The sequence below is a fragment of the Pseudomonas sp. LBUM1659 genome (assembly GCF_059716045.1).
On the sequence record NZ_CP166797.1, the window covers coordinates 4,069,937 to 4,127,607 of the forward strand.

Here is a 57,671-nt window from a genome sequence, read left to right on the forward strand (position 1 = left end):
GCAGCACGCTGACCTCCACCGACTGCCAACTGTGGGTGGAATCCGAGAACGGCGTTCAGCGTTTCAAGCTGGAAAATTATCGTTTACAGAGCAACGTGATGAACAAGTTCCACATTAACATTGCGGAATCTGTTCACCCACGCACGGTAACGCTTGTTTGCAATGGCGATATCGTACTTCGGCAAAGCATTGCGCCAGCTGAAACAGACCTTACTTATACGATCAATGGTGAGTAGGGCTTTGCCTGCAGAGGGCACATGTCGGGCGTTCGCGCATTGACAAGGTGCTCTGTTTACCACCCAGCCTGTGAAGCCATCGCCTCACGGGCTCGCGGTGTCTGCTCAAAGATTCTCTTCTTTTATTTTCATTCGCCGCCGCTTTCTTTCTTCGCAACGACGACCTTTAAAAGCCTGCGGGACTTCTGAATCGACAATTCTGACTCCAAAACCCGAACAGACTTTAGGTTGCCGCCGGTGAATGACCACTCGTGGTCGGCCTCACCCGAGACAGCGGCTTATCATTTAACATCTCTATTGACTGACCTGACGTCTTCGCTGGCAAGCCAGCTCCTACAAGGTTGGTGTTTCAACAATCAAAATTGAGGGCATTTCATGGATTGGTTACCCCACATCACTGTCGCCACCATCGTCGAGGACAGCGGCCGCTTCCTGATGGTCGAAGAACTTAAACACGACCGTGTCGTGCTCAATCAACCGGCTGGCCACCTGGACCCGGACGAAACGCTGACCGAAGCCGCCATCCGCGAAACCCTCGAAGAAACCGGTTGGGACGTCGAGCCGACCGGCGTCGTCGGCATTTACCTCTACACCGCCCCCAGCAACGGCGTGACTTACCAACGGGTCTGCTTCATTGCAAAACCACTCAAACACCACCCGGACTATCAGCTGGATGACGGCATCGTCGGCGCCAAGTGGCTGACGCGTGACGAATTGCTGAAACAGCGCGCAAACTGGCGCAGTGAGCTGATCATCCGCTGCATCGATGATTATCTGGACGGTAAACACTTCGGTCTCGAACTGATCCGCCCTTCTCTTTAGCCTTGCGGGCTCCGGCCTGTTAGAATCGCGTCCTTTTTCAAGACACTCATTGAATCCCTATGCGTGATCCAGCCCCTTCTGACACACAAAAGAAGCGCGTCATTGTCGGCATGTCCGGCGGCGTGGACTCTTCCGTTTCCGCCCTCCTGCTGATCGAGCAGGGCTACGAGGTGGAAGGCCTGTTCATGAAGAACTGGGAAGAAGACGATGGAACGGAATACTGCACCGCCATGGACGACCTGGCGGACGCTCAGGCCGTGTGCGACAAAATTGGCATCAAGCTGCACACCGCCAACTTCGCCGCTGAGTATTGGGACAACGTGTTCGAGCACTTCCTGGCCGAATACAAGGCCGGCCGCACGCCGAACCCGGACATCCTGTGCAACCGCGAGATCAAGTTCAAGGCGTTCCTCGACTACGCCATGATGCTCGGCGCCGACCTGATCGCCACCGGTCACTACGTGCGTCGCCGCGACATCGACGGTCGTACCGAGCTGCTCAAGGGCCTGGATGCGAACAAAGACCAGAGCTACTTCCTGCACGCCGTTGGCGGCGAACAGATCGCCAAGACGCTGTTCCCGGTCGGCGAACTGGAAAAGCCCGAAGTGCGCGCGATTGCCGAGAAATACGAGCTGGCGACTGCGAAGAAAAAGGACTCCACCGGCATCTGCTTCATCGGCGAACGCCGCTTCAGCGACTTCCTCAAGCAGTACCTGCCCGCGCAGCCCGGCGAGATCAAGACCACCGAAGGCGAAGTGATCGGCCGTCACCACGGCTTGATGTACCACACCATCGGCCAGCGTCAGGGACTGGGCATCGGCGGCTTGAAAGACGCCAGTGACGAGCCGTGGTACGTGCTGATCAAGGATCTGGAACATAACGAACTGATCGTTGGCCAGGGCAATGACCACCCGTACCTGTTCTCCCGCGCCCTGCTCGCTTCGGACATCTATTGGGTCAACCCGATCGACCTGACCGAGCCGCGCAAGCTGACCGCCAAGGTCCGCTATCGCCAGAGCGATCAGCATTGCACGCTGGAGAAAACCGCCACCGGTTACCGCGCAACCTTCGATGACCCGCAACGCGCGGTTACCCCAGGCCAGTCTGTGGTGTTTTATGACGGTGAAATCTGCCTGGGTGGCGGCGTGATCGAAATTGCCGAGCCATGGACCAGTAAAGGCCAGCAACAATGAACCCGACCCAAGAGCAACTGACGGCGCTGGGCGGCGTGTTCCTCGCCGCCGTCCTCGTCGACAAGATTGCCAAGAGCGGCCAGACCTCTGAAGCCGGCCTGACCTGCATGCTCGGCAGCCTGCTGATTCGCGATCCCAAGGACACGCTGGAAGTCTACGGCGGTGACGACATCAATCTGCGCGAAGGTTATCGCGCCCTGGTCGGCGCACTTGAACGTGACCCGAGCACCCTTCAGCGCGAACCCTTGCGTTACGCACTGGCGATGCTGGGTCTGGAGCGTCAGCTGGCCAAGCGCGGCGACATGCTGGAAGTGATTGGCAAGCGCTTGCCGCAGATCCAATCCCAGGTCGAGCATTTCGGCCCAGCCCATGAAAACGTGATCGCCGCCTGCGGCGCGCTGTACCAGGACACCCTGAGCACCTTGCGCCAACGGATTCAGGTCCACGGCGACATGCGCAACCTGCAGCAGCCGAGCAATGCCTCGAAAATCCGCGCCCTGTTGCTGGCCGGGATTCGCTCGGCACGCCTATGGCGGCAGTTGGGTGGACATCGCTGGCAACTGGTGATCAGCCGCCGCAAGTTGCTGAAAGAGCTTTACCCCTTGATGCGTAACGAATAAGTCGCGCAGACAACTATTTACTCTGCATTACGCGTAATACGCCGGTCAGTTGGCAACGGACCGGCGGATTTTTTCATGTATGATACGCGCCCCATTTCGTTGCCCGACTGTCCGAGAACACCCCATGCAGCTTTCTTCGCTCACTGCGGTTTCCCCTGTTGACGGCCGCTACGCCGGCAAAACCCAGGCCCTGCGCCCGATTTTCAGCGAATACGGTCTGATCCGTGCTCGCGTCCTGGTTGAAGTGCGCTGGCTCCAGCGCCTGGCCGCTCACCCTGGCATCAGCGAAGTGCCGGCGTTCTCCGCCGAAGCCAACGCTGTGCTGAACACCCTGGCGGAAAACTTCGCTCTGGAGCACGCCGAGCGTGTCAAAGAGATCGAGCGCACCACCAACCACGACGTCAAAGCCATCGAATACCTGCTCAAAGAGCAAGCGGCCAAGCTGCCAGAACTGGCTGCCGTCAGCGAATTCATCCACTTTGCCTGCACCAGCGAGGACATCAACAACCTGTCCCACGCCCTGATGCTGCGCGAAGGCCGTGATGACGTGATGCTGCCGCTGATGCGCCAAACCGCCGAAGCCATCCGCGAACTGGCCATCCGTTTTGCCGACGTGCCAATGCTGTCGCGCACTCACGGTCAGCCGGCTTCGCCGACCACCCTGGGCAAAGAACTGGCGAACGTGGTTTACCGTCTGGAGCGTCAAATCGCTCAGGTCGCCGCCGTTCCGCTGCTGGGCAAGATCAACGGCGCCGTCGGCAACTACAACGCTCACCTGTCGGCCTACCCTCAGATCGATTGGGAAGAAAACGCCCGCGCCTTCATCGAAGACGAGCTGGGCCTGGGTTTCAACCCGTACACCACGCAGATCGAACCGCACGACTACATTGCCGAGCTGTTCGACGCCATCGCGCGCTTCAACACCATCCTGATCGACTTCGACCGCGACATCTGGGGCTACATCTCCCTGGGTTATTTCAAACAGCGCACCATCGCTGGCGAAATCGGTTCGTCGACCATGCCGCACAAGGTCAACCCGATCGACTTCGAAAACTCCGAAGGCAACCTGGGCATCGCCAACGCACTGTTCCAGCACCTGGCGAGCAAGCTGCCAATCTCCCGCTGGCAGCGTGACCTGACCGACTCCACCGTGCTGCGCAACCTCGGTGTCGGCTTCGCCCACAGCGTGATCGCGTACGAAGCGAGCCTCAAAGGCATCAGCAAGCTTGAGCTCAACGCTCAGAAAATCGCTGCTGACCTGGACGCGTGCTGGGAAGTTCTGGCCGAGCCGATCCAGACCGTGATGCGCCGCTACAACATCGAAAACCCGTACGAAAAGCTGAAAGAACTGACCCGCGGCAAGGGCATCAGCCCCGAAGCGCTGCAGACTTTCATCGACGGCCTGGACATGCCAGCCGCCGCCAAGGCCGAGCTGAAATTGCTCACCCCGGCGAACTACATCGGTAACGCTGTAGAGCAAGCCAAACGCATCTGATTGACCGCTGAACCTGTTTGAGACGCCCGGCCGCGCCGGGCGTTTTTATTCCTGTCTAAAAAGTAGTTTTTTTCAATAGGTTACACATGAATCCTGACATTCCTCTTCAACTTCTGGGCGGCATCACGGCGCGCGAATTCCTGCGCGACTACTGGCAAAAAAAACCGCTGCTGATCCGCCAGGCGATTCCTGATTTCGAAAGCCCGATTGACGCCGACGAACTGGCCGGCCTGGCGCTGGAAGAAGAAGTCGAATCGCGCCTGGTGATCGAGAACGGCGAGCGCCCATGGGAATTGCGCCGCGGCCCATTCGCCGAAGACGAATTCAGCAAATTGCCGGAACGCGACTGGACCCTGCTGGTTCAAGCGGTCGATCAGTTTGTGCCGGAAGTCAGCGAACTGCTGGAAAACTTCCGCTTTCTGCCGAGCTGGCGCGTTGACGACGTGATGATCAGCTTCGCCGCCCCGGGTGGCAGCGTCGGTCCGCACTTCGACAACTATGACGTGTTCCTGCTGCAAGGCCACGGCAAGCGCAACTGGAAAATCGGCCAGATGTGCGACTCCGAAAGCGCCCTGCTGCCACACGCCGACCTGCGCATCCTCGCGGACTTCGAAGCCACCGATGAGTGGGTTCTGGAACCGGGCGACATGCTGTACCTGCCACCGCGCCTGGCCCACTGCGGCGTCGCAGTCGATGATTGCATGACGTACTCGGTTGGTTTCCGTGCGCCGAGCGCCGCTGAAGTGCTGACCCACTTCACCGACTTCCTCAGCCAGTTCCTGACGGACGAAGAGCGTTACACCGACGCCGACGCCCTGCCTGCGGTTGATCCGCACCAGATCCAGCACGACGCCCTTGATCGCCTCAAAAGCCTGTTGGCCGAGCACATGAGCGATGAGCGTCTGCTGCTGACCTGGTTTGGCCAGTTCATGACCGAGCCGCGCTACCCGGAACTCGTGGCAGGTCCGGAAGAAATCGAGGAAGACGACCTGCTCGCCAGCCTGGAACAAGGCGCGGTCTTGATCCGCAACCCAAGCGCCCGCCTCGCCTGGTCCGAAGTCGATGACGACCTGCTGCTGTTCGCCAGCGGCCAGAGCCGCTACCTGCCAGGCAAGCTGCGCGAACTGCTGAAAATGATCTGCGCCGCTGACGCGCTGCACGTCGACAACCTGGGCGAGTGGCTGAGCGACGAAGACGGCCGAGGCCTGATCTGCGAATTGATCAAGCAAGGAAGCCTGGGGTTTGCCGATGAGTAAAATTCACGTACGTGTAGCAGACTGGCAGAAGGATATCGCCGAGATCCGGCGCATTCGTGAGACGGTGTTCATCGCCGAGCAATCCGTTCCACCTGAGCTGGAATGGGATGCCGATGACGCCACCGCGGTGCATTTCCTGGCCTTCGAAGGCGACTTTCCGATTGGCACCGCTCGCTTGCTGCCGGACGGCCACATTGGCCGGGTATCGGTACTCAAGGACTGGCGTGGTCTGAAGGTCGGTGATGCACTGATGAATGCAGTAATTGGTGAATCCGAGAAGCGCGGGCTGAAGCAGCAGATGCTGAGTGCGCAAGTGCAAGCCACGGCGTTCTATGAGCGCCTGGGTTTTCAAATTCTCAGCGAGGAATTCCTGGAAGCCGGGATTCCGCATGTGGACATGGTGCGTCACTCGGCTTGACACCGAGGTGCTGCCTTCGCGGGCAAGCCCGACTCCTACAGTGATCGCGCTGAACCTGTAGGAGCCGGGCTTGCCCGCGATAGCAATTTCAAGAACACCACAAAACGCCCCGCCATTTTCGGATGCCGGGGCGTTTTGCTGTCTACGATTCAACTTGCACCACGCCGGGCCGACAAACTGGCACTATCAAGGCATTAGAAGTCGGAGATAACGGATATGTCCCTACGCACCCTGCTCACCACCCTGCTGCTGACCTGCAGTTTTTCAGCCATGGCCGCCACCGAAATCGTGCCCCTGAACTTCCGTACCAGCGCCGACATGCTGCCCGTGGCGCAGGATTTCATTGGCAACGAAGGCCAGGTCAGCGCGTATGGCAATCAGCTGATTGTTAACGCGGATCAACGCAAGATCGACGAACTTAAAGCCCTGATCAGCCAACTCGATGTCGCCGCCAAACGCCTGCTGATCACCGTCGACACCAGTAACAACAACTACCAGGACAATCAGGGTTACTCGGTAAACGGCGCCAAGCCGAACCAGACCCGAATCATCCATCGCAGCACCGCCAGCCGTGACGGCGGAGTCCAGCAGGTGCAGGCCAGCGAAGGCACACCTGCACTGATTCAGGTCGGCCAGAGCGTTCCGCTCACGAGCGCGCAGACCGATTCTTACGGTGATTTGCGCAGCCAGACCGAATACCGCAACGTCACTCAAGGCTTCTACGTCACCGCCAGCGTCACGGGTGAAATCGTTCACGTGGCGATTAGCACCAACCGTGACCGCATGAGCCAGGAACGTCCCGATGTAGTGAACGTGCAAAGCACCGACACAACTGTCACAGGTCGCCTCGGCGAATGGATTACGCTGGCCGGCGTCAACCACCAGAACCTGGCCGACAAACAGGCCAGGACTCGCAGCTATGCGACTCAGGGCCGGGATGACATGACCTTGCGGGTGAAAGTCGATACTTTGGACTAAAGCACCGGGAACTGACTGATTAGTCGTATTAGACCAAAGATGTAGTGCCTGAAAAAAAGCACTACAAAACGTTTGACGATCGAAAAAAGCAAAGGCATGATGGCCTCGCTCCCGCTAATCAGGGGCCCTGGCAAGGGCCTTCGAGGCGATGCTCGCACCTATCTCGCGAGCCGCTTCGTGTCTGTACCGCCCACAAGGTGTGTTTGACGAGGTTGCCGACTGGAACGAAGTTGTCCCGAGGGACGGAAGCGTAATTAGGTAACCCGGCACTGCACTGAAGTTCGCACCAAGGCCCACGATGCCCGAATGCGCCCGCCAGTTTGCCCTTACCTGCTCACTTCCCCTCGAGCCCATCGTTCATCCCGTCGCTACCCCGCCGAATCTGACTTGACCACCCAAGCTTCTGGTCAGCGAGCGCATGAATTTTCCACCGCAGAACAACTTTCCGTAAAAGACGCGACGAGGTTTATCTCCATGGCACTGACACGCGAACAGCAAATTGCAGCCCTCGAAAAAGATTGGGCTGAAAACCCACGCTGGAAAGGCGTGACACGCGCTTACTCCGCTGCTGACGTCGTCCGCCTGCGTGGCTCGGTTCAACCTGAGCACACCTTTGCAAAACTGGGCGCCGAGAAGCTGTGGAACCTGGTCACCCAGGGCGCCAAGCCTTCCTTCCGTCCCGAGAAAGATTTCGTCAACTGCATGGGCGCCCTGACCGGCGGCCAGGCTGTACAGCAAGTTAAAGCCGGTATCCAGGCGATCTACCTGTCGGGCTGGCAAGTGGCTGCGGACAACAACTCCGCCGAATCGATGTACCCGGACCAGTCGCTGTACCCGGTGGACTCCGTTCCAACTGTGGTCAAGCGCATCAACAACTCGTTCCGTCGTGCTGACCAGATCCAGTGGAAAGCCGGCAAAGGCCCGGGCGACGAAGGCTACATCGACTACTTCGCTCCAATCGTGGCTGACGCTGAAGCCGGTTTCGGCGGCGTACTGAACGCTTACGAGCTGATGAAGAGCATGATCGAAGCAGGCGCCGCCGGCGTTCACTTCGAAGACCAACTGGCTTCCGTAAAGAAATGCGGCCACATGGGCGGCAAGGTACTGGTTCCTACCCAGGAAGCTGTACAGAAGCTGACCGCTGCCCGTCTGGCGGCTGACGTTGCCGGTACTCCGACCATCATCCTGGCCCGTACCGACGCTAACGCAGCTGACCTGCTGACGTCCGACTGCGACCCGTACGACCAGCCATTCGTGACTGGCGAACGTACCCAGGAAGGCTTCTACAAAGTGCGCGCCGGTCTGGACCAGGCCATCGCTCGCGGCCTGGCTTACGCTCCGTACGCCGACCTGATCTGGTGCGAAACCGCCAAGCCGGATCTGGACGAGGCTCGTCGCTTCGCTGAAGCGATCAAAAAGGAATACCCGGACCAACTGCTGTCGTACAACTGCTCGCCTTCCTTCAACTGGAAGAAAAACCTGGACGACGCGACCATCGCCAAGTTCCAGCGCGAACTGTCCGCCATGGGTTACAAGCACCAGTTCATCACCCTGGCCGGCATTCACAACATGTGGCACAGCATGTTCAACCTGGCGCACGACTACGCCCGCAACGACATGACTGCCTACGTGAAGTTGCAAGAGCAAGAGTTCGCTGACGCTTCGAAGGGCTACACCTTCGTGGCTCACCAGCAGGAAGTGGGCACCGGCTACTTCGACGACATGACCACTGTAATTCAAGGTGGCTCGTCTTCGGTAACCGCACTGACCGGTTCGACTGAAGAAGAACAGTTCCACTGATCTGCTTCGCCTGAACGATCGGCCGCTGCGGACCGGATAGACAGCTAATCGCAGCGCCGCACATCTGACGCCCCGACTGGTTCGGGGCGTTTTTTTGCCTGCGATTTAATGAACACCGTTGAATCCCTGTAGGAGCCGAGCTTGCTCGCGATGGCGTCGTGCCAGTCAGTCATTTTCTTAATGATGCACCGCTATCGCGAGCAAGCTCGGCTCCTACAGGGGTCCGTTGTGAGGCCGGCAAAAACATTGATCCAGCGCGGTATCGGTGTCAGAAAAATCCGCTAAAACAGGCGCGGTCGCTATTTGCTGTAACGCGCATATATCGCAACTTCCCGGCCGTTGCCCGGATAAACAGTTTAAAAACCACTACAAACAATATTGATTATCATTCAGGCGCAACTATGTTCGTTACATTCCCGACAAAACAATATTGATGAAAAGCCGGCTAATGCCCGCGATGCATGGGCTGCGGGGCTTTGAAGGTGCGCTATGTCCTTATTCCTATAAATAATTTCGCTATAGGAATTTTACTTGCTGGGTGTTTAGCCATAAAATCAGCGGGATTGATTGCTGCGACATATCGTCACTGCGTTGTTACTTTTTCAAGCTCAGAGACCTTTGCTCTCTGTTAAGGATTACCAGCATGCCCGAAGCGACAGGACTCATGGCCCACAACTGGGGCTTTGCCATTTTCCTTCTGGGCGTCGTCGGCCTTTGCGCCTTCATGCTCGGCGTCTCCAGCCTCCTCGGGTCAAAAGCCTGGGGCCGCAGCAAAAACGAACCGTTCGAATCCGGCATGCTGCCTACAGGTGGCGCCCGATTGCGGCTCTCAGCCAAATTCTATCTGGTCGCGATGCTCTTCGTGATCTTCGATATCGAAGCCCTTTTTCTCTTTGCATGGTCTGTGTCCGTCCGCGAAAGCGGCTGGACCGGATTCGTCGAAGCTCTCGTTTTCATAGCAATTCTGTTGGCAGGCCTTGTCTACCTATTCCGAGTGGGCGCCCTTGACTGGGCTCCGGAAGCTCGTCGTAAGCGACAGGCGAAGCTGAAACAATGAGGCTTTGGCAATGCAATACAATCTCACCAGGATCGACCCCGATGCTCCTAACGAGCAGTATCCGATTGGCGAACGGGAAACCGTTTCCGATCCGTTAGAAGATCAAGTTCACAAAAACATTTTCATGGGCAAGCTCGAAGACGTGCTTAACGGCACGATCAACTGGGGGCGCAAGAACTCCCTGTGGCCGTATAACTTCGGTCTTTCGTGCTGCTACGTGGAAATGACCACCGCCTTCACGGCGCCCCACGACATCGCGCGCTTTGGCGCCGAGGTTATCCGGGCATCGCCGCGTCAGGCGGATTTCATGGTTATCGCCGGTACCTGCTTCATCAAGATGGCGCCGATCATTCAGCGTCTCTACGAGCAAATGCTCGAACCTAAGTGGGTTATCTCCATGGGTTCGTGCGCCAACTCCGGTGGCATGTACGACATCTACTCTGTCGTTCAAGGGGTGGACAAGTTCCTGCCCGTGGACGTCTACGTGCCTGGCTGCCCGCCCCGTCCAGAAGCTTTTCTGCAAGGCTTGATGCTCTTGCAAGAGTCGATTGGCCAGGAGCGTCGTCCACTTTCCTGGGTCGTTGGTGATCAAGGCGTGTACCGCGCCGAGATGCCTTCCGAGAAGGAAAAGCGCCGCGAACAGCGAATCGCAGTCACCAACCTGCGCAGCCCCGACGAAGTCTGATCCAGACCTGCTTCTTTTATAGAACGAGAACCTGGCTTCATTCTTTACGTTGACCCAAAGCGATAAATAACCATGACTACAGGCAGTGCTCTGTACATCCCGCCTTACAAGGCAGACGACCAGGATGTGGTCGTCGAACTGAACAACCGTTTTGGCCCCGAGGCGTTCACCGCCCAGCCAACCCGCACCGGCATGCCGGTGCTTTGGGTTGCGCGTGCCAAACTCGTCGAAGTCCTGACCTTCCTGCGTAACCTGCCCAAGCCGTACGTCATGCTCTATGACCTGCACGGCGTGGACGAGCGTCTGCGCACCAAGCGTCAAGGGCTGCCAAGCGGCGCCGACTTCACTGTGTTCTATCACTTGATGTCGATCGAACGTAATAGTGACGTGATGATCAAGGTCGCCTTGTCCGAGAGCGACCTCAACGTGCCGACCGTGACCGGTCTGTGGCCGAACGCCAACTGGTACGAGCGTGAAGTGTGGGACATGTACGGCATCAACTTTGCCGGTCACCCGCACCTGACCCGCATCATGATGCCGCCGACCTGGGAAGGTCACCCGCTGCGCAAGGACTTCCCGGCCCGTGCCACCGAGTTCGACCCGTTCACCCTGAACCTGGCCAAGCAACAGCTTGAGGAAGAAGCCGCGCGCTTCAAGCCTGAAGACTGGGGCATGAAGCGTTCCGGTGCGAACGAGGACTACATGTTCCTCAACCTGGGTCCTAACCACCCTTCCGCGCACGGTGCGTTCCGCATCATCCTGCAGTTGGACGGTGAAGAGATCGTCGATTGCGTACCGGACGTTGGCTACCACCACCGTGGTGCCGAGAAGATGGCCGAGCGTCAGTCCTGGCACAGCTTCATCCCGTACACCGACCGTATCGACTACCTCGGCGGCGTGATGAACAACCTGCCGTACGTGCTCTCGGTCGAGAAGCTGGCCGGCATCAAGGTGCCTGAGAAGGTCGACGTCATCCGCATCATGATGGCCGAGTTCTTCCGGATCACCAGCCACCTGCTGTTCCTGGGGACTTACATCCAGGACGTGGGCGCCATGACCCCGGTGTTCTTCACGTTCACCGACCGTCAGAAGGCGTATACGGTGATCGAAGCCATTACCGGTTTCCGTCTGCACCCGGCCTGGTACCGCATCGGTGGCGTCGCCCACGACCTGCCGCGCGGCTGGGAAAAACTGGTGAAAGACTTCGTCGAGTGGATGCCAAAGCGTCTGGACGAATACCAGAAAGCCGCGCTGGACAACAGCATCCTTAAAGGCCGGACCATCGGCGTCGCCGCCTACAACACCAAAGAGGCCCTGGAATGGGGCGTCACCGGTGCCGGCCTGCGTTCGACCGGTTGCGACTTCGACCTGCGCAAGGCTCGTCCATACTCCGGTTACGAAAACTTCGAATTCGAAGTGCCACTGGCCGCCAATGGTGATGCCTACGATCGCTGCATCGTGCGCGTCGAAGAAATGCGCCAGAGCATCAAGATCATCGATCAGTGCATGCGCAACATGCCGGAAGGCCCGTACAAGGCGGATCACCCGCTGACCACGCCGCCGCCGAAAGAGCGCACCCTGCAACACATCGAGACCCTGATCACACACTTCCTGCAAGTTTCGTGGGGCCCGGTCATGCCGGCCAACGAATCCTTCCAGATGATCGAAGCGACCAAGGGCATCAACAGTTATTACCTGACGAGCGATGGCGGCACCATGAGCTACCGCACCCGGATTCGTACCCCAAGCTTCCCGCACTTGCAGCAGATCCCTTCGGTGATCAAAGGCAGCATGGTCGCGGACTTGATTGCGTACCTGGGTAGTATCGATTTCGTTATGGCCGACGTGGACCGCTAAGCATGAACAGCACGCTTATCCAGACAGACCGTTTCACCTTGAGTGAAACCGAGCGCTCGGCCATCGAGCACGAGTTGCATCACTACGAAGACCCGCGCGCGGCGTCGATCGAAGCCCTGAAGATCGTCCAGAAGGAACGTGGCTGGGTGCCGGATGGCGCTCTGTACGCCATCGGCGAAATCCTCGGCATTCCGGCCAGCGACGTAGAAGGCGTGGCGACGTTCTATAGCCAGATCTTCCGTCAGCCAGTGGGCCGTCACATCATTCGCGTCTGCGACAGCATGGTCTGCTACATCGGTGGTCACGAGTCCGTTGTCAGCGAAATCCAGAGCAATCTGGGCATCGGCCTGGGTCAGACCACCGCCGACGGTCGTTTCACCCTGCTGCCGGTCTGCTGCCTCGGCAACTGTGACAAGGCGCCGGCGTTGATGATCGACGACGACACTTTCGGTGATGTGCAGCCTGCCGGCGTTGCCAAATTGCTCGAGGGCTACGTATGACCCTGACTTCCTTCGGCCCTGCCAACCGCATCAAGCGGTCGGCCGAGACTCACCCGCTTACCTGGCGTCTGCGTGACGACGGCGAAGCTGTGTGGCTCGACGAATACCAAGCCAAGAACGGTTACGCCGCTGCGCGCAAAGCCTTCGCCGACATGGCTCAGGACGACATCGTCCAGACCGTGAAAGACTCCGGCCTTAAGGGTCGCGGCGGTGCAGGCTTCCCCACTGGCGTTAAGTGGGGCCTGATGCCCAAAGACGAATCCATCAACATCCGCTACCTGCTGTGCAACGCGGACGAGATGGAACCGAACACCTGGAAAGACCGCATGCTGATGGAGCAACTGCCCCATCTGCTGATCGAAGGCATGCTGATCAGTGCTCGCGCGCTGAAAACCTACCGTGGCTACATCTTCCTGCGTGGCGAATACACCACCGCCGCCAAGCACCTGAACCGTGCCGTGGAAGAAGCCAAGGCAGCGGGCCTGCTGGGTAAAAACATTCTGGGCAGCGGCTTCGATTTCGAGCTGTTCGTCCACACCGGCGCCGGGCGTTACATCTGCGGTGAAGAAACTGCACTGATCAACTCCCTCGAAGGCCGCCGTGCCAACCCGCGCTCCAAGCCGCCCTTCCCTGCCGCCGTTGGCGTGTGGGGCAAGCCGACCTGCGTGAACAACGTTGAAACCCTGTGCAACGTGCCGGCGATCATTGCCGACGGCGTGGACTGGTACAAATCGTTGGCTCGCGAAGGCAGTGAAGACATGGGCACCAAGCTCATGGGCTTCTCCGGCAAGGTCAAGAACCCTGGGCTGTGGGAACTGCCATTTGGCGTTACCGGCCGTGAGCTGTTCGAAGACTACGCCGGCGGCATGCGCGACGGTTACAAGCTCAAGTGCTGGCAGCCTGGCGGCGCCGGTACCGGTTTCCTGTTGCCGGAACACCTCGACGCACAAATGTATGCCGGCGGCATCGCCAAGGTTGGCACCCGTATGGGTACTGGCCTGGCCATGGCGGTCGACGACAGCGTCAACATGGTGTCCCTGCTGCGCAACATGGAAGAGTTCTTCTCCCGTGAGTCGTGCGGTTTCTGCACCCCGTGCCGTGACGGTTTGCCGTGGAGCGTCAAGCTCCTGCGCGCAATTGAAAACGGTGAAGGGCAAGCCGGCGATATCGAGACCCTATTGGGTCTGGTCGGTTTCCTCGGCCCAGGCAAGACCTTCTGTGCTCACGCACCGGGCGCCGTGGAGCCGTTGGGCAGCGCAATCAAATACTTCCGTCCAGAGTTTGAAGCCGGCATCGCGCCTACCAGCGCCGTCGTCCCGCCTCTGGCAAGGCCGATCGTAGTCGGCGCGTAAACGCTTAAAGAAGGCGAAGGGTCCGTGCCCTTCGCCTTCGCGTGTGATGACGCCTTTAACGGCTGTGTTGATTCACGCGAATAACAAGATTCCATTAGCCACGCCCGCTGACACCGGGCCAACGAAGAACTTTGAACCATGGCCACTATCCACGTAGACGGCAAAGAGCTCGAAGTCGATGGGGCAGACAACCTGTTACAGGCATGTCTGTCGCTAGGCCTCGATATCCCGTATTTTTGCTGGCACCCAGCCCTTGGCAGCGTTGGCGCTTGCCGCCAGTGCGCGGTCAAGCAGTACACCGACGAGAACGACAAGCGTGGTCGGATCGTCATGTCGTGCATGACCCCCGCCACCGACGGCAGCTGGATCTCCATTGACGACGAAGAAGCGAAAGTGTTTCGCGCCAGCGTCGTTGAATGGCTGATGACCAACCACCCTCACGACTGCCCGGTCTGTGAAGAAGGCGGTCACTGCCACCTGCAAGACATGACGGTGATGACCGGCCACAACGAGCGCCGTTATCGCTTCACCAAGCGTACTCACCAGAACCAGGATCTCGGCCCGTTCATCGGTCACGAAATGAACCGCTGCATCGCTTGCTACCGCTGCGTACGCTTCTATAAGGACTACGCCGGCGGCACCGACCTCGGTGTGTTCGGCGCCCACGACAACGTGTACTTCGGTCGCGTTGAAGACGGCACCCTGGAAAGCGAGTTCTCCGGCAACCTCACCGAGGTCTGCCCGACCGGTGTGTTCACCGACAAGACTCACTCCGAGCGCTACAACCGTAAGTGGGACATGCAGTTCTCGCCGAGCATCTGCCATGGCTGCTCCAGCGGTTGCAACATCTCCCCGGGCGAGCGCTACGGTGAACTGCGTCGTATCGAAAACCGTTTCAACGGTTCGGTAAACCAGTACTTCCTGTGCGACCGTGGCCGTTTCGGCTATGGCTACGTCAACCGCGAAGACCGTCCGCGTCAGCCTTTGCTTGCCAACGGCACCAAGCTGAGCCTCGACGAAGCGCTGGACAAAGCCGCTGACCTGCTGCGCGGTCGCAACATCGTCGGTATCGGTTCGCCGCGTGCCAGCCTCGAAAGCAACTACGCGTTGCGCGAACTGGTGGGCGCCGAGCACTTCTACTCCGGTATCGAAGCCGCTGAGCTGGAGCGCATTCGCCTGGTCATGCAGGTGCTGAAAGACAGCCCGTTGCCGATCCCGAACATGCGCGACATCGAAGACCACGACGCGATCTTCGTCCTCGGTGAAGACCTGACCCAGACCGCCGCCCGCATGGCCCTGTCCCTGCGTCAATCGGTCAAAGGCAAAGCTGAAGACATGGCCGACGCCATGCGCGTTCAGCCTTGGCTCGACGCCGCTGTGAAGAACATCGGTCAGCACGCGCTGAACCCGCTGTTCATCGCCAGCCTGGCTGAAACCAAGCTCGACGACGTCGCCGAAGAATGCGTTCACGCTGCGCCAGACGACCTGGCCCGCATCGGCTTCGCCGTGGCTCACGCCCTCGACGCCAGCGCCCCAGCGGTTGAAGGCCTGGATGCTGAAGCCCTCGAACTGGCCAAGCGCATTGCTGATGCCCTGCTCGCGGCCAAGCGCCCATTGATCATTGCCGGCACCTCGTTGGGTTCCAAGGCGTTGATCGAAGCGGCTGCAAACATCGCCAAAGCCCTGAAGCTGCGCGAGAAGAACGGTTCCATCAGCCTGATCGTGCCTGAGGCCAACAGCCTCGGCCTGGCCATGCTCGGTGGTGACTCGGTCGACGCCGCGCTGCAAGCGGTGATCGACGGCCGTGCCGACGCCATCGTCGTGCTGGAAAACGATCTGTACACCCGCACCGACAAAGCCAAGGTTGATGCCGCCCTGAGCGCCGCGAAAGTGGTGATCGTTGCCGACCATCAAAAAACCGCCACCAGCGATCGCGCGCACCTGGTTCTGCCAGCCGCCAGCTTCGCTGAAGGCGACGGTACGCTGGTCAGCCAGGAAGGTCGCGCCCAGCGTTTCTTCCAGGTCTTTGATCCGAAATACATGGACGCGAGCATCCTGGTTCACGAAGGCTGGCGCTGGCTGCATGCGCTGCGCGCGACCCTGCTGAACCAGCCGATCGACTGGACCCAGCTGGATCACGTCACCGCTGCCGTCGCTTCGAGCACGCCGCAACTGGCGCGTATCGTTGATGCCGCACCGTCCGCCTCGTTCCGCATCAAGGGCATGAAACTGGCCCGCGAACCGCTGCGTTACTCCGGTCGTACCGCCATGCGCGCCGACATCAACGTGCACGAACCGCGTACTCCGCAAGACAACGACACCGCGTTCAACTTCTCGATGGAAGGTTACTCAGGCTCGGTCGAACCGCGTCAGCAAGTACCGTTCGCCTGGTCTCCGGGCTGGAACTCGCCGCAAGCCTGGAACAAGTTCCAGGACGAAGTCGGTGGTCACATCCGCGCTGGCGACCCGGGCACCCGCCTGATCGAAAGCACCGGTGATTCGCTGAACTGGTTCGCCGCTGTTCCGCGTGCGTTCAACCCGGCTCCGGGCACCTGGCAGGTTGTGCCGTTCTTCCACCTGCTCGGCAGCGAAGAGAACTCTTCGAAAGCCGCGCCGGTTCAGGAACGCATCCCGGCCGCTTACGTCGCTTTGGCCAAATCCGAAGCTGATCGTCTGGGTGTCAATGACGGCGCCATGCTCAGCTTGACGGTGGCTGGCCAGACCCTGCGTCTGCCGCTGCGTATCAATGAAGAGCTGGGTGCCGGTCTGGTTGCATTGCCTGCGGGCATCGCCGGAATTCCGCCAGCGATCTTTGGCAAATCCGTTGACGGTCTGCAGGAGGCAGCGCAATGACTTGGTTCACTCCTGAAGTGATCGACGTAATCATCTCGGTCATCCAGGCCATCGTGATTCTGCTCGCCGTGGTGGTGTGCGGCGCGTTGCTCAGCTGGGTCGAGCGTCGTTTGCTCGCCCTCTGGCAGGACCGTTACGGTCCGAACCGCGTCGGCCCGTTCGGCGCGTTCCAGATCGCCGCCGACATGATCAAGATGTTCTTCAAGGAAGACTGGACCCCGCCGTTCGCCGACAAGATGATCTTCACCTTGGCACCGGTCGTGGCCATGAGCGCCCTGCTGATTGCCTTTGCGATCATCCCGATCACCCCGACCTGGGGCGTGGCGGATCTGAACATCGGCATCCTGTTCTTCTTCGCCATGGCCGGTCTGTCGGTCTACGCGGTGTTGTTCGCCGGTTGGTCGAGTAACAACAAGTTCGCCCTGTTGGGCAGCTTGCGGGCCTCGGCGCAAACTGTGTCGTACGAAGTGTTCATGGGCCTGTCGTTGATGGGTATCGTGATCCAGGTCGGCTCGTTCAACATGCGCGACATCGTTGATTACCAGGCCCAGAACCTGTGGTTCATCATTCCGCAGATCTTCGGTTTCCTGACCTTCTTCATCGCTGGCGTCGCCGTGACTCACCGTCACCCGTTCGACCAGCCGGAAGCGGAACAGGAACTGGCCGACGGTTACCACATTGAATACGCCGGCATGAAATGGGGCATGTTCTTCGTCGGCGAGTACATCGGCATCGTGCTGATTTCGGCGCTGCTGGTGACCTTGTTCTTCGGTGGCTGGCACGGTCCGTTCGGCATTCTGCCGCAGATCCCGTTCATCTGGTTCGCGCTCAAAACCGCGTTCTTCATCATGATCTTCATCCTGTTGCGCGCCTCGATTCCGCGCCCACGGTATGACCAAGTGATGGATTTCAGCTGGAAGTTCTGCCTGCCGCTGACCCTCGTCAACATGCTGGTGACCGCTGCGATCGTGTTGCTCAACACGCCCGCCGTCGCGGCTCAGTGAGGATAGAGAATCATGAAGTACATATTTGACATCGTGCATGGCTTCTTCACCCAGCTTCGCAGCCTGGTGATGATTTTCGGCCACGCCTTCCGCAAGCGCGACACGCTGCAGTACCCGGAAGAAGCCGTGTACCTGCCGCCGCGCTACCGTGGCCGTATCGTCCTGACCCGCGACCCTGATGGCGAAGAGCGTTGTGTAGCTTGCAACCTGTGCGCAGTGGCGTGCCCGGTTGGCTGCATCTCGCTGCAGAAAGCTGAAACCGAAGACGGTCGCTGGTACCCGGACTTCTTCCGCATCAACTTTTCGCGCTGCATTTTCTGCGGCCTCTGCGAGGAAGCCTGCCCGACCACCGCGATCCAGCTGACCCCGGATTTCGAGATGGCCGAGTTCAAACGTCAGGACCTGGTTTACGAGAAAGAAGATCTGCTGATCTCCGGCCCCGGCAAAAACCCTGATTACAACTTCTATCGTGTTGCAGGTATGGCGATTGCCGGGAAGCCGAAAGGCTCCGCGCAAAACGAAGCCCAGCCGATCAACGTGAAGAGCTTGCTGCCTTAAGGAAGAAAGATGGAATTCGCTTTCTATTTCGCATCGGGTATCGCTGTGGTGTCCACGCTTCGCGTGATCACCAACACCAACCCTGTGCACGCCCTGCTCTACCTGATCATTTCGCTGATCGCCGTGGCCATGACGTTCTTCGCCCTCGGCGCACCGTTTGCCGGTGTCCTGGAAGTGATCGCCTACGCTGGCGCCATCATGGTGCTATTCGTGTTCGTGGTGATGATGCTGAACCTGGGCCCGGCCTCGGTTCAGCAAGAGCGCGTCTGGCTCAAGCCCGGCATCTGGCTCGGCCCGGTGATTCTCGGCGCATTGCTGCTGGGTGAACTGCTGTATGTGCTGTTCAGCCATTCCAGCGGTCAGGCTGTCGGCCACACCACCGTAGACGCCAAGGCCGTGGGCATCAGCCTGTTCGGTCCGTATCTGCTGGTGGTCGAACTCGCCTCGATGTTGCTGCTTGCTGCAGCCGTCACGGCGTTCCACTTGGGCCGCAACGAAGCCAAGGAGCAATGACGATGCCTGCTATCCCTATGGAGCATGGTCTGGCGGTCGCCGGCATCCTGTTCTGCCTCGGTCTGGTCGGCCTGATGGTCCGCCGCAACATTCTCTTCGTGCTGATGAGCCTGGAGGTCATGATGAATGCCTCCGCACTGGCGTTCATCGTTGCCGGTAGCCGCTGGGCGCAGCCGGATGGACAGATCATGTTCATCCTGGTGATCAGCCTGGCAGCCGCCGAGGCCAGTATTGGCCTGGCGATTCTGTTGCAGCTATATCGCCGCTTCCACACTCTCGATATCGACGCTGCCAGCGAGATGCGCGGATGAATCTTCTCTATCTGACTTTCGTATTCCCTCTCATAGGTTTCCTGCTGCTGGCGTTCTCACGCGGCCGTTTTTCGGAAAACCTGTCGGCGCTGATCGGCGTCGGTTCCATCGGCCTGTCGGCCATCGTCACTGCTTATGTGATCTGGCAGTTCAACGTTGCGCCACCTGAAGGCGGTCACTACACGCAAGTGTTGTGGCAGTGGATGGCGGTGGAAGGCTTTACGCCGAACTTCGCGTTGTATCTGGATGGTCTGTCCCTGACCATGCTCGGTGTGGTGGTCGGCGTCGGCTTCCTGATCCACCTGTTCGCGTCCTGGTACATGCGCGGTGAAGCCGGTTACTCGCGCTTCTTCGCCTACACCAACCTGTTTATCGCCAGCATGCTGTTCCTGGTCCTGGGCGATAACCTGTTGTTCCTGTACTTCGGCTGGGAAGGCGTGGGCCTGTGCTCTTACCTGTTGATCGGTTTCTACTACAGCAACCGCAACAACGGTAACGCGGCACTCAAGGCATTCATCGTGACCCGTATCGGCGACGTGTTCATGGCCATCGGCCTGTTCATCCTGTTCGCCCAACTGGGCACGCTGAACGTCCAGGAACTGCTGGTGCTGGCACCGCAGAAATTCCAGGCCGGCGACTTCTGGATGGTCATGGCCACCCTGATGCTGCTGGGCGGCGCTGTCGGTAAATCCGCGCAACTGCCACTGCAAACCTGGCTGGCGGATGCGATGGCCGGTCCTACCCCGGTTTCGGCACTGATCCACGCTGCGACCATGGTGACCGCTGGCGTTTACCTGATCGCCCGTACCCACGGCCTCTTTGCGTTGGCCCCGGACATCCTGCACCTCGTCGGCATCGTCGGCGGCGTGACCCTGGTACTCGCCGGTTTTGCCGCACTGGTTCAAACCGACATCAAACGTATCCTCGCCTACTCGACCATGAGCCAGATCGGCTATATGTTCCTGGCCCTGGGCGTTGGTGCCTGGGACGGCGCGATCTTCCACCTGATGACCCACGCCTTCTTCAAGGCGCTGCTGTTCCTTGCCTCCGGTGCGGTGATCGTTGCCTGCCACCACGAGCAGAACATCTTCAAGATGGGCGGTCTGTGGAAGAAGCTGCCGCTGGCTTACACCAGCTTCATCGTCGGCGGTGCGGCACTGTCTGCCCTGCCACTGGTAACCGCCGGTTTCTACTCCAAGGACGAAATCCTCTGGGAAGCGTTCGCCAGCGGCAACCACGGTCTGCTGTACGCAGGTCTGGTCGGCGCGTTCATGACTTCGCTGTACACCTTCCGCCTGATCTTCATCGCGTTCCACGGTGAAGCGAAGACCGAAGCGCACGCCGGTCACGGCATCGCTCACTGGCTGCCGCTGTCGGTGCTGATCGTGCTGTCGACCTTCGTCGGCGCCATGATCGTTCCGCCGCTGCACGGTGTGTTGCCGGAAAGCGTCGGCCATGCCGGCGGCGAAGCCAAGCACAGTCTGGAAATCGCTTCGGGCGCCATCGCCCTGGCCGGTATCCTGCTGGCCGCGCTGCTGTTCCTCGGCAAGCGTCGTTTCGTCACTGCAATCGCCAACAGCGGCATCGGCCGCTTCCTTTCGGCCTGGTGGTTCGCTGCCTGGGGCTTCGACTGGATCTACGACAAACTGTTCGTCAAGCCATACCTTGCGATCAGCCACGTACTGCGCAGAGACCCGCTCGACCAGACCATCGGTCTGATCCCGCGTATGGCCAAAGGCGGCCACACCGCCCTGAGCCGTACCGAAACCGGTCAACTGCGTTGGTACGCGGCATCGATGGCAGCCGGCTCCGTGCTGGTCATCGGCGCCATCGTGCTGGTAGCGGTCTGAATATGAACCTTGCGAACTTGCGAAAGGAATTGAGCCCGTCATGATTCTGCCTTGGCTAATCCTGATCCCCTTCATCGGCGGCCTGCTGTGCTGGATGGGTGAGCGCTTCGGCGCCACCCTCCCCCGCTGGATTGCGCTGATCACCATGTCCCTGTTGCTCTCCCTCGGCCTTTGGCTGTGGGCCAACGGTGACTATTCATTTGCCCCGGCGCCTGGCGCCGATCCGACCTGGGCGCTTGAGTTCAAGCACATCTGGATCGAGCGCTTTGGCATCAGCGTGCACCTGGCCCTCGACGGCCTGTCGCTGCTGATGATCATGCTGACCGGTCTGCTGGGCGTGCTCTCGGTCCTCTGCTCGTGGAAAGAAATTCAACGTCACGTTGGCTTCTTCCACCTGAACCTTATGTGGATCCTGGGCGGTGTCGTCGGCGTGTTCCTCGCCCTCGACCTGTTCATGTTCTTCTTCTTCTGGGAAATGATGCTGGTGCCGATGTACTTCCTCATCGCGCTCTGGGGTCACAGTTCTTCGGACGGCAAGAAAACCCGGATCTACGCAGCGACCAAGTTCTTCATCTTCACTCAGGCATCCGGCCTGATCATGTTGGTGGCGATCCTGGGTCTGGTCCTGGTCAACTTCAACGACACCGGCGTGATTACTTTCAACTACGCCGACCTGTTGAAAACCAAGATGTCGATGACCACCGAGTACATCCTGATGCTCGGCTTCTTCATCGCCTTCGCGGTCAAGCTGCCCGTCGTACCGTTCCACTCCTGGTTGCCTGACGCTCACGCCCAGGCGCCAACCGCGGGTTCGGTCGACCTGGCCGGTATCTTGTTGAAGACGGCGGCTTACGGCCTTCTTCGTTTCGCCCTGCCGCTGTTCCCGAATGCCTCGGCCGAGTTCGCGCCGTTCGCCATGACCCTGGGTCTGATCGGGATCTTCTACGGTGCGTTCCTGGCCTTCGCCCAAACCGACATCAAGCGTCTGATCGCCTACTCCTCCGTTTCCCACATGGGCTTCGTGTTGATCGGCATCTACTCCGGCAGCCAACTGGCGCTGCAGGGCGCGGTGATGCAGATGCTGGCACACGGTCTGTCGGCGGCGGCACTCTTTATCCTCAGTGGTCAGTTGTACGAACGCACTCACACCCGCGACATGCGTGAAATGGGTGGTTTGTGGTCGAAGATCGCTTACCTGCCGGCCATCAGCCTGTTCTTCGCAGCCGCGTCGCTGGGCTTGCCGGGTACCGGTAACTTCGTCGGTGAGTTCCTGATCCTGATCGGCACTTTCCCCGCTGCGCCGTGGATCACCGTGATCGCAACGTCCGGCCTGGTGTTCGGTTCGGTCTACTCGCTGATCATGATCCACCGTGCCTACTTCGGCCCGTCCAAGTCGGACGCGGTGATGCATGGCATGGATGGTCGCGAACTGATCATGGTGGTCGGTCTGGCGGCGCTGCTGATTTACATCGGCGTGTACCCGCAACCGTTCCTCGACACCTCTGCCGCAACGATGCATGGCGTGCAGCAGTGGCTCGGCACCGCCTTCACTCAACTCGCTTCGGCCCGGTAAGAGCGCTATGGAATTCACGACTCAACACTTTATCGCGCTAGCGCCGTTGTTGATCACCAGCGCCACGATCATCGTGGTGATGCTGGCGATTGCCTGGCGCCGCAACCACTCGCAGACCTTCCTGATTTCGGTGGCAGGTCTGAACCTGGCGTTGCTGTCGATCCTGCCAGCCCTGAAAGTCGCGCCATTGGCCGTGACCCCACTGCTGCAAATCGATAGCTTCGCTTGCTTGTACATGGCGCTGATCCTGGTCGCCACGCTCGCTTGTGTGACCCTTGCCCACGCCTACCTCGGCGATGGCGGTTCGGGTTACCCGGGCAACCGTGAAGAACTGTACCTGCTGATCCTGATGTCCGCCGCCGGTGGCCTGGTTCTGGTCAGCGCGCAGCACCTGGCCGGGTTGTTCATCGGTCTGGAACTGCTGTCGGTGCCGGTCTATGGTCTGGTGGCTTATGCCTTCTTCAACAAGCGTTCGCTGGAAGCCGGTATCAAGTACATGGTGCTGTCGGCCGCCGGTTCTGCGTTCCTGTTGTTCGGTATGGCGCTGCTGTACGCCGATTCGGGCAGCCTGAGCTTCGTCGGTATCGGCCAGGCGCTGGCGGCTACTGGTCTGCCAAGCTCGCTGGCGCAACTGGGCCTGGGCATGATGCTGATCGGCCTGGCGTTCAAGCTGTCGCTGGTACCGTTCCACCTCTGGACTCCGGACGTGTACGAAGGTGCTCCGGCACCGGTGGCCGCGTTCCTGGCCACCGCGTCCAAAGTTGCCGTGTTCGCAGTGATGGTGCGTCTGTTCCAGATCTCGCCAGCGGCAAGCAGCGGTGTGCTGAGCGACGTACTGACCATCATAGCCATCGCGTCGATCCTGTTCGGTAACCTGCTGGCTCTGACCCAAAGCAACCTCAAGCGTCTGCTGGGTTACTCGTCCATCGCGCACTTCGGTTACCTGCTGATCGCCCTGGTGGCGAGCAAGGGTCTGGCCGTGGAAGCCATCGGCGTATACCTGGTCACCTACGTGATCACCAGCCTCGGCGCGTTCGGCGTGATCACCCTGATGTCCTCGCCGTACAACGGCCGTGACGCCGATGCCCTGTACGAATACCGCGGCCTGTTCTGGCGCCGTCCGTACCTGACCGCCGTGCTGACCGTGATGATGCTGTCCCTGGCCGGTATCCCGCTGACCGCGGGCTTCATCGGCAAGTTCTACATCATCGCAACCGGCGTCGAGTCCCATCAGTGGTGGCTGGTCGGTTCCCTGGTACTGGGCAGCGCCATCGGCGTTTTCTACTACCTGCGTGTGATGGTCACTCTGTTCCTGATCGAGCCGAACCTGCGTCGCCACGATGCGCAACTGCACTGGGAACAACGTGCAGGCGGCGTGATGCTGCTGGCTATCGCGGCACTGGCGTTCTTCCTGGGTCTGTATCCGCAGCCATTGCTGGTCCTGGTTCAGCAGGCCGGGTTGGCGGGTTGATCGCTTAGGCGACACTCGGTAGAAAAACAGAAACGGCACCTTCGGGTGCCGTTTTTGCGTTTGAGGTTTCAAGACCCTCCCCTCTCCTCCCCGACATCCAGAATAGCCCCGCAGGCAATTCAGCCGCGTCCTACATCCCGATCCTGCCCTGCAGCTTACCGTAATGACTTGACCGAATTGGCAGGAACAGAAGCCTTGACCTATTCGATTCTTGTGATAGAAATATACGCAGGTAACGTACAGAACATGGATGCTCTATTTATCGAACTACCCGTATTTGAAAAATATCGCAGTGACTATCTGGATGACGATCTGTTTCACAGGTTCCAGCAGGAACTGCTGCAAAACCCGCAAGCAGGAGATGTCGTCGAAGGCACCGGAGGGTTGCGCAAGATTCGAGTAGTGGACGAGCGACGTAACAAGGGCAAGCGCGGCGGACTGAGGGTGATTTATTACTGGTGGTCCGGTTTTGACCAGTTCTGGCTCTTTACCTTGTATGGCAAAAACGAACAGGACGATCTGACGCCACCACAGAAAAAGCTGCTTAAAGAAATGCTTTATCGAGAAATCAAAGCGAGAACGAACGATGAAACGTGACATTTTTTCCGAATTGGCAGAGGGGTTCGAAGCCTTGGCCGAGGAGCGCCAAGGTAAGGTCACACTGCGGACTCACAAGGTGAAACTGGCCAAACTTGCCTCGATCACAGCAGAAGAAGTGGTTGGCATCCGCCAGCAACTGAATCTGTCCCGGCCGGTGTTTGCGATGTATCTGCGTACGAACACCAGGACACTGGAGAACTGGGAGCAAGGACGAGCGAAGCCAAACGCTCAGGCCACTACATTGATCCGGCTGGTTGAGCGGTTTCCGGAGACAGTGCAACAACTGGCGGCGTTGACCTGAATTATTTGCATGAACCCGCATAACAACATCGTGAGCAGGCTCGCGCCCACATTGGAATGCGATTACCCACGCACCGCCAATCCCCCTGGGGGAGCGAGCCTGCTCGCGATAACAATGGATCAGGCACAAACAAAAACGGCACCTTTCGGTGCCGTTCACTTTTCTCGGTACAGAAGCTTACTTAGGCGCGTTGGCCCACGACTTCAGCAGCTCGTTGTAGTTCACCGTTTCACCCTTAGGCTTCTCGTTCGCCAGTTTCGGCTTCGGTGCACCCGGTTGATCGAACCAGTATTGCGCATCGCGCTCGGGGTTCATTTTCGGTGCGCAGGTGGTTTGCGCTTTCGAACGTTCCAGACGGGACATGATGGCGTCCTGATCCTTGGCCAGACCGTCCAACGCCTGTTGTGGGGTTTTCTCGCCGCTGGCCGCTTCGGCGATGTGGCTCCACCACAATTGCGCCAGACGCGGATAGTCCGGCACGTTGGTCCCGGTCGGGGTCCATTGCACGCGGGCCGGGCTGCGGTAGAACTCCACCAGACCACCGAGCTTCGGTGCCAGGTCGGTCATCGCTTGCGAGTTGATGTCCGACTCGCGAATCGGTGTCAGGCCGACGACGGTTTTTTTCAGCGACACGGTTTTCGAGGTCACGAACTGCGCATAGAGCCAGGCGGCGAGTTTCTGTTTCTCAGGCGTGGACTTCAGGAACGTCCAGGATCCCACGTCCTGATACCCCAGCTTCATGCCCTCTTCCCAGTAGGGACCGCGCGGCGACGGCGCCATGCGCCATTTCGGCGTGCCATCGGCGTTTACCACCGGCAGGCCCGGCTTGGTCATGTCGGCGGTGAACGCGGTGTACCAGAAAATCTGTTGGGCAATGTTGCCTTGGGCCGGCACCGGACCGGCCTCGGAGAAGGTCATGCCCGCCGCTTCCGGTGGTGCATAGGCCTTGAGCCAGTCGACGTATTTCTGGGTGGCGAAGACCGCCGCCGGCCCGTTGGTGTCGCCGCCGCGGGTCACGCTGGAGCCCACCGGGTGGCAATCTTCAACCCGAATGCCCCACTCGTCCACCGGCAAGCCGTTGGGAATGCCCTTGTCGCCGGCACCGGCCATGGAGAACCAGGCATCGGTGAAGCGCCAGCCCAGGGACGGGTCTTTCTTGCCATAGTCCATGTGCCCGTAGACCCGCTTGCCGTCGATTTCCTTGACGTCTTCGCTGAAGAATTTGGCGATGTCTTCATAGGCTGACCAGTTCACCGGCACGCCCAATTCGTAGCCGTACTTTTCCTTGAACTTGGCTTTCAGCTCTGGCCGCTCAAACCAGTCAGCGCGGAACCAGTAGAGGTTGGCAAATTGCTGGTCAGGCAGCTGATAGAGCTTGCCGTCCGGGGCCGTGGTAAAGGAGATGCCAATGAAGTCCTTGATGTCCAGCGTCGGCGAGGTGAAGTTCTTGCCTTCGTTGGCCATCAGATCGGTGATCGATTCAGTCTTGCCGTAGCGGAAGTGAGTACCGATCAAGTCCGAGTCGTTGACCCAGCCGTCATAGATGCTCTTGTCCGATTGCATCACGGTCTGCAGCTTTTCCACCACGTCGCCTTCCTGCAGCAAGTCGTGGGTCAGCTTGATGCCAGTGATCTCGGTGAAGGCCTTGGCCAGGACCTTGGACTCATATTCGTGGGTGGCGATGGTTTCCGAAACCACTTTGATACTCATCCCGCGAAACGGCTCCGCCGCCTTGATGAACCACTTCAGTTCTTCCAGCTGTTGATCGGCTGTCAACGTGGATGGCTTGAATTCACTGCCGATCCATTTCTTCGCAGCGTCTTCATAGGCATCGGCCCAGGCCGCAGCGCTCAACCCACTGAGTGCCAGCATGGCTGCCAATGAAATGCTATGTCGCAGCTTATTGTTTTTGTCGAACATAGAGACCTCCTGTTTGGGTTTCGGGACACCATTGCCGAGCGATTCGACTAGCCCCAACGCATCACAGCCAACAGCCACACCAGGGACAACGCGGACGCTACCCAGATGCTCCAGTCGGTGACGCCGATTACCAGCAAATGCAGGTAGGCGCTGCCGAGAAGACCGATAAACAGCCGATCGCCACGGGTGGTGGCAATCGGCAACAAACCCCGCCGAAGAATGCTCGGCGAACGCAATTCCCAGGTCGTCATGCCCACCAGAATCAGGCCAATGACGATGAAGAACGCCGCGGTGGGGACTGTCCAACTCATCCATTCCATCATCAGTTCCTCATACCCGACCCAGGGCAAAGCCCTTGGCCACGTGGTTGCGAACAAACCAGATCACCAGCATGCCTGGCAGAATAGTCAACACCCCTGCCGCCGCCAGCACGCCCCAATCGATGCCCGACGCCGAAACCGTGCGGGTCATCACCGCTGCAATCGGCTTGGCGTTGACCGACGTGAGCGTGCGCGCCAACAACAATTCAACCCAGGAAAACATGAAGCAGAAAAACGCCGTGACGCCGATGCCGGAGCCGATCAGCGGGATAAAAATCTTCACGAAAAACTTGGGGAAACTATAGCCGTCGATGTAGGCGGTTTCGTCGATTTCCTTGGGAACACCGGACATGAAGCCCTCAAGAATCCACACCGCCAACGGCACGTTAAACAAGCAGTGCGCCAGCGCCACAGCGATGTGGGTGTCAAACAGGCCGATCGAGGAATACAGCTGGAAGAACGGCAACAGGAACACCGCCGGCGGCGCCATGCGGTTGGTCAGCAGCCAGAAGAACAGGTGCTTGTCGCCGAGGAAGCGATAGCGTGAAAACGCATACGCCGCCGGCAGTGCCACGCTCAAGGCGATCACCGTGTTCAGGCTCACGTAATACAGCGAGTTGAGGTAACCGGTGTACCAGGCCGGATCAGTGAAAATCACCTTGTAGTTATGCAAGGTGAAATCCGCGGGGAACAACGTCAGGCCGCCGAGAATTTCGGTGTTGCTCTTGAACGACATGTTCAACAGCCAGTAGATCGGCACCAGCAGGAACAGGATGTAGATCAGCAACGGAATCAGCTTTCTCTTGCTCATGGCGGGCCTCAGCGGTTGGCGTCAGAGTGAGTCATGGCGGTGTAGAACAGCCAGGACACCAACAGGATGATCAGGAAGTACACCAGCGAGAACGCCGCTGCCGGCCCCAGGTCGAATTGCCCTACGGCCATCTGGGTTAATGTCTGACTCAAGAACGTCGTGGCATTCCCCGGTCCACCACCGGTCAGCACGAACGGCTCGGTGTAGATCATGAAACTGTCCATGAACCGCAGCATCACCGCGATCAACAGCACGCTTTTCAGCTTGGGCAACTGGATGTGACGGAACACTGCCCAGGCCGAGGCCCGATCAATCCGCGCGGCCTGGTAATACACGTCCGGAATCGCCCGCAAACCGGAGAAGCACAACAGCGCCACCAACGACGTCCAATGCCACACGTCCATCACCAGCACCGTGACCCAGGCGTCCATGGTGTTCGCCGCATAGTTGTAGCTGACGCCCATCGCATTGAGGCTCGAACCGAGCAGGCCGATGTCGGCCCGTCCAAAAATCTGCCAGATCGTGCCGACCACGTTCCATGGAATCAGCAACGGAATCGCCAGAATGATCAGCACCAGCGACGACCAGCGCCCCTTGGTCGGCATCGTCAGGGCGATGGCGATGCCCAGCGGGATTTCGATCAGCAGCACGCAGCCGGAGTAGATGAACTGCCGCAACAGCGAGTCATGCAGGCGCGGATCGAGCAGAACTTGCCTGTACCAGTCGGCACCGACGAAATAGCGGCTGGACTGGTCGAAAATGTCCTGCACCGAATAGTTGACCACCGTCATCATCGGGATCACCGCACTGAACGCCACCAGCAGGAACACCGGCAACACCAGCCACCAGGCCTTGTTGTTTTGCACCTTGTTCATGGCTGTGTCTCCAGCAGGTAATCGTCCGCATACACCATCAACCACTGCGCCGGGAAACTGATGTACGCCGTGCCTTCAGGCACCGGTTTATCTTCGGCCAGGCGCACTTTCAATGGCGCACCGTCGAGGTTCAGGGTCAGGATCTTGTAGGTGCCGAGGTCTTCGATGTGCACGACCTGCGCCTTCATCGCGTCATCAAAGGGTTCTTCCCACACATGCACGAACTCTGGACGAATACCGACCTTGAGGGTTTCCCACTCGGATTCGGCGATGCGTTTCTGTTGAGCTTCAGACAACGGTAGATGCGTCGAGGCGAACCCCACGCCACCCGATTGCGGCTTGACCTCGATCAGGTTCATCCCCGGGCTGCCGATGAAATAGCCGACAAAGGTGTGACTCGGTCGTTCGAACAATTCTCGCGGCGTACCGAATTGCACGATTTGCCCGCCGTACATCACCGCAATTTTGTCAGCGAAGGTCGAGGCCTCAAGCTGATCGTGGGTGACGTAGACCATGGTGATGTTGAACTGCTCGTGAATCTGCTTGAGCTTGCGCCGCAGCTTCCACTTCAGGTGCGGGTCGATCACGGTCAGCGGTTCGTCAAACAGGATCGCCGAGACGTCATCGCGCACCAGCCCACGGCCCATGGAGACTTTCTGCTTTTCGTCGGCGGTGAGGTTACTGGCCTTTTTGCTCAGCAGCGCCTGCAGGTCCAGCACCTCGGCAATTTCTTGCACCTTGGTGTGAATTTTCGCCTCGGCCATGCCCTGATTACGCAGCGGAAACGCCAGGTTATCGAACACCGTCATGGTGTCGTAGACCACCGGGAACTGAAAAACCTGGGCGATGTTGCGCTTCTCCGGCGTGAGGTTGTTGACCGCTTTGCCGTCGAACAACACATGCCCTTGAGAGGGGCTGAGCAGCCCGGAAATGATGTTGAGCAAGGTTGACTTGCCACACCCCGAAGGCCCGAGCAACGCATAGGCTCCGCCTTGTTCCCAAACGTGGTCCATCTCGCGGATCGCGTAATCCTCGGGTCCGGCCGGGGTTTTGGTGTAGCTGTGGGCGAGGTTCTGCAAACGGATTTCGGCCATCAGGCAACCCTCGCAATACGGCGGCCGGGCGCCTGGATCAAACGCCCCTGCGCATCGAACACAAACAGTTTATGGGTCGGGATATAAATGCGGATCGGCGCATCGACGTCGTATTCGTGAACGCCAGGCAAGTGCAGTACCAGCAAAAAATGCTCGTTGCGCACATGCAGGAAGGTTTCCGAACCACTGATCTCGGCCACCTCAACGGTCACGGCCAGCTCTAGGTCATCGTCGTTGCTCGGCACCAGCGAGATGTGGCTCGGACGCACGCCAAAGCGGAACTCGCCCTCGCCCACCGGACGCAGGTCGACGTTCAACGGAAAATGCACGAAGTTGGCGAAGCTGACTTCGTTACCGGCAATGCGCCCCGGCATCAGGTTGATCGGCGGCTCGGAAAACAGCTCCGCCGCCAGCACGCTTTGCGGCTGGTGATACACCTCGGACGACTTGCCGCTCTGGATCACCCGGCCCTCGTGAAGAATCGTGGTGGTGCCGCCCAGCGCCAAGGCTTCGTTGGGTTCGGTGGTGGCGTAAATCGCGATGGTGTGCCGCGCCTTGAACAGCTCGCGCATCTCCTGGCGCAGTTCTTCGCGCAGCTTGTAATCGAGGTTGACCAGTGGCTCGTCGAACAGGATCAACTCGGCATCTTTGACCAGCGCGCGGGCCATGGCCGTGCGCTGTTGCTGGCCGCCGGACAGTTCGAGGGGATGGCGCTGGAGGAACTTCTCGATGCGCAGCATCTTCGCGGTTTCCAGCACTTTGCTCTGGATCAATTCATTGGACACACCGCCCTGGCGCAATGGCGAGGCAATGTTCTCGAAGACGGTCATGGTCGGGTAATTGATGAACTGTTGATAGACCATCGACACGTTACGCAGCCGCACCGGGCGCTGGGTGACGTCGACGCCATTCATCAGGATGCGGCCGCTGTCGGGCTTGTCCAGACCGGCCATCAGGCGCATCAGACTGGTTTTGCCGGACAGCGTGCGCCCGAGCAAAACGTTGAAGGAACCGGGTTCAAAACTCAGGCAGGCATCGTCGATCCAGGTCTGGCCCTCGACGGTGCGGCTGACGTGCTCCAGGGTTAATGACATGGCTCGGCCTTTTTTATTATTTGGAGTCAAGCGACCGGAGCTACAGAGCGACTTTCGTGCCAAAAATTGCAAACCTTTGATCTGACTTGAAAATCCGTGAGTGAGCGGAGTCATCGCTTTCGTTGCTGAACAGAAATGAACAACCGCGACTGAACAATTGAACAATCCAGCCGTTGACAATGAACAATAGTGAACAACACTCTACGGACTGTTCACGCGCCCTGTAGGAGCCCGGCTTGCCGGCGATGGCGTCACCGAAATCGCCATCGCCGGCAAGCCGGGCTCCTACAGGCCTGTGGCGTGTCAGAAACATCACGTGAGAATTTCGACGTGGTGGGTAAACCCCATAAAAACAATAAAAGCTTGCTCAGAGATCGACTGCCATGGCCGCACCCGCCTCGCCGCTCTCCCACGACGCCGTCATTCAGGACTCCTGGTCCCGCTGCCGCGCGTTCGGCCTCAACCATCAGAGCGTCCCGGCGTTCGATCAACTGCCGGCCGAAGGCATCGCACAATTGCTGGAAAGCCAACATTCGCTGGTGCAGACCACGCACCAGGAAGTGCTGCCCTATTACGAAAACATCCTGAGCAATTCCAACTGCCTGATCATGCTCGCCGACAATCAAGGCCAGGTCCTGACGTCATGGGGCACCCAGCGATTTATCGAGCCGAGCCTGACCCGCGGTTTCAGCGCCGGCGCCAGCTGGATGGAGCGTTGCAGCGGCACTAACGCCATCGGCACCGCGCTGGCTTGCGAGCAAGCCGTGCACATTGAGCACGATGAACACTTTCTGAAAGCCAACCGCTTCATGACCGGTTCCGCCGCGCCGATTTTCGATGCCGAGCGCAAAGTCATCGCGGTGCTGGATGTGTCCAGCGACAGCTACCTGCCGCCGTCGCACACCTTGGGCATGGTCAAAATGATGAGCCAGACCGTGGAAAACCGGCTGATTCTCAACCTGTTCCATGGCCAGCATTTTCAACTGACCTTCAACACCGGATTGAACAACCTCGACAGCCAATGGGCCGGGCTGTTGATCTTCGATGAGACGGGCCAGGTGCTGTCCGCCAATCGCCGGGCCGACAATCTATTGGGCATCAGCCTGTCGCGGGTCAGCGTCGAGAGTCTGTTCAAGGTGTCCCTGCTGGAATTGCTGAACCAGCCCGACGGTCTGCCGTTTGCCCTGCAAGCGTCGGGACGCAACCGCTTTCAATGCCTGTTGAGGCGGCCGAAACTAGTGCCGATTCAGGCGCGACTGTTTTCTGAACCCAAGAGCGCCGAGTCAGCCGTGGCGGCACTCGAAGCTGTCAGCCTCAACACCCTGCACTTCGGCGACAGCCGCGTGGAAAAAGCCGTGCGGCAAGCCGAACGCCTGCTGGAAAAAGACATTCCACTGTTGATTCACGGGGAAACCGGGGTCGGCAAGGAAGTGTTCGTCAAAGCCTTGCATCAGGCCAGCTCCCGAAGCAAAAAACCGTTCATTGCCGTCAACTGCGCAGCGATCCCCGCCGAACTGGTGGAATCTGAGTTGTTCGGCTACGAGAAAGGCGCGTTCACCGGCGCCAATCAGAAAGGCAGCATCGGGCTGATTCGCAAGGCGGATAAAGGCACCCTCTTCCTCGATGAAATCGGCGACATGCCGTTGCCGACGCAGGCTCGGTTATTGAGGGTCTTGCAGGAACGCTGCGTGCAGCCGGTGGGCAGCAGCGAGCTGTTCCCGGTCGATATCCGGATTATTTCGGCGACTAACCGTGCGTTGCGCGAGCAAGTGCAACTGGGGCGGTTTCGTGAAGACCTGTATTACCGCATTGGCGGACTCACCCTGGAGTTGCCGCCGCTACGGGAACGTAGCGACAAGCAGGCGCTGTTCAAGCGCTTGTGGGAACAACACCGCGAGCCGTCGCAGTGGGCCGGGTTGAGCCGTGAAGTGTTGGAGTTGTTCGGCCGTCACCCGTGGCCGGGGAATTTGCGCCAGGTCAGCAGCGTGATGCAGGTGGCGCTGGCCATGGCCGAGGAACAACCGGTGCGACCGGAGCATTTGCCGGATGATTTTTTTGTCGATCTGGAGATGGAGCCAGTGGATACGCCGGAGACTCTGGCGGTGGATTTGAATGATGTAGAGGATTTGAATCGGCAGTTGCGGGCGGCTGGGGGGAATATCTCGCATTTGGCCCGGAGGTTGGGCGTTAGCCGCAATACCCTATATAAGCGGTTGCGCCAGTCGGAAAGCTGACTGCTGCGCAGTCAATCGCGGGCAAGCCTTGCTCCTCCAGGATTGCGCCGTACACAAGTTCAGTGAACGACTCCGCCCCGTAGGAGCAAGGCTTGCCCGCGATGGCATCAGCCGATGCCAGTGCTGCACTTCAGCCCTCCCCAAAAAACAAAAACCCGCACAAGGCGGGTTTTGTTTTGTAGCGAATAACGCGATCAGTCAGCCAAACGCCAGGTCGTACCGCCCTTCCCGTCTTCCAGCACCACGCCCATGGCGGTGAGCTGGTCGCGGATGCGGTCGGATTCGGCCCAGTCTTTAGCCGCACGAGCCGCCAGACGCGCAACAATCAGCGCATCAACTTCAGCCGCATCTACCCGCCCTTCAGCGCCGGCCTGCAAGAAGTCATCGGCCTCAAGCTGCAATACGCCCAACACGCTCGCCAGTTCTTTCAAGCGCGCTGCCAGACCTGCCGCCGCATCAAGATCGCTCTCACGCAGACGGTTGATCTCGCGCACCATTTCGAACAGCACCGCGCAGGCTTCCGGCGTGCCGAAGTCGTCGTTCATCACCAGGGTGAAGCGCTCGACAAAGGCTTCGCCGCCAGCCGGGGCCACGTTCGGCAGGCCTTTCAACGCGTGGTAGAAACGCTCGAGTGCGCCTTTGGCGTCCTTGAGGTTGTCTTCCGAGTAGTTGATCGCGCTGCGGTAGTGGCTCGACACCAGCAGGTAACGCACGACTTCCGGGTGGTACTTTTCCAGCACGTCGCGAATGGTGAAGAAGTTGTTCAAGGACTTGGACATCTTCTCGCCATTGATGCGAATCATGCCGCAATGCATCCACGCATTGGCGTAGGTCTTGCCGGTGGCCGCTTCGCTCTGGGCGATTTCGTTTTCGTGGTGCGGGAACTCGAGGTCGCTGCCGCCGCCATGAATATCGAAGGTCTCACCGAGGCAGCAGGTCGACATCACCGAGCACTCGATGTGCCAGCCCGGACGACCATCGCCCCACGGCGAAGGCCAGCTCGGCTCGCCCGGCTTGGCGCCTTTCCACAGCACGAAGTCCAGCGGGTCCTGTTTCGACTCATCAACTTCGATCCGCGCGCCGATACGCAGGTCTTCGATCTTCTTGCGCGACAGCTTGCCGTAGCCCATGAACTTGGCGACGCGGTAGTACACGTCGCCATTGCCCGGGGCGTAGGCGTAACCCTTGTCGATCAAGGTCTGGATCATGCTCAGCATGCCCGGAATATGATCGGTGGCCCGCGGTTCCATGTCCGGTTTGAGGATATTGAGGCGCGCCTCGTCCTCGTGCATCGCGGTGATCATGCGCTCGGTCAGCACGTCGAACGGCTCGCCGTTCTCCTTGGCCCGATTGATGATCTTGTCTTCAATGTCGGTGATGTTGCGCACATACGTCAGGTTATAACCGCTGAACCGCAACCAGCGGGTCACCAGGTCAAACGCGACCATGCTGCGGCCGTGGCCAATGTGGCAGTAGTCGTACACGGTCATCCCGCAGACGTACATGCGCACATTGTTGCCATCCAGCGGCTTGAAGACTTCTTTGCTCTTGGTGAGCGTGTTGTAGATCGATAGCACTTTAGTCATTTCCTGGAATCACTGGCCCCACGAATCACGCAAGGTCACGGTACGGTTGAATACCGGAGCGCCCGGTTTCGAGTCCTTGATATCCGCGACGAAGTAGCCTTCGCGCTCGAACTGGAAACGGTCTTCCGGCTGTGCATTGCCCAGCGAGGGTTCAGCACGACAACCGGTGAGGACTTGCAGGGAGTCAGGGTTGATGTTGTCCAGGAAACTGGCGCTGTCTTCGGCCTTCTCAGGGTTGGCCGAACGGAACAGGCGATCGTACAGACGCACTTCGCACTCGACGCTGGCAGCGGCCGGCACCCAGTGCACCACGCCTTTGACCTTGCGGCCTTCAGGGTTCTTGCCCAGGGTTTCCGGGTCGTAGGAGCAACGCAGCTCGACGATGTTGCCATCGGCGTCCTTGATCGCTTCGTCGGCCCGGATCACGTAGCTGCCGCGCAGACGCACTTCGCCAGCCGGTTCCAGGCGCTTGTAGCCTTTTGGCGGCTCTTCCATGAAGTCTTCACGGTCGATGTAGATTTCACGGGCGAACGGCAGAACGCGCACGCCCATGTCTTCTTTCGGGTGGCACGCCAGTTCGAGGTTTTCGAACTGGCCTTCCGGGTAGTTGGTGATCACGACTTTCAGCGGACGCAGCACGCACATGGCACGCGGAGCGCTGTGGTCGAGGTCGTCACGGATGCTGAATTCGAGCATGCCGAAGTCGACCACGCCGTCGGAACGGTTGGTGCCGATCATTTCGCAGAAGTTGCGGATCGATTTCGGCGTGTAGCCACGGCGGCGGAAGCCCGACAGCGTGGACATGCGCGGGTCGTCCCAGCCATTGACGTGCTTTTCATCGACCAGCTGCTTGAGCTTGCGCTTGCTGGTGATCGTGTAGTTCAGGTTCAGGCGGCTGAACTCGTACTGACGCGGGTGCGCCGGCACCGGCAGGCTGTCGAGGAACCAGTCATACAGCGGACGGTGGCTTTCGAACTCCAGGGTGCAGATCGAGTGGGTGATGCCTTCGATGGCGTCAGACTGACCGTGGGTGAAGTCGTAGTTCGGGTAGATGCACCACTTGTCACCGGTCTGGTGGTGATGCGCGTGACGAATGCGGTACATGATCGGGTCGCGCAGGTTCATGTTCGGCGAGGCCATGTCGATCTTGGCTCGCAGCACGCGTGCGCCGTCCGGGAACTCGCCGGCGCGCATGCGAGCGAACCAGTCGAGGTTTTCTTCCACGGAGCGATCACGGAACGGGCTGTTTTTGCCCGGCTCGGTCAGGCTGCCACGGTATTCCTTGGCCTGTTCCGGGCTCAGGTCGTCGACGTAGGCCTTGCCGGCCTTGATCAGTTCAACGGCCCAGTCGTGCAGCTGGTCGAAATACTGCGAGGCGTAGCGCACTTCACCGGACCATTCGAAGCCCAGCCATTTGACGTCGCTTTCGATCGCGTCGATGTATTCCTGGTCTTCCTTGGCCGGGTTGGTGTCGTCGAAACGCAGGTGCGTGACGCCGCCGAACTCCTGGGCCAGGCCGAAGTTCACGCAAATCGACTTGGCGTGACCGATGTGCAGGTAGCCATTGGGCTCAGGCGGGAAACGAGTAACGATCTGCGTGTGCTTACCCGAGTCCAGGTCCGCCTGGATGATCGGGCGCAGGAAATTGACCGGCACGGCAGGGCCGGTCTTGGCATTCGAGGCAGGGTCGACAGTGGGCTTGCTCATAGGATCCTTGAACGTACAAGTGCGCGGCCAGAAGTAGGGCCAGATAAAACAAAGCCGCTATCATAGCCGATGCTGTCAAGCAGCTGACAGAGCGCGCCTGCAAACGGTCGCATTTAATCGGCTATCGATGAAAAACAGCCTCGAAATTCGCGCCTGTCACGCTAAACTGCGCACCTTGGCCGAAAAAGGCTGAACAGGTGATGGGCTTACTGTCCCAACATCCACGAATTCCTTGAAAGAGTAGTAATCATGACCCAAGTCAAACTGACCACCAACCATGGCGACATCGTCCTGGAACTGAATGCTGAAAAGGCCCCGATCACCGTGGCCAACTTCATCGAGTACGTCAAAGCCGGTCACTACGAAAACACCGTTTTCCACCGCGTCATCGGCAACTTCATGATCCAGGGCGGCGGTTTCGAGCCAGGCATGAAAGAAAAGAAAGACAAGCGTCCTAGCATCCAGAACGAAGCTGACAACGGCCTGCCGAACGTGAAGTACAGCGTGGCCATGGCGCGCACCATGGAGCCGCATTCGGCTTCCGCCCAGTTCTTCATCAACGTGGCTGACAACAGCTTCCTGAACCACAGCGCCAAGACTACTCAGGGCTGGGGCTACGCCGTGTTCGCTAAAGTCGTTGCAGGCGAAGAAGTCGTCGACAAGATCAAAGGTGTTTCCACCACCATGAAGGCCGGCCACCAGGACGTGCCAGCAGAAGACGTGATCATCGAGAAAGCCGAGATCATTGAGTGATACTGCTGATTTCAGACTTGCATCTGGAAGAGGAGCGCCCGGACATTACCCGGGCGTTTCTGGATTTGCTCGCCGGACGCGCCCGCTCGGCGAGTGCGTTGTACATCCTGGGCGACTTTTTCGAGGCATGGATTGGCGACGATGCCATGACGCCCTTCCAACGCTCCATCTGCCAAGCCCTGCGCGAACTTGGCGACAGTGGCACGGCCATCTTTTTGATGCACGGCAATCGCGATTTCATGCTGGGCCAGGCCTTCTGCAAACAGGCTGGCTGCAGCTTATTGAAGGACCCGAGTGTCGTGCAGTTTTATGGCGAGCCGGTGCTTTTGATGCACGGCGACAGCCTCTGCACCCGCGACGAAGCCTATATGAAGCTGCGTCGCTATCTGCGCAATCCCGTCAGCCTGTTCATCCTGCGGCACTTGCCGCTGCGCACTCGCCATAAACTGGCGCGCAAGCTGCGCAGTGAAAGCCGTGCGCAGACGCGCATGAAGGCCAATGACATCGTGGATGTCACGCCGGAAGAAATTCCGCGGATCATGCAAGCGTACGGCGTGAAGACCTTGATCCACGGCCATACCCATCGCCCGGCCATCCACAAGTTGCAACTGGGTGAGCAGGCGGCCAAGCGCATTGTGCTGGGGGATTGGGATCGTCAGGGCTGGGCGTTGCAGGTGGATGAGCAAGGCTTTGCGCTTGCTCCGTTCGACTTCGCCCCGCCACCGCAGCTGGCAGCCCCTGCGAACTGACCGCCGTACGACATCCTGTAGGAACAAGGCTTACCCGCGATGAGGCCGCCACCTTCGACATTGATGTTGACTGACCCACCGTCATCGCGGGCAAGCCTTGCTCCTACAGGGATCACACTGAATCTGTAAGAACGGGTTTAGAAATCCCGCTTGTAGAAGATGTCCAACGAACTCGCCACGCCGCTTGCCGCTTCGAGGAAGACCTTCTTGCTCAGCTTGTAGCGCAGGGCAATGGTGTTGGCCGGTTCAAACACGCCCACGCCATAACGCAGGCTGAGTTTTTCCGAGATATTGCCACTGGCCACCACGGCGGTAGTGGTGCCGCTGCCCTGGGTATCCAGTTGGAAATCCTGAATCCCCAGGTTTTTGGCCAATCCGCCGGTCACCCCCGAGCTGCCCATCAAACCCAAACCGAGCGCTGCCTGGGCAAGCATGTTGTTGTCTTCGCCGTTGGTGCTTAGCGGACGCCCCAACACCAGATAGGACAACGCCTGTTCCTGGCTCATGGACGGTTCGGAGAAGACCTGCGTGGTCGGTTGCTCGGCGCTGCCGCTCAGGCGAATACCGGCGATCACGTCGTCGGTCTGGCGAATCGCTTCGATGTCGAGGTACGGCTGATCAAGGGGACCGGCAAACAACAAGCGCGCCCGGCGCACGGTCAGGCGCTGACCGTAGGCGCGATAGCGCCCGTCGTTGAGCCACAGCTCGCCACGCGTGTCCAGGTTGTCGCCGATGTGCACCCGGCCCTGCACATTCGCGGTCAGGCCAAACCCGGCAAAGCTCAGCTTGTCAGCGCCGACCACCGCATCAATGTCCATCTTCATGGCCAAGGGCAGTTTGCCCTCTTCGGTCTGCTGGCCGACGATCACCACGTCATCGGATACCTTGACCGTGGAAGGCGGCAACTCGCGGATGGTAATCTCGCCTTTGGGCACCAGCACTTTGCCAGCGATGGTCAGTTCGTCACCCTTCATCGAAATCTTCAGGTCCGGCGCGACTTCCAGCTTGGCGTATGGCTCGACGGTGACCGGTAACTGCGAGCCCTTGAGCGCCAGGTCCACCACCAGCGCCTGTCCCCAGGCGATGTTGCCGTTGAGGGTGCCCTGCCCGGTCTTGCCGCTTTTCCAGTCGCCATTCAATTGCACGGTTTCACCGGCAATCACCGCTCGCAGCTGCAAGGCTTGCAGCGCCATCGGCAACTCCGGCCCGGAGACTTCGCCGTCGCTAAGCAACAGGCTGCCGTTGACCTGCGGCGCCAACAGGCCACCGGAAATCGTGCCACTGCCATTCAAGCGCCCGGTGAGCTTCTCGACCATTGGCACAAACGGCCGCGCCACCGACAGGTCGAGCCCGCTCAAGCGGAACGAACCGATCAGCGGTTTGTTCTTCGGCAACGGATTGAGCTGCGCCTGGACCATCAACTCGCCGAGCTTGCCGCCGTCGAAGTTGAGGTCCGTATCGATACGTTTTGGCGTGAGTTTGCTGGTGAGTTTCAGCGTCTGGTACGGGAAATCCAGCCACTGGTCCTTCTCCTTCATGCGCAACGTTCCGCCACTGGCGTCGATGCTGATCAGGCCATTCGGGCCGCTGGCGGGCAGGTCCAGTTGCAGGTCGACGTTGAGCCGGCCCTTCCAGGCGAGATCTTTGGGCAGCCACTGTGCCAGGCTTTCAATCGGGAACTGCTTGAGGTGAAAACGCAGCTTCGGCTCCGGCATTAAACGCTGGTCTTCACCGCACAGGCTGGCCGGGCCGGACATCCAGCAGTGAGCGCCCAGGTTGATTTTGCCATCCGCCAGTCGCTCCAGTTTCGCCGGGCCTTGCAGTTTCCAGTCTTGCCCGCCGGTCTGGATATCGCCGCTGGCCAGGCGCCCGCGCCAGTTGCCTTGGTCCAGCACACCGTCGAGGCCAAGGGCCAGTTTCAGTTGAGGCCCTTGCAGGTCGAGGCTGAGCTTCTGGTTTTTGATGTCGCCCTGACCGCTGGCGGTTAGCGTGCCCAGCGACGTGTCACCGGCCTGAATTCCACTGCCCTTGAGGTCGATTTTCGCCCGTTGCGCACTGTCGAGGGCCGCGTCGAGGTTGAGGCTTTGCAGGCGATTGTCGTCGAAAGCCAGTTGCGTGCCTTGCAGCCCAAGCTTGCCTTGCGGCGCCTTGAGCGTGCCGGCGACATCGATGCGGCCGTTCAGTTGACCGCGCAGTTGCGGCCAGAGTTGGGCCAGACGCGGCATCTTGATGTCGATCTGGCCTGCGAGTTTCTGTTGCAGGCTGCCCTTGCCGTTGATGCTGTTGTCGCCGAGACGGATTTGCAGCGCGTTGAGGTTCCACTGCTCGCCAGCGCCATCCGCTTTGGCCTGGATCAGGGCAGGTTGCCCGCGCAGTTTGCCTTTCAGGTCGAGGTCCGCATTGAGGCTGAGTTTGTCATTCTTCATCTCGCCTTTGCTGCGTAGCGGCCCGGCCAGTGTGCCGGGCAATTGCGCCACCCAATACGCCGGGTTGATCGCCGACAGATCGAGCGCGGTGTCCCAGGCAATGCCGTCGGCAAATTGCAGGTTCAGGTGCCCTTCGGCCTTGCCCTGTCCCGCCTGGAGTTGAATTTGTTGCAGATAGATTTTGGTCAGGTCGCCACTGAACGGACTGATCAGGGTGAAGGCGCCGGCCGGGCCATCCAGCGCCGCTGTGAAGCTGCCGAGGTACTTGCCGTCGGTGTAGGAGATGTCGCCATTGAAATTGCGCAATGCCACTTCCGGTTCGTCAATCAACGGATAGAGGCGGTGCCACGGAAAATCCAGCCAGTCGATTTTCGCGTCGGCGCTCAGGCCTTTGCTCCAGTCGAGGGTGCCGCTGAGCTTTAGGCTTTGCTTGTCATTGGCGGTGAGGTCGAGGCCGGCGATCTGCGCGCCCTTGGCATCGACCTTGCCTTGCAGCAGCAACGCGACCGGGCCTTGCTCGGCGGGCAGCGTGGCTTTACCGAGCAACTGGTAACCGCTTTTCAGGTCGCCGTCGCCTGTGAGTTCCAGTTGATTGAGTTGCAAGGTGTCTGGCAAGTCGGCGGCGGGTTTGAAGCCGTCGGCGGTGATTCGTACCTTGGCCGGCAGGTTGTCCGCCAGCGGTTGCAGCTCGCCGGTCAGTTGCCCGTTCAAGTAACCGCTGCTGTCGGCTTTCAGGTTCAGGGTTTTCAGCAGGTCGCCGTCCACTTTCAGCGCCAGCGCCCAAGGCTCGGGAGCCGGCAGGGTCAGGTTGCCTTCAGCCTTGAGCGGCCAGTTGCCGGTGGGTTGCAGCAGGCCGGAGAGGTTCAGGCTCAGGTCATCGCGTTGCAATTTCACCGAGTCGATCTGCAAGCCTTGTGCGGTCCAGTGCGCCGCCAGTTGCAGACCTTTAAGTGCTTCGCTGCCGTTGAACAACAGGCTACCAACCTGGATATCCCCCAGTTCAATCGCCAAGGGCAATGTCAGGTCCGGAAGGCTGATCGGCCCGCTGCTGGCTTCATCGGTACCGGGCGGAAATTGCAGGCTGACCTGATCGGCTTTCAGTTGCTCTATGCACAACGTCATACGTGTCAGGCACAGCGGCGACCAGGCAAAAATTACTTTGCTCAGCTCGACCCGGCTGGTGTCCTGCTGCCACATCAGATGATCGGCACTCCATTGTCCACCCAGACGACCCTGAAAATTTTCAAGGGTCAGACCCGGCACAAAACCGAGCGCCCAACGGCTGCCCGTGGCGGTGCTTAACACCGTGGTGACGGCGATAACGACCAGCATCAGCAGCGCCAGAATCGCCAGCAGCGTTATTTTCAAACCACGATTCACAGCTCAGGCCCCATGGAAAAGTGCAGTCGAATACCGCCGTCGTCATCCAGCGCATGGGCCAGATCGAGGCGCAGCGGCCCCACCGGCGAGACCCAGCGCAGGCCGATACCCACCCCGGTCTTGAGGCTCGGCAGATCGAGTGTGTTAAAGGCGTTGCCCTGGTCAACGAAGGTCGCGACCCGCCATTTTTCGGCGATGGAGTATTGGTATTCCGCACTCGCCGCCACCATATAACGGCCACCAATGCGGTCGCCCTCGGAGTTTTCCGGGGACAGGCTTTGATAGTCGTAACCGCGCACGCTCTGATCGCCACCGGCGAAAAACCGCAACGATGGCGGCACTGACTTGAAGCCATTGGTAGCGCTGCCGCCGACCTGTACCCGGCCAAGCAACCGGTGTTTCTCGAAAACCGTGGTCAAGCCTTTCACCAACGCAGTGCCGTACAACAGGTTGTTGTCCGAACCCAGGCCTTCTTTTGCTACTTTGGACTCGAATTGCAGGCGATAGCCGTTGTGCGGGTCAATGCGGTTGTCGCTTTTAAGGTAGGAATAGCTGACGCCAGGCATCAGCAAATTACTCAACCCCGAGTCGTCACCAAGCTTGTAATCCTCGTGCTGCCATTTCAGCGACACCACCCGCTGCCAGCCACTGGGCAGTTTGCTGTGCCATTCCGGGCCGATGGTCAGCAGTTTGCTGCGGGTGTCGGTGCCGTCAATTTCTTCATTCTGATAACCACCGGCAAAGCGCAGTTTGTCGGTCAGCGGCGGGTCCAGGGGAATGTCGTAGAACAGCCCGACGTTTTGCCGAGGCGCAGAGACTTCGGCCTCCCAGCCATAACTGTGCCCCTGGGGATTGACCCAGTGCCGGGTCCAGTTGGCCTTGATCCGGGGACCGACGTCGGTGGAATAACCCAATCCCAGGCCCATGGTCCGTGGTTTTCGGGTTTCGAGTTTGACGTCTACCGGGATCACATCATTTTTGGACGCCGTCGGCGTCGCATCCACCCGCACACTGTCGAAATAGCCACTCGATTGCATGGCCTGATTGAGCTCCGCGATCAGTTCGGAGTCGTAAGGTGCGCCCTGCTTGAACGGCACCATGCGTTGCAGCAGGTCATCGTCGAAGGGTGTATCGCCCTCAAAGGTGACCTTGCCCAGCGCGTAACGCGGGCCGCTGCTGTAGATCAGTTCGATATCGGCCACGCCAGCGCGCGGGTCCACCAACAGTTTTTGACTGGTGAAGTGCCCACTGAAAAAGCCGAAGCGCGAGGCTTGATTCTGAATCAGGCGTTTGGCGTCTTCGTAATGACCATGATTGAGCACCGCGCCGGTTTTCAGCGAAGCGCTTTTGGGCACACGAAAAGACTTGAGTGAAGCGGCCGGGCCGTCGATGCGAATCGTGACATTGCGCAAGTGCACCGGTTCGCCGGGGTCGATGTTGAGCACCAGGCGCGGCGTTTTGCCGCCCGTCACATCGCTTTCAATCTGCGGCTGGTAATAACCCAAGGCCTGGGCGGCCTTGCGTGCCTGCTCCTCGGCGCCACGACTGAAGCGTTGCAATGCTTCTTCGTCACGATCGCCGAGGCTGCCGATATAGCCTTCTATATTGGCTTTCAGTTCATCGTTGGACGGTTTGATCCGAACATCCAATTCACTTTGGGCCAGCGCCGCGCAGCTGGTGAACAGCATCAGCACGCCACTGGTAAATCTTCCTGGAAACTTCATAGGCGCGGATGCTATCACGAGCTTGGGAGCGTGATAGAGCCTCGCATGGCGTTAAAGTTCTACCGTTTATGCCGTTGAGGTGTGTAACACCCGCGGATTGGCGTGAAAAAAAACATGCTCGCGAATCGGTCCTACGGCAACCTCGCCGATTTCCTCGTACCCCTGACGCTTATAGAACTCCAGATAGCGAGAATTCCCGGTGTCGAGGATCACACCTTCGGAGGTTTCATCCACTGCGCACCAGTTATGCACCGCTTGCAGCAGTTGTTCGCCGAAGTGTTTGCCCTGAAATTGCGGGTGAATGCCTAGCAGCGGCAGCACGTGGACCGAGTCACTCGGCACGCAGGCGGCAACGGCGGCGTGGTAGTCGAGATAGCGGCGGGTGCTGCGAAAACCCGCGCTGAGCATCATGCGCAAACGCCAGGCCCAACTTTCGGTGATTCCCAGGCGTCGTAGCGGCGGCGCGATAAGTGCGATGCCGATCAAACGGTCGTTGACCAGCAGGCCAATGGCCGGCAAGTCCTGAAGAAAGTGTTGTTTAACCAGCTCACGCACAGTCGCCCGCACGCGATGTTCATAGCCGGGGCGTTCGGCCTCGAACAGGTAACCGAAGGTCGGTTCGTGCCGGTAAGCGTGGTAAAGCAGGGAACGCGCTTCATGGGCATAACCACTGTCGAGCATGTGAATGTCGGCAATGGCGGTCGAGGTTTCAGGCATAACGGTTGATCTCCCCGGCATAGCTCGGAAGGCTGTGCTCTTGTTGTTACGAGCCTATCGGTGCCGACACAGTTCCTTACTGATCGAAATCAGTGCTGACGCCATCGCGAGCAGGCTCGCTCCCACAGTTATAGACCAGACTGGCGAATTCAGTAGGCGCCCTAACCGATCCACTGTGGGGGCGAGCCTGCTCGCGACGAGGCCCGCAGGAGCGATAGAAGACCTACCACCGAACACGAATCCCCTCACCCCACGCTGGCCCGATTCCTACATGTCAGCTAGCATCGCCCTTTTGCCAGGACTGCCGACCATGAAGATCGTCTCCTTCAACATCAACGGGCTGCGCGCTCGCCCGCATCAGCTGGCGGCGCTGATTGAAAAACACCAACCAGACGTCATCGGCTTGCAGGAAACCAAGGTTCACGACGACCAGTTCCCGCTGGCCGAGGTTCAGGCGCTGGGCTATCACGTGTATTTCCATGGGCAGAAAGGCCATTACGGCGTCGCCCTGCTCTCGCGCAAAGAACCACTGGCCTTGCACAAAGGCTTCGCCACCGATGAAGAAGACGCTCAGCGACGCTTCATCTGGGGCACATTCGCCGACGCCAATGGCGTGCCGGTGACCATCATGAACGGCTATTTCCCACAAGGCGAAAGCCGCGATCACCCGACCAAGTTCCCGGCCAAGCAACGCTTCTATAGCGACTTGCAGCAATTGCTGGAAAGCCAGTTCAGCAACGATCAGCCACTGGTGGTCATGGGAGACGTCAACATTTCCCCGGAAGACTGCGACATCGGCATCGGCCCGGACAACATGAAACGCTGGCTGAAAACCGGCAAGTGCAGCTTCTTGCCGGAAGAACGCGAGTGGATGGCCCGCTTGAAAAACTGGGGCCTGGTGGACAGTTTCCGTCACCTGAGCCCGGACGTGACCGACCGTTTCAGCTGGTTCGATTACCGTAGCCGCGGCTTTGAAGACGAGCCCAAGCGCGGGCTACGAATCGACTTGATCATGGCCTCCCATGGCCTGTTGCCACGGATCAAGGACGCAGGCGTGGATTACGACCTGCGAGGGATGGAAAAACCGTCCGATCATGCGCCGATCTGGCTTGAATTGAGCTGATATTTAAAGCTCAACACAAAACCCTGTGGGAGCGAGCAGGCTCACTCCCACAGTAATAAATAACTGTCATCTTTCGGAAATCTTGCTGACTTATTCTCCCCGCACTTTCTATGATTTTTTAAGGTGCCGGCATGATGCTGCGCGTGTTGTTTGTGTTGATGCTGTGCGCCGGCCAGCCATTGACGGCATCGGCCGCTGATTTACCGATACCTGCCAATGGCGCGGTGCTGCGCATCCAGGGATCCAACACCATCGGCGCGGCCCTGGGCCCGGCGCTGGTTGAAGGCCTGATGCGCGAGCAGGGCCTGATCAAGGTTCACAGTGAACGTGCGGATAAAGCCAACGAACAACGCATTGTCGGCGAAACCGCACAGGGCCGCCGAGTCATGGTTGAAGTCGCGGCCCATGGCTCCAGCACCGGGTTCACGGCCCTGAAAAACGCCAGCGCCGACCTCGCCGCGTCCTCTCGCCCAATTAAAGACAGCGAACTGGTAGACCTCGAACCCTTGGGCGACTTCAAAAGCCCCGAGGCCGAGCAAGTGATCGCCATCGACGGGCTGGCAATCATCCTTCACCCGCAGAACCCGCTGAATCAACTCGACACCGAACAACTGGCGAGAATTTTCAGCGGCGAAGCAAAAACCTGGGAAGAACTCGGCGGCAGCGGTGGAGCAATTCATCTCTATGCGCGGGATGACCAATCTGGCACCTACGACACGTTTAACGAAGTAGTCCTCAGTCATCGTGGGAAAACGCTGAACAGCGCCGCGAAACGCTTCGAATCCAGCGAGCAATTGTCCGACGCCGTCAGCCTCGACCCGCAGGGCATCGGGTTCATCGGCCTGCCTTATGTGCGCCTTGCCAAAGCCGTGGCGATCGTCGATGGCCAATCCCAGGCAATGATGCCGCTTAATAGCCTGATCGCCACGGAAGACTATCCGTTGTCCCGTCGGCTGTTCTTTTACCTGCCACCGCATGGGAAAAACCCTTGGGCCGAGGCCTTGGCGGTGTTCGCGCAAAGCAACCAAGGTCAGGCGATTGTCGCAGCCAACGGTTTCATCGCCCAGACCGTCCAAGCCATCACGGTCACGCCGAATGCGTTGATGCCGGAGGGTTATCAGGCACTCAGTCGTCATGCCCTGCGGCTGTCGGTGAATTTCCGCTTTGAAGAAGGCAGCGCGACGCTCGACAACAAGGCACTGCAAGACCTGTCGCGGGTGCTGGACTATATAAAGCAGCGTGATAAAACCAATCGTCAAGTCACGCTGGTAGGGTTTGGCGATGCCAAGAGTGACCCGGCGCGCGCCGATTTGCTGTCGAAGCTGCGGGCCATGGCGGTGCGGCGGGAACTGGTGAAAAGCGGCGTGGTGTTTCGCGAAATTCGAGGCTTTGGCGCCGAAATGCCTGTGGCGGCCAATAGTGCGGATGAGGGGCGGATCAAGAATCGTCGGGTTGAGGTTTGGGTGTATTGAATCAGATGTTGCTGCGGTGGATCGGCTGACGCTATCGCGGGCAAGCCCGGCTCCCACAGGGATCACGCTATACCTGTGGGAGCCGGGCTTGCCCGCGATGGCAGACACCGCGGTCTTACTGCCCGCTACGCATCATCTCTTTCGGCACATACTTGCCGATTTCGAATTTGCCAATCGCCGCGCGGTGCACTTCGTCCGGGCCGTCGGCCAGGCGCAGGGTGCGCTGCATCGCATACATGTAGGCCAGCGGGAAATCATTGGAAACCCCTGCCCCACCATGGATCTGAATCGCCCGGTCGATGACCCGCAAGGCTACGTTCGGCGCGACCACCTTGATCTGCGCGATCTCGCTCTTCGCCACCTTGTTGCCCACGGTGTCCATCATGTACGCCGCTTTCAGCGTCAGCAGGCGTGCCATATCGATTTCCATCCGCGAGTCGGCGATTTTGTCGATGTTGCCGCCCAGACGCGCCAGTGGCTTACCGAACGCGGTACGGCTGACCGAGCGTTTGCACATCAATTCCAGCGCCCGTTCAGCCATGCCGATCGAACGCATGCAGTGGTGAATCCGGCCTGGGCCAAGGCGACCCTGAGCGATTTCGAAGCCGCGTCCTTCGCCCAACAGGACGTTTTCGTACGGCACGCGGACGTTTTCGAACAGCACTTCGGCGTGGCCGTGAGGGGCGTCGTCATAACCGAATACCGGCAGCGGACGGACGATCTTCACGCCCGGTGTGTCCACCGGCACCAGAATCATCGAGTGCTGGGCATGGCGCGGCGCATCAGGATCGCTCAGGCCCATGAAGATCAGAATCTTGCAGCGTGGATCGCAGGCGCCTGAGGTCCACCATTTCTTGCCGTTAATGACCCACTCGTCGCCATCACGCACGGCGCGGGCGGCCATGTTGGTGGCGTCGGAGGAGGCAACGTCCGGCTCGGTCATGGCGAACGCCGAGCGGATCTCACCGCGCAGCAGCGGTTCGAGCCAGCGTTGTTTCTGTTCTTCGTTGGCGTAGCGCACCAGCACTTCCATGTTGCCGGTGTCTGGCGCCGAGCAGTTGAACGGCTCCGGCCCCAGCAATGAGCGGCCCATGATTTCGGCCAACGGTGCGTATTCGAGGTTGGTCAGGCCGGCGCCGAGTTCGGATTCAGGCAAAAACAAATTCCACAGGCCTTCAGCCTTGGCCTTGAGTTTGAGCTCTTCCATGATCGCGGTCGGTTGCCAGCGATCGCCTTCGGCGACCTGACGCTCGAACACCGCTTCGGCGGGATAAACGTAGGTGTCCATGAACGCGGTCACGCGCTCACGCAGTTCCTGAACCTTGGGCGAATAAGCGAAATCCATGAGCATTTACCTTCTTGGGCAGAGGTTGTTTAGGTCATGCGATTGATGCTAGAACAGCGCTGATAATTTACCTAGCCTATTCTCGGCGTGTATTAACATTCATCACCGATATATGATCGACTGATCGCCAAGGCCTCCGGCCACAACGAAAAGCCCCAAACAATAAGAGTGCAGCGCAATGAATCTGAGCAAGGTCGACCTCAACCTTTTCATCGTCTTCGACGCGATCTACACCGAAGCCAACCTGACCCGCGCCGGGCAGATTGTCGGCATTACCCAGCCGGCGGTCTCGAACGCTCTGGCTCGCCTGCGCGAGACCTTCAACGATCCGTTATTCGTGCGCACCGCCCAGGGCATGGTGCCAACGCCCATGGCCCAGAACATCATCGGGCCGGTGCGTAACGCCCTCTCCTTGCTGCGGGTGTCGGTGCAGGAAAGTCGCATTTTCAACCCGCTACAGGCGGTCAAGACCTATCGCATCAGCATGACCGACCTCACCGAAGCGGTGATCCTGCCGCCGTTGTTCCAGCGCCTGCGCCGCCTGGCGCCGACGGTGATCATCGAAAGCTTCTTGTCCAAGCGCCGCGAAACCACCAAGGAACTGGCGGCCGGGCGTCTCGACTTCGCGGTGGATGCACCGCTCAACACCGACCCGCAAGTGCGTCACGTCAAGTTGATGGAAGACCGCTACGTGTGCGCCATGCGCAAGGGCCATCCGCTGGCGGGTAAAGAGAAATTCAGCCTGGATGATTATCTGTCACTGACCCACATCCACATCTCCAGCCGCCGCAGCGGTCTGGGCCATGTTGATCTCGCCCTGGGGAAAATGGGCATCCAGCGCAAGATCGCCCTTCGGTCCCAGCATTACTTGATGGCCTCGCAAGTGTTGCAACAGACCGACATGGTCATGACCGTGCCGGAGCGCTTTGCCCGTCGCAATGATTTGCACGCCTTCAGCCTGCCGGTCAACGACGTGCCACCGGTGGAAACTCACCTCTACTGGCACGAAAGCACCGACCAGGACCCGGCTAACCGCTGGATGCGCGAGCAAATGATCGAGTTGTGCCAGCAGGTGACGGCGCATGAGAAGAAACTCGAAAAGGTGTAGGACCTTGGACCGAGGTGCCCCCATAGCAAGCAGGCTCGCTCCCACAGGAGATCGCTGCAATGACACAGATTTTGTGTTCACCGCCGATTCCATGTGGGAGCGAGCCTGCTCGCGATGAGGCCCGTCAGACCACCAAAGCTCCCCGCCCCTTGACGTAAACGTCAACCTGCCATTAGCTTAGCGCCATGACCTTTTTCGAGCGCTTCCATGAGCAGCCAGACCTACAGCATTTCCGACCTCGCCCGCGAGCTCGACATCACCACGCGGGCCATCCGCTTTTATGAAGAACAAGGCCTGCTCAGCCCCGAGCGTCGCGGTCAGGAGCGCATCTACTCGCCTCGCGACAAGGTCAGCCTGAAGCTGATCCTGCGGGGCAAGCGCATTGGCTTCTCCCTGGCTGAGTGCCGCGAGCTGATCGAGCTGTATGACCCCACTGGCGGCAATCAGAAACAACTGCAAACCATGTTGAGCAAGATCGCCGAGCGCCGCGAACAGCTGGAACAGCAGATGCTCGACATCGAGCAGATGAAGCTGGAACTGGACACCGCGCAGGAGCGCTGTACTCAGGCGCTGGAACAAACCATCAAGAGCCAGCAGGTCGTGTAGGAACTGAGCTTGCTCGCGAAAGCGTCAGATAAGTCGACATCGATGTTGAAGGACATACCGCTTTCGCGAGCAAGCTCAGCTCCTACAGGGTTCTGTGAACATTCATACAATTTCAACAGGTCCATTGCTATGTCCCTTCCCTCCCGCGTACGCATTGTCGAAGTCGCCCCCCGCGACGGTCTGCAAAACGAAGCCCAACCAATCAGCGTTGCCGACAAGGTGCAGCTGGTCGACGCACTGACCGCCGCCGGTCTTGGCTATATAGAAGTCGGCAGTTTTGTCTCGCCCAAATGGGTGCCGCAAATGGCCGGTTCCGCCGAGGTCTTCGCGCAGATCCAGCGCAAACCCGGCGTGACCTATGGCGCGCTCGCCCCCAACCTGCGTGGCTTTGAAGATGCGATCGCTGCCGGGGTCAAGGAAGTCGCGGTGTTCGCCGCCGCGTCTGAAGCGTTTTCCCAGCGCAACATCAACTGCTCGATCAGCGAAAGCCTGGAGCGTTTCGTACCAATCATGGACGCCGCCAAACAACACGGCGTGAGCGTACGCGGTTATGTGTCCTGCGTGCTGGGCTGCCCTTACGAAGGTAACGTCGCCCCCGAGCAAGTCGCCCGGGTTGCGCGCGAGCTCTACGCCATGGGCTGTTACGAAGTGTCGCTGGGCGACACCATCGGCACGGGCACCGCGGGCGCCACCCGCAAAATGTTCGAGGTGGTCGCGGCCGACGTGCCCCGTGAAAAACTCGCCGGGCACTTCCACGACACCTACGGCCAGGCCATGGCCAACATCTACGCCAGCCTGCTGGAAGGCATCTCGGTGTTCGACAGCTCCATCGCCGGCCTCGGCGGTTGCCCGTACGCCAAGGGCGCCAGCGGTAACGTTGCCACCGAAGACGTGGTGTACCTGCTCAATGGCCTGGGTATCGAGACCGGTATCGACCTGGATGCCTTGATCCTGGCCGGTCAACAAATTTGCACGGTACTGGGGCGTCCGACCGGTTCGCGCGTGGCCAAGGCTCGCAGTGCACAGTGAGGCCTTCGGGTGTTACCGCGACGTCTGAAACGTGGGCACAATCGAGTAACACGGAAACAAATTGTCGGGATTTGACCGAATGAAAAATCCTACAAATTCTTAACGCATTGATTTTAAAGGGTTTTAAAAAGTTGGCACGGCTCCTGCTATCTCTACTGCATAACAAGAACAAAAAAAGCAGCAAGCACTAATAAAAATAAGACGTAACGACTCTGACATAACAAAAACAACACGGCAGAGACGCAGCTAACAGATTTTTTTGGAGAAGATGTGCTTTTCAGGGTGCTTTTCGGAGTTACCCGCAACCGGGCAGAGAACAATAAAACTACCGTCAGGTAGCTCCCGAACTGGTTGGATCGCTCAGCGAAAAAGTAGATCAGCGCTCAAAAAAATACGTTTGCTCTTGATCCCGGATGGGGATCGACAAAAACAGCGGTAAAGGGTCACGGTTTCCAAAAACAAAAACAGACCGCCCCTCAATAACAAAAAAAGAGCACGCGCAACGACAAAATTAAAGGGGAGCTTCGGCTCCCCTTTGTGCTGTCTGGCGTTCAGGTTTTCGCTGTCCTTTGTAGGAGCGAGGCTTGCCCGCGATGGCGGTGGGTCAGTCAACATGAATGCTGAATGTCCCGCCGCCTTCGCTGGCAAGCCAGCTCCTACAGCTTCGCTTTGAGCTCCGCGACGCTGATCTCGCGCATCCGGAATTTCTGGATCTTGCCGGTCACGGTCATCGGAAACTCCTCGACGAATTTGAAGTAACGCGGCGTCTTGAAGTGCGCGATGCGCTCTTTGCACCAAGCTTGCAGTTCTTGCTCGGTGGCGCTGTGGCCCGGGTGGAATTTGATCCAGGCGACGATCTCTTCACCATAACGCGAGCACGGGATGCCGATCACTTGCACGTCCGCCACCGCCGGGTGGGTAAAGAAGAACTCTTCCAGCTCCCGTGGGTAAACGTTCTCACCGCCCCGGATGATCATGTCCTTGTTGCGCCCGGCAATGCATACATAGCCTTCGTCGTTCATGCTGGCCAGGTCGCCGGTGTGCATCCAGCCGGCCTGATCAATGGCCTCGGAAGTGCCTTGCGGGTTGTTCCAGTAGCCGAGCATCACGCTGTAACCACGGGTGCATAGTTCGCCGATGGTACCGCGCGGCACAAGGTTACTGGCCTCATCGATGATTTTGCTTTCCAGCTGCGGCTGGGTGCGGCCGACGGTGGTCACGCGTAATTCCAGTTCGTCTGACGGACCGGTCTGCAACGACACAGGACTTGTTTCCGTCATGCCGTAGGCAATCTGCACTTCGTTCATGTGCATTTCGTTGATGACCCGGCGCATCACCTCGATGGGGCACGTGGCACCGGCCATGATCCCGGTGCGCAGGCTCGATAGATCGAATTCGGCGCGTTTGGGCTGATCGAGCATGGCGATGAACATGGTCGGCACACCATAAAGCGCCGTGGCTTTTTCTTCGGCGACGGTGGTCAGGGTCAGCAGCGGATCGAAAGCGTCATTCGGGTAAATCATGGTGCTGCCGTGAGTGATGCAGCCGAGGTTGCCCATGACCATGCCGAAGCAGTGATACAGCGGTACCGGAATCACCAGGCGATCATCGGCGGTCAGGCCGAGGCTTTCGCCAACCATGTAACCGTTGTTGAGAATATTGTAGTGACTGAGGGTCGCGCCCTTCGGGAACCCGGTGGTGCCAGAGGTGTACTGGATGTTCACCGGCTGATCGAAATGCAGGCTGTCCTGGCGCTCGCGCAGCTGTTTCATCGAAACGCTGGCAGCCAAGTCCGCCAATTGCGACCAGGGTAGAAAACCAGAAGGCGGCTGCGCATCCAGACTGATGACACCACGCAGGTCTGGCAGACGCTCGCTGTGCAATTGTCCGATGGACTGCTCGGACAGCTCGGGAATGAGGCCTTGCAGCATCCCGTGATAGTCGGAGGTTTTGAACGCGCCGGCGCAGACCAGCCATTGGCAACCGGATTGCTTCAACACATATTCGAGTTCGGAACTGCGGTACGCCGGGTTGATGTTGACCAGAATCACGCCGATTTTCGCACTGGCGAACTGGCTGATGCACCACTGGGCGCAGTTCGGTGCCCAGATGCCGAGACGATCACCGGCCTGCAAACCCAGCGCGAGCAGCGCTCTGGCATGCAGGTCTACGGCGTCGGCCAGTTGCTGCCAGGTGTAGCGCAACTGCTGATGACGCACGACCAGCGCCTCCCCGGTCGAGAACTGCGCGACGGTGTTATCGAACGCCTGGCCGATGGTCATCGCCAGCAAGGCTTTGTCCTGGGAACCACGGGTATAGCTGCGCTGCGGGCTTGCACTGGGTTGATCCATGATGACCCCTATTGTCTTTATTTATGGGCTGGCGGCGGTCCCTCAGGGGTGTCCGCGTTCTATCTTGAACTGGCTCTACTCTCGCTCAAGTTGACGTTAACGTAAAGGGTGATTGACAGCCATTCGTCACAGGCTTACGTTAACGTAAAGGTGAGAAGCGAATCACTGCCCTCCCCGCCCTACAAAAAAGCCAAAAGGTGCCCCATGAGCTACCCATCCCTGAATTTTGCCCTCGGTGAAACCATCGACATGCTGCGCGATCAGGTTCAGTCCTTCGTCGCCAAAGAGATCGCCCCACGCGCCGCTCAGATCGACATCGACAACCTGTTCCCCGCCGACCTGTGGCGCAAATTTGGCGACATGGGCCTGCTCGGTATTACCGTGCCGGAAGAGTACGGCGGCGCTGGCCTGGGTTACCTGGCCCACGTCGTGGCCATGGAAGAAATCAGCCGTGGTTCGGCGTCGGTTGCCTTGTCCTACGGCGCCCACTCCAACCTCTGCGTCAACCAGATCAACCGTAACGGCAACCACGAACAGAAAAGCAAATACTTGCCGAAACTGATCAGCGGCGAGCACATCGGCGCCCTGGCCATGAGCGAACCGAATGCCGGTTCCGACGTGGTCTCGATGAAGCTGCGTGCCGATAAACGCGGCGATCACTACGTGCTCAACGGCAGCAAGACCTGGATCACCAACGGCCCTGACGCCAACACTTACGTGATCTACGCCAAGACCGACCTGGAAAAAGGCCCCCACGGCATCACCGCATTCATCGTTGAACGCGAGTGGAAAGGCTTCAGCCGCAGCAATAAGTTCGACAAGCTCGGCATGCGCGGCTCCAACACCTGCGAGCTCTTCTTCGACGACGTGGAAGTTCCGGAAGAAAACATCCTCGGCGTGCTCAACGGCGGCGTGAAAGTGCTGATGAGCGGCCTCGATTACGAGCGCGTTGTGCTCTCCGGCGGCCCGACCGGAATCATGCAGGCGTGCATGGACCTGATCGTTCCGTACATCCACGACCGCAAGCAATTCGGCCAAAGCATCGGCGAATTCCAGCTGATCCAGGGCAAAGTCGCCGACATGTACACCCAACTCAACGCCAGCCGTGCTTACCTTTACGCAGTGGCACAGGCTTGCGAACGTGGCGAAACCACGCGCAAGGACGCTGCCGGCGTGATCCTGTACAGCGCCGAACGCGCCACGCAAATGGCCCTCGACGCAATTCAGATTCTGGGCGGCAACGGCTACATCAACGAATTCCCGGCGGGTCGTCTGCTACGTGACGCCAAGCTGTACGAAATCGGCGCAGGCACCAGTGAGATCCGTCGCATGCTCATCGGTCGCGAACTGTTCAACGAAACCCGCTAATCGGAGCTGTCCATGGCTATCCTGCATACCCAGCTCAACCCCCGTTCGGCGGAGTTCGCCGCCAACAGCGCGGCGATGCTCAAACAGGTCGACGATCTGCACACCCTGCTCGCCCAAGTGCAGCTGGGTGGCGGCCCGAAGGCTCAAGAACGCCACACCTCGCGGGGCAAACTGCTGCCCCGCGAGCGGATCAATCGTCTGCTCGATCCGGGTTCGCCGTTTCTGGAAATCAGCCAACTGGCGGCCTATGAGGTTTACGGTGAAGACGTTCCAGCCGCTGGCGTGATTGCCGGGATCGGCCGCGTGGAAGGCGTCGAATGCATGATCGTCGCCAACGACGCCACGGTAAAAGGTGGCTCGTACTACCCGCTGACCGTGAAAAAACACCTGCGCGCCCAGACCATCGCCCAGCAGAATCGCCTGCCGTGCATCTATCTGGTGGACTCCGGCGGCGCCAACCTGCCACGTCAAGATGAAGTGTTCCCGGATCGCGAGCACTTCGGGCGGATCTTTTTCAACCAGGCCAACATGAGCGCCATGGGCATTCCGCAAATCGCGGTGGTGATGGGCTCGTGCACCGCTGGTGGTGCGTATGTGCCCGCGATGGCTGACGAAGCGATCATGGTGCGCCAGCAAGCGACGATTTTCCTCGCCGGGCCGCCCCTGGTAAAAGCGGCGACCGGTGAAGTGGTCAGCGCCGAAGACTTGGGCGGAGCCGATGTGCACTGCAAGATTTCCGGGGTCGCCGACCATTACGCCGAAAGCGATGAACACGCCTTGGCCATTGCGCGACGCAGCGTCGCCAACCTCAACTGGCGCAAGCTCGGCGAAGTGCAACAACGCGCGCCTATTGCACCGCTGTACAGTAGTGACGAGTTGTACGGCGTGGTCTCGGCGGACGCCAAGCAACCGTTCGATGTGCGCGAAGTGATCGCGCGTCTGGTCGACGGTTCGGTGTTCGATGAGTTCAAAGCGCTGTTCGGGACCACGCTGGTGTGCGGCTTCGCCCACCTGCACGGCTACCCGATCGCGATCCTCGCCAACAACGGCATCCTGTTCGCTGAAGCTGCGCAGAAAGGCGCGCACTTCATTGAACTGGCCTGTCAGCGCGGCATCCCGTTGCTGTTCCTGCAAAACATCACCGGCTTCATGGTTGGCCAGAAGTACGAGGCCGGCGGCATCGCCAAGCACGGTGCGAAACTGGTGACCGCCGTGGCGTGCGCCAAGGTGCCGAAATTCACCGTGATCATCGGCGGCAGCTTTGGTGCCGGTAACTACGGCATGTGCGGTAGGGCTTACGACCCGCGCTTCCTGTGGATGTGGCCAAACGCACGCATTGGCGTAATGGGCGCCGAGCAAGCCGCCGGGGTGTTGGTGCAGGTTAAACGCGAGCAAGCCGAGCGCAGTGGTCAGGGCTTCAGCGCCGAGCAGGAAGCGGAGATCAAGCAACCGATCCTCGATCAATACGAAGAACAGGGTCACCCCTATTACTCCAGCGCACGGCTATGGGACGACGGCGTCATCGACCCGGCACAAACCCGCGATGTGTTGGCCCTGGCCTTGTCCGCGTCGTTGAACGCGCCTATCGAACCGAGCCGCTTCGGCGTGTTCCGGATGTGATCGGGAGAAAACCATGAGCGACTTCAAGACCCTCGAACTGCTGACCGACCCACGGGGTTTCGCCACCCTGTGGCTCAGCCGTGAAGAAAAGAACAACGCGTTCAACGCGCAAATGATCCGCGAACTGATCCTCGCGTTGGACTCCGTGGCGAGCGACACCAGCCTGCGCTTTTTGCTGGTGCGGGGACGCGGCAAACATTTCAGCGCCGGCGCGGACCTTGCGTGGATGCAGCAATCAGCCGAACTCGATTACGGCACCAACCTCGACGACGCCCGGGAACTGGCGGAGTTGATGTACAACCTCGCCAAGTTGAAAGTCCCGACCCTGGCCGTGGTGCAAGGCGCGGCCTTCGGCGGTGCGCTGGGCCTGATCAGTTGCTGCGACATGGCCATTGGCGCCGACGACGCGCAGTTCTGCCTGTCGGAGGTGCGCATCGGTCTGGCGCCGGCGGTGATCAGCCCGTTCGTGGTGCAGGCCATCGGTGAACGTGCGGCACGTCGTTATGCGCTGACCGCCGAACGTTTCGGCGGGCAACGGGCGCGGGAAATCGGTTTGTTGTCGGAAAGCTATCCGGCCGCCGAGCTGGAGCAAAAAGTCGACCAGTGGATCGACAATCTGCTGCTCAACAGCCCTGCCGCCATGCGTGTCAGCAAAGACTTGTTGCGTGAAGTCAGCCATGGCGCGTTGACCCCGGCACTGCGCCGCTACACCGAAAACGCCATCGCCCGCATCCGCGTCAGCCCCGAAGGACAGGAAGGCCTGCGCGCCTTTTTGCAAAAGCGTCCGCCGACCTGGCAAGCCCCCACCAACAAGGAGCCGCGTTGATGAGCGCACCTGTTCTCACCACCCTGCTGGTGGCCAACCGTGGCGAAATCGCCTGCCGGGTCATGCGCACCGCCAAAGCCCTGGGCCTGACCACCGTCGCCGTGCACAGTGCCACTGACCGTGAAGCGCG

At 59.4% G+C, this 57,671-nt stretch carries 49 protein-coding genes (2 of these 49 running past the window's edge); 36 read left to right on the forward strand and 13 right to left on the reverse strand.

Annotated elements, in window-relative coordinates; translation table 11 throughout:
- The 24 genes from ACA048_RS18395 to ACA048_RS18510 all read left to right on the forward strand — a co-directional run.
- Window positions 1-236: the final stretch of a M66 family metalloprotease gene (locus ACA048_RS18395; RefSeq protein WP_497625698.1), read on the forward strand. The gene continues 2,383 nt to the left of window position 1, outside the view; the window shows 236 of its 2,619 coding nt (coding positions 2,384-2,619); its start codon lies off the left edge, out of view; the stop codon is at window positions 234-236.
- Window positions 237-611: 375 nt separating this feature from the next.
- Complete coding sequence (locus ACA048_RS18400; RefSeq protein ID WP_497625699.1) at window positions 612-1,058, forward strand: NUDIX hydrolase; 447 nt, start codon at window positions 612-614, stop codon at window positions 1,056-1,058.
- A 59-nt stretch (window positions 1,059-1,117) separates the two neighbouring features.
- Window positions 1,118-2,251, forward strand: a complete 1,134-nt coding sequence (gene mnmA / locus ACA048_RS18405) for a tRNA 2-thiouridine(34) synthase MnmA (protein ID WP_497625700.1) — start codon at window positions 1,118-1,120, stop codon at window positions 2,249-2,251.
- A complete protein-coding gene (gene hflD, locus ACA048_RS18410; protein WP_497625701.1) occupies window positions 2,248-2,871 on the forward strand; it encodes a high frequency lysogenization protein HflD in 624 nt (207 codons plus the stop codon). Before mnmA ends, hflD begins: the two co-directional genes overlap by 4 nt.
- 124 nt (window positions 2,872-2,995) lie before the next feature.
- On the forward strand, window positions 2,996-4,366 hold the full coding sequence (gene purB, locus ACA048_RS18415) for an adenylosuccinate lyase (protein WP_497625702.1): 1,371 nt from the start codon (window positions 2,996-2,998) through the stop codon (window positions 4,364-4,366).
- An 86-nt stretch (window positions 4,367-4,452) separates the two neighbouring features.
- Window positions 4,453-5,622: a ribosomal protein uL16 3-hydroxylase gene (locus ACA048_RS18420; protein WP_497625703.1), complete on the forward strand. Its 1,170-nt coding sequence runs from the start codon at window positions 4,453-4,455 to the stop codon at window positions 5,620-5,622.
- Entirely contained in the window at window positions 5,615-6,040 is a 426-nt protein-coding gene (locus tag ACA048_RS18425) for a GNAT family N-acetyltransferase (RefSeq protein WP_497625704.1), read from the forward strand. Before ACA048_RS18420 ends, ACA048_RS18425 begins: the two co-directional genes overlap by 8 nt.
- A 216-nt stretch (window positions 6,041-6,256) precedes the next feature.
- Entirely contained in the window at window positions 6,257-7,018 is a 762-nt protein-coding gene (locus ACA048_RS18430) for a secretin N-terminal domain-containing protein (RefSeq protein WP_497625705.1), read from the forward strand.
- 474 nt (window positions 7,019-7,492) lie between these two features.
- Entirely contained in the window at window positions 7,493-8,818 is a 1,326-nt protein-coding gene (aceA, locus tag ACA048_RS18435) for an isocitrate lyase (RefSeq protein ID WP_007946425.1), read from the forward strand.
- A 643-nt stretch (window positions 8,819-9,461) separates the two neighbouring features.
- Window positions 9,462-9,875 (forward strand): NADH-quinone oxidoreductase subunit A, encoded by a 414-nt coding sequence (locus ACA048_RS18440; RefSeq protein WP_003223812.1) that lies wholly within the window; start codon window positions 9,462-9,464, stop codon window positions 9,873-9,875.
- A 10-nt stretch (window positions 9,876-9,885) separates the two neighbouring features.
- Window positions 9,886-10,560, forward strand: coding sequence for a NuoB/complex I 20 kDa subunit family protein (locus ACA048_RS18445; RefSeq protein WP_007946424.1), 675 nt, complete (start codon window positions 9,886-9,888; stop codon window positions 10,558-10,560).
- 72 nt (window positions 10,561-10,632) lie between these two features.
- Window positions 10,633-12,417, forward strand: a complete 1,785-nt coding sequence (nuoC, locus tag ACA048_RS18450) for an NADH-quinone oxidoreductase subunit C/D (protein ID WP_497625706.1) — start codon at window positions 10,633-10,635, stop codon at window positions 12,415-12,417.
- Between the two features lie 2 nt (window positions 12,418-12,419).
- Complete coding sequence (gene nuoE, locus ACA048_RS18455) at window positions 12,420-12,917, forward strand: NADH-quinone oxidoreductase subunit NuoE (RefSeq protein ID WP_007946422.1); 498 nt, start codon at window positions 12,420-12,422, stop codon at window positions 12,915-12,917.
- Window positions 12,914-14,269 carry an NADH-quinone oxidoreductase subunit NuoF gene (nuoF, locus tag ACA048_RS18460; protein ID WP_008068294.1) on the forward strand — a complete coding sequence of 452 codons (1,356 nt, stop codon included), beginning with the start codon at window positions 12,914-12,916 and terminating at the stop codon, window positions 14,267-14,269. The genes nuoE and nuoF overlap by 4 nt, the downstream gene beginning before the upstream one ends.
- Before the next feature lie 138 nt (window positions 14,270-14,407).
- Window positions 14,408-17,122: an NADH-quinone oxidoreductase subunit NuoG gene (gene nuoG, locus ACA048_RS18465; protein WP_497625707.1), complete on the forward strand. Its 2,715-nt coding sequence runs from the start codon at window positions 14,408-14,410 to the stop codon at window positions 17,120-17,122.
- Complete coding sequence (gene nuoH, locus ACA048_RS18470) at window positions 17,119-18,126, forward strand: NADH-quinone oxidoreductase subunit NuoH (RefSeq protein ID WP_214377217.1); 1,008 nt, start codon at window positions 17,119-17,121, stop codon at window positions 18,124-18,126. Before nuoG ends, nuoH begins: the two co-directional genes overlap by 4 nt.
- A gap of 12 nt (window positions 18,127-18,138) precedes the next feature.
- Window positions 18,139-18,684: an NADH-quinone oxidoreductase subunit NuoI gene (gene nuoI / locus ACA048_RS18475; RefSeq protein WP_007946418.1), complete on the forward strand. Its 546-nt coding sequence runs from the start codon at window positions 18,139-18,141 to the stop codon at window positions 18,682-18,684.
- Window positions 18,685-18,693: 9 nt separating this feature from the next.
- Window positions 18,694-19,197 carry an NADH-quinone oxidoreductase subunit J gene (nuoJ, locus tag ACA048_RS18480; protein ID WP_489336708.1) on the forward strand — a complete coding sequence of 168 codons (504 nt, stop codon included), beginning with the start codon at window positions 18,694-18,696 and terminating at the stop codon, window positions 19,195-19,197.
- A gap of 2 nt (window positions 19,198-19,199) precedes the next feature.
- On the forward strand, window positions 19,200-19,508 hold the full coding sequence (nuoK, locus tag ACA048_RS18485; RefSeq protein ID WP_007946416.1) for an NADH-quinone oxidoreductase subunit NuoK: 309 nt from the start codon (window positions 19,200-19,202) through the stop codon (window positions 19,506-19,508).
- Window positions 19,505-21,358: an NADH-quinone oxidoreductase subunit L gene (nuoL, locus tag ACA048_RS18490; protein WP_497625708.1), complete on the forward strand. Its 1,854-nt coding sequence runs from the start codon at window positions 19,505-19,507 to the stop codon at window positions 21,356-21,358. The genes nuoK and nuoL overlap by 4 nt, the downstream gene beginning before the upstream one ends.
- Window positions 21,359-21,398: 40 nt before the next feature.
- Complete coding sequence (gene nuoM, locus ACA048_RS18495) at window positions 21,399-22,931, forward strand: NADH-quinone oxidoreductase subunit M (protein WP_497625709.1); 1,533 nt, start codon at window positions 21,399-21,401, stop codon at window positions 22,929-22,931.
- A gap of 7 nt (window positions 22,932-22,938) precedes the next feature.
- Window positions 22,939-24,402: an NADH-quinone oxidoreductase subunit NuoN gene (gene nuoN, locus ACA048_RS18500; RefSeq protein ID WP_497625710.1), complete on the forward strand. Its 1,464-nt coding sequence runs from the start codon at window positions 22,939-22,941 to the stop codon at window positions 24,400-24,402.
- Window positions 24,403-24,648: 246 nt separating this feature from the next.
- The gene (locus ACA048_RS18505; RefSeq protein WP_497629893.1) at window positions 24,649-24,999 is read left to right on the forward strand and encodes a toxin; all 351 of its coding nucleotides are present in this window, start codon (window positions 24,649-24,651) and stop codon (window positions 24,997-24,999) included.
- The gene (locus tag ACA048_RS18510; protein ID WP_497625711.1) at window positions 24,989-25,303 is read left to right on the forward strand and encodes a helix-turn-helix domain-containing protein; all 315 of its coding nucleotides are present in this window, start codon (window positions 24,989-24,991) and stop codon (window positions 25,301-25,303) included. The genes ACA048_RS18505 and ACA048_RS18510 overlap by 11 nt, the downstream gene beginning before the upstream one ends.
- A gap of 177 nt (window positions 25,304-25,480) precedes the next feature.
- Here the strand turns inward: ACA048_RS18510 and ACA048_RS18515 are convergent, their stop codons facing one another.
- From ACA048_RS18515 to ACA048_RS18540, 6 genes are read right to left on the reverse strand one after another with little or no spacing between them, the layout of a single operon-like run.
- Window positions 25,481-27,223 (reverse strand): ABC transporter substrate-binding protein, encoded by a 1,743-nt coding sequence (locus ACA048_RS18515; RefSeq protein WP_497625713.1) that lies wholly within the window; start codon window positions 27,221-27,223, stop codon window positions 25,481-25,483.
- A 47-nt stretch (window positions 27,224-27,270) separates the two neighbouring features.
- Entirely contained in the window at window positions 27,271-27,543 is a 273-nt protein-coding gene (locus tag ACA048_RS18520) for a DUF2160 domain-containing protein (protein WP_027925091.1), read from the reverse strand.
- Between the two features lie 10 nt (window positions 27,544-27,553).
- Window positions 27,554-28,354 carry a carbohydrate ABC transporter permease gene (locus tag ACA048_RS18525; protein WP_007946968.1) on the reverse strand — a complete coding sequence of 267 codons (801 nt, stop codon included), beginning with the start codon at window positions 28,352-28,354 and terminating at the stop codon, window positions 27,554-27,556.
- Between the two features lie 8 nt (window positions 28,355-28,362).
- Entirely contained in the window at window positions 28,363-29,229 is an 867-nt protein-coding gene (locus tag ACA048_RS18530) for a carbohydrate ABC transporter permease (protein ID WP_497625715.1), read from the reverse strand.
- The gene (locus tag ACA048_RS18535) at window positions 29,226-30,323 is read right to left on the reverse strand and encodes an ABC transporter ATP-binding protein (protein WP_497625716.1); all 1,098 of its coding nucleotides are present in this window, start codon (window positions 30,321-30,323) and stop codon (window positions 29,226-29,228) included. The genes ACA048_RS18530 and ACA048_RS18535 overlap by 4 nt, the downstream gene beginning before the upstream one ends.
- Window positions 30,323-31,417 carry an ABC transporter ATP-binding protein gene (locus ACA048_RS18540; protein WP_223520385.1) on the reverse strand — a complete coding sequence of 365 codons (1,095 nt, stop codon included), beginning with the start codon at window positions 31,415-31,417 and terminating at the stop codon, window positions 30,323-30,325. Before ACA048_RS18540 ends, ACA048_RS18535 begins: the two co-directional genes overlap by 1 nt.
- 383 nt (window positions 31,418-31,800) lie before the next feature.
- Here ACA048_RS18540 and ACA048_RS18545 point away from each other — a divergent pair, with 383 nt between their 5' ends.
- Complete coding sequence (locus ACA048_RS18545) at window positions 31,801-33,651, forward strand: sigma-54-dependent Fis family transcriptional regulator (protein ID WP_497625717.1); 1,851 nt, start codon at window positions 31,801-31,803, stop codon at window positions 33,649-33,651.
- A gap of 194 nt (window positions 33,652-33,845) precedes the next feature.
- On the opposite strand, the gene cysS is transcribed toward ACA048_RS18545, so the two are convergent.
- Complete coding sequence (cysS, locus tag ACA048_RS18550) at window positions 33,846-35,228, reverse strand: cysteine--tRNA ligase (RefSeq protein ID WP_497629894.1); 1,383 nt, start codon at window positions 35,226-35,228, stop codon at window positions 33,846-33,848.
- 18 nt (window positions 35,229-35,246) lie between these two features.
- Complete coding sequence (locus ACA048_RS18555; RefSeq protein ID WP_497625718.1) at window positions 35,247-36,944, reverse strand: glutamine--tRNA ligase/YqeY domain fusion protein; 1,698 nt, start codon at window positions 36,942-36,944, stop codon at window positions 35,247-35,249.
- 249 nt (window positions 36,945-37,193) lie between these two features.
- Between ACA048_RS18555 and ACA048_RS18560 the strand changes: the two genes are divergently transcribed.
- Both ACA048_RS18560 and lpxH read left to right on the forward strand, forming a co-directional pair.
- Entirely contained in the window at window positions 37,194-37,697 is a 504-nt protein-coding gene (locus ACA048_RS18560; RefSeq protein WP_223520393.1) for a peptidylprolyl isomerase, read from the forward strand.
- Complete coding sequence (gene lpxH / locus ACA048_RS18565) at window positions 37,694-38,446, forward strand: UDP-2,3-diacylglucosamine diphosphatase (protein WP_497625720.1); 753 nt, start codon at window positions 37,694-37,696, stop codon at window positions 38,444-38,446. Before ACA048_RS18560 ends, lpxH begins: the two co-directional genes overlap by 4 nt.
- 137 nt (window positions 38,447-38,583) lie before the next feature.
- Here lpxH and ACA048_RS18570 read toward each other — a convergent pair whose 3' ends face one another.
- The 3 genes from ACA048_RS18570 to ACA048_RS18580 all read right to left on the reverse strand — a co-directional run bounded on the left by ACA048_RS18570 (window position 38,584) and on the right by ACA048_RS18580 (window position 44,693).
- A complete protein-coding gene (locus tag ACA048_RS18570; RefSeq protein ID WP_497625721.1) occupies window positions 38,584-42,252 on the reverse strand; it encodes a translocation/assembly module TamB domain-containing protein in 3,669 nt (1,222 codons plus the stop codon).
- Window positions 42,249-43,976 carry an autotransporter assembly complex protein TamA gene (locus ACA048_RS18575; RefSeq protein ID WP_497625722.1) on the reverse strand — a complete coding sequence of 576 codons (1,728 nt, stop codon included), beginning with the start codon at window positions 43,974-43,976 and terminating at the stop codon, window positions 42,249-42,251. The genes ACA048_RS18570 and ACA048_RS18575 overlap by 4 nt, the downstream gene beginning before the upstream one ends.
- Before the next feature lie 66 nt (window positions 43,977-44,042).
- Window positions 44,043-44,693, reverse strand: a complete 651-nt coding sequence (locus tag ACA048_RS18580) for a GNAT family N-acetyltransferase (RefSeq protein ID WP_497625724.1) — start codon at window positions 44,691-44,693, stop codon at window positions 44,043-44,045.
- A gap of 310 nt (window positions 44,694-45,003) precedes the next feature.
- On the opposite strand from ACA048_RS18580, the gene xthA reads away from it, so the two are divergent.
- Both xthA and ACA048_RS18590 read left to right on the forward strand, forming a co-directional pair.
- The gene (gene xthA, locus ACA048_RS18585) at window positions 45,004-45,816 is read left to right on the forward strand and encodes an exodeoxyribonuclease III (protein ID WP_497625725.1); all 813 of its coding nucleotides are present in this window, start codon (window positions 45,004-45,006) and stop codon (window positions 45,814-45,816) included.
- A gap of 131 nt (window positions 45,817-45,947) precedes the next feature.
- Window positions 45,948-47,288, forward strand: coding sequence for a substrate-binding domain-containing protein (locus ACA048_RS18590; RefSeq protein WP_497625726.1), 1,341 nt, complete (start codon window positions 45,948-45,950; stop codon window positions 47,286-47,288).
- Between the two features lie 115 nt (window positions 47,289-47,403).
- On the opposite strand, the gene ACA048_RS18595 is transcribed toward ACA048_RS18590, so the two are convergent.
- Entirely contained in the window at window positions 47,404-48,633 is a 1,230-nt protein-coding gene (locus ACA048_RS18595; RefSeq protein WP_452627295.1) for an acyl-CoA dehydrogenase, read from the reverse strand.
- 178 nt (window positions 48,634-48,811) lie between these two features.
- Between ACA048_RS18595 and ACA048_RS18600 the strand changes: the two genes are divergently transcribed.
- From ACA048_RS18600 to ACA048_RS18610, 3 genes are all read left to right on the forward strand, one after another.
- Window positions 48,812-49,741, forward strand: a complete 930-nt coding sequence (locus ACA048_RS18600) for a LysR family transcriptional regulator (RefSeq protein WP_489336671.1) — start codon at window positions 48,812-48,814, stop codon at window positions 49,739-49,741.
- A gap of 207 nt (window positions 49,742-49,948) precedes the next feature.
- Entirely contained in the window at window positions 49,949-50,347 is a 399-nt protein-coding gene (locus ACA048_RS18605; protein WP_223517160.1) for a MerR family transcriptional regulator, read from the forward strand.
- Between the two features lie 129 nt (window positions 50,348-50,476).
- Complete coding sequence (locus ACA048_RS18610; protein ID WP_497625727.1) at window positions 50,477-51,376, forward strand: hydroxymethylglutaryl-CoA lyase; 900 nt, start codon at window positions 50,477-50,479, stop codon at window positions 51,374-51,376.
- A gap of 656 nt (window positions 51,377-52,032) precedes the next feature.
- Here the strand turns inward: ACA048_RS18610 and ACA048_RS18615 are convergent.
- Window positions 52,033-53,727: an AMP-binding protein gene (locus ACA048_RS18615; RefSeq protein WP_497625728.1), complete on the reverse strand. Its 1,695-nt coding sequence runs from the start codon at window positions 53,725-53,727 to the stop codon at window positions 52,033-52,035.
- Between the two features lie 204 nt (window positions 53,728-53,931).
- Here ACA048_RS18615 and ACA048_RS18620 point away from each other — a divergent pair, with 204 nt between their 5' ends.
- The 4 genes in view from ACA048_RS18620 to ACA048_RS18635 are tightly spaced (at most 13 nt apart) and all read left to right on the forward strand, a layout consistent with a single transcriptional unit that may run on beyond the window.
- The gene (locus ACA048_RS18620) at window positions 53,932-55,095 is read left to right on the forward strand and encodes an isovaleryl-CoA dehydrogenase (protein ID WP_497625729.1); all 1,164 of its coding nucleotides are present in this window, start codon (window positions 53,932-53,934) and stop codon (window positions 55,093-55,095) included.
- A 12-nt stretch (window positions 55,096-55,107) separates the two neighbouring features.
- The gene (locus ACA048_RS18625; protein WP_497625730.1) at window positions 55,108-56,715 is read left to right on the forward strand and encodes a carboxyl transferase domain-containing protein; all 1,608 of its coding nucleotides are present in this window, start codon (window positions 55,108-55,110) and stop codon (window positions 56,713-56,715) included.
- Window positions 56,716-56,728: 13 nt separating this feature from the next.
- Complete coding sequence (locus tag ACA048_RS18630) at window positions 56,729-57,541, forward strand: gamma-carboxygeranoyl-CoA hydratase (protein ID WP_497625731.1); 813 nt, start codon at window positions 56,729-56,731, stop codon at window positions 57,539-57,541.
- A protein-coding gene (locus tag ACA048_RS18635) for an acetyl/propionyl/methylcrotonyl-CoA carboxylase subunit alpha (RefSeq protein ID WP_497625732.1) crosses the window boundary here: on the forward strand, window positions 57,541-57,671 show its 5' portion. Its footprint extends 1,819 nt past the window's final position; only the first 131 of its 1,950 coding nucleotides appear in the window; its start codon is at window positions 57,541-57,543; its stop codon lies off the right edge, out of view. The genes ACA048_RS18630 and ACA048_RS18635 overlap by 1 nt, the downstream gene beginning before the upstream one ends.

Coding starts and splice junctions, on each gene's coding strand:
- ACA048_RS18400 (WP_497625699.1), top strand. CDS start 612: ATGGATTGGTTACCCCACATCACTGTCGCCACCATCGTCGAGGACAGC.
- mnmA (WP_497625700.1), top strand. CDS start 1,118: ATGCGTGATCCAGCCCCTTCTGACACACAAAAGAAGCGCGTCATTGTC.
- hflD (WP_497625701.1), top strand. CDS start 2,248: ATGAACCCGACCCAAGAGCAACTGACGGCGCTGGGCGGCGTGTTCCTC.
- purB (WP_497625702.1), top strand. CDS start 2,996: ATGCAGCTTTCTTCGCTCACTGCGGTTTCCCCTGTTGACGGCCGCTAC.
- ACA048_RS18420 (WP_497625703.1), top strand. CDS start 4,453: ATGAATCCTGACATTCCTCTTCAACTTCTGGGCGGCATCACGGCGCGC.
- ACA048_RS18425 (WP_497625704.1), top strand. CDS start 5,615: ATGAGTAAAATTCACGTACGTGTAGCAGACTGGCAGAAGGATATCGCC.
- ACA048_RS18430 (WP_497625705.1), top strand. CDS start 6,257: ATGTCCCTACGCACCCTGCTCACCACCCTGCTGCTGACCTGCAGTTTT.
- aceA (WP_007946425.1), top strand. CDS start 7,493: ATGGCACTGACACGCGAACAGCAAATTGCAGCCCTCGAAAAAGATTGG.
- ACA048_RS18440 (WP_003223812.1), top strand. CDS start 9,462: ATGCCCGAAGCGACAGGACTCATGGCCCACAACTGGGGCTTTGCCATT.
- ACA048_RS18445 (WP_007946424.1), top strand. CDS start 9,886: ATGCAATACAATCTCACCAGGATCGACCCCGATGCTCCTAACGAGCAG.
- nuoC (WP_497625706.1), top strand. CDS start 10,633: ATGACTACAGGCAGTGCTCTGTACATCCCGCCTTACAAGGCAGACGAC.
- nuoE (WP_007946422.1), top strand. CDS start 12,420: ATGAACAGCACGCTTATCCAGACAGACCGTTTCACCTTGAGTGAAACC.
- nuoF (WP_008068294.1), top strand. CDS start 12,914: ATGACCCTGACTTCCTTCGGCCCTGCCAACCGCATCAAGCGGTCGGCC.
- nuoG (WP_497625707.1), top strand. CDS start 14,408: ATGGCCACTATCCACGTAGACGGCAAAGAGCTCGAAGTCGATGGGGCA.
- nuoH (WP_214377217.1), top strand. CDS start 17,119: ATGACTTGGTTCACTCCTGAAGTGATCGACGTAATCATCTCGGTCATC.
- nuoI (WP_007946418.1), top strand. CDS start 18,139: ATGAAGTACATATTTGACATCGTGCATGGCTTCTTCACCCAGCTTCGC.
- nuoJ (WP_489336708.1), top strand. CDS start 18,694: ATGGAATTCGCTTTCTATTTCGCATCGGGTATCGCTGTGGTGTCCACG.
- nuoK (WP_007946416.1), top strand. CDS start 19,200: ATGCCTGCTATCCCTATGGAGCATGGTCTGGCGGTCGCCGGCATCCTG.
- nuoL (WP_497625708.1), top strand. CDS start 19,505: ATGAATCTTCTCTATCTGACTTTCGTATTCCCTCTCATAGGTTTCCTG.
- nuoM (WP_497625709.1), top strand. CDS start 21,399: ATGATTCTGCCTTGGCTAATCCTGATCCCCTTCATCGGCGGCCTGCTG.
- nuoN (WP_497625710.1), top strand. CDS start 22,939: ATGGAATTCACGACTCAACACTTTATCGCGCTAGCGCCGTTGTTGATC.
- ACA048_RS18505 (WP_497629893.1), top strand. CDS start 24,649: ATGGATGCTCTATTTATCGAACTACCCGTATTTGAAAAATATCGCAGT.
- ACA048_RS18510 (WP_497625711.1), top strand. CDS start 24,989: ATGAAACGTGACATTTTTTCCGAATTGGCAGAGGGGTTCGAAGCCTTG.
- ACA048_RS18515 (WP_497625713.1), bottom strand. CDS start 27,223: ATGTTCGACAAAAACAATAAGCTGCGACATAGCATTTCATTGGCAGCC.
- ACA048_RS18520 (WP_027925091.1), bottom strand. CDS start 27,543: ATGGAATGGATGAGTTGGACAGTCCCCACCGCGGCGTTCTTCATCGTC.
- ACA048_RS18525 (WP_007946968.1), bottom strand. CDS start 28,354: ATGAGCAAGAGAAAGCTGATTCCGTTGCTGATCTACATCCTGTTCCTG.
- ACA048_RS18530 (WP_497625715.1), bottom strand. CDS start 29,229: ATGAACAAGGTGCAAAACAACAAGGCCTGGTGGCTGGTGTTGCCGGTG.
- ACA048_RS18535 (WP_497625716.1), bottom strand. CDS start 30,323: ATGGCCGAAATCCGTTTGCAGAACCTCGCCCACAGCTACACCAAAACC.
- ACA048_RS18540 (WP_223520385.1), bottom strand. CDS start 31,417: ATGTCATTAACCCTGGAGCACGTCAGCCGCACCGTCGAGGGCCAGACC.
- ACA048_RS18545 (WP_497625717.1), top strand. CDS start 31,801: ATGGCCGCACCCGCCTCGCCGCTCTCCCACGACGCCGTCATTCAGGAC.
- ACA048_RS18555 (WP_497625718.1), bottom strand. CDS start 36,944: ATGAGCAAGCCCACTGTCGACCCTGCCTCGAATGCCAAGACCGGCCCT.
- ACA048_RS18560 (WP_223520393.1), top strand. CDS start 37,194: ATGACCCAAGTCAAACTGACCACCAACCATGGCGACATCGTCCTGGAA.
- ACA048_RS18575 (WP_497625722.1), bottom strand. CDS start 43,976: ATGAAGTTTCCAGGAAGATTTACCAGTGGCGTGCTGATGCTGTTCACC.
- ACA048_RS18580 (WP_497625724.1), bottom strand. CDS start 44,693: ATGCCTGAAACCTCGACCGCCATTGCCGACATTCACATGCTCGACAGT.
- xthA (WP_497625725.1), top strand. CDS start 45,004: ATGAAGATCGTCTCCTTCAACATCAACGGGCTGCGCGCTCGCCCGCAT.
- ACA048_RS18590 (WP_497625726.1), top strand. CDS start 45,948: ATGATGCTGCGCGTGTTGTTTGTGTTGATGCTGTGCGCCGGCCAGCCA.
- ACA048_RS18595 (WP_452627295.1), bottom strand. CDS start 48,633: ATGGATTTCGCTTATTCGCCCAAGGTTCAGGAACTGCGTGAGCGCGTG.
- ACA048_RS18600 (WP_489336671.1), top strand. CDS start 48,812: ATGAATCTGAGCAAGGTCGACCTCAACCTTTTCATCGTCTTCGACGCG.
- ACA048_RS18605 (WP_223517160.1), top strand. CDS start 49,949: ATGAGCAGCCAGACCTACAGCATTTCCGACCTCGCCCGCGAGCTCGAC.
- ACA048_RS18610 (WP_497625727.1), top strand. CDS start 50,477: ATGTCCCTTCCCTCCCGCGTACGCATTGTCGAAGTCGCCCCCCGCGAC.
- ACA048_RS18615 (WP_497625728.1), bottom strand. CDS start 53,727: ATGGATCAACCCAGTGCAAGCCCGCAGCGCAGCTATACCCGTGGTTCC.
- ACA048_RS18620 (WP_497625729.1), top strand. CDS start 53,932: ATGAGCTACCCATCCCTGAATTTTGCCCTCGGTGAAACCATCGACATG.
- ACA048_RS18625 (WP_497625730.1), top strand. CDS start 55,108: ATGGCTATCCTGCATACCCAGCTCAACCCCCGTTCGGCGGAGTTCGCC.
- ACA048_RS18630 (WP_497625731.1), top strand. CDS start 56,729: ATGAGCGACTTCAAGACCCTCGAACTGCTGACCGACCCACGGGGTTTC.